This is a genomic window from Streptomyces sp. NPDC002845, assembly GCF_053591955.1.
Genome location: NZ_JBSFUU010000064.1, coordinates 1 through 57447, shown reverse-complemented (window position 1 = coordinate 57447; position 57447 = coordinate 1). Strand labels below are relative to the sequence as shown.

At 69.7% G+C, this 57447-nt stretch carries 49 protein-coding genes, 1 tRNA gene and 4 pseudogenes; 29 read left to right on the top strand and 25 right to left on the bottom strand.

All coding sequences use genetic code 11. From position 1 onward, the window contains the following. Positions 1-394 precede the first annotated feature (394 nt). Positions 395-847, bottom strand: a complete 453-nt coding sequence (locus ACWD3C_RS34890; RefSeq protein ID WP_451150265.1) for an ATP-binding protein — start codon at positions 845-847, stop codon at positions 395-397. A 312-nt stretch (positions 848-1159) separates the two neighbouring features. Between ACWD3C_RS34890 and ACWD3C_RS34885 the strand changes: the two genes are divergently transcribed. From ACWD3C_RS34885 to ACWD3C_RS34845, 9 genes are all read left to right on the top strand, one after another. Next, complete coding sequence (locus tag ACWD3C_RS34885; protein WP_451150263.1) at positions 1160-2005, top strand: hypothetical protein; 846 nt, start codon at positions 1160-1162, stop codon at positions 2003-2005. A 293-nt stretch (positions 2006-2298) separates the two neighbouring features. Next, on the top strand, positions 2299-3048 hold the full coding sequence (locus ACWD3C_RS34880) for a YcnI family copper-binding membrane protein (RefSeq protein ID WP_451150261.1): 750 nt from the start codon (positions 2299-2301) through the stop codon (positions 3046-3048). A gap of 121 nt (positions 3049-3169) precedes the next feature. After that, positions 3170-3844 carry an SCO family protein gene (locus ACWD3C_RS34875; RefSeq protein ID WP_451150259.1) on the top strand — a complete coding sequence of 225 codons (675 nt, stop codon included), beginning with the start codon at positions 3170-3172 and terminating at the stop codon, positions 3842-3844. Continuing rightward, positions 3841-4302 (top strand): copper chaperone PCu(A)C, encoded by a 462-nt coding sequence (locus ACWD3C_RS34870; RefSeq protein WP_451150257.1) that lies wholly within the window; start codon positions 3841-3843, stop codon positions 4300-4302. The genes ACWD3C_RS34875 and ACWD3C_RS34870 overlap by 4 nt, the downstream gene beginning before the upstream one ends. 60 nt (positions 4303-4362) lie before the next feature. Continuing rightward, positions 4363-6666 (top strand): copper resistance CopC/CopD family protein, encoded by a 2304-nt coding sequence (locus tag ACWD3C_RS34865; RefSeq protein WP_451150279.1) that lies wholly within the window; start codon positions 4363-4365, stop codon positions 6664-6666. A gap of 23 nt (positions 6667-6689) precedes the next feature. Continuing rightward, positions 6690-8057: an iron uptake transporter deferrochelatase/peroxidase subunit gene (gene efeB, locus ACWD3C_RS34860; RefSeq protein ID WP_451150277.1), complete on the top strand. Its 1368-nt coding sequence runs from the start codon at positions 6690-6692 to the stop codon at positions 8055-8057. Between the two features lie 165 nt (positions 8058-8222). Next, a complete protein-coding gene (gene pheA / locus ACWD3C_RS34855) occupies positions 8223-9161 on the top strand; it encodes a prephenate dehydratase (protein WP_451150256.1) in 939 nt (312 codons plus the stop codon). Between the two features lie 563 nt (positions 9162-9724). Further along, entirely contained in the window at positions 9725-11002 is a 1278-nt protein-coding gene (serS, locus tag ACWD3C_RS34850) for a serine--tRNA ligase (RefSeq protein ID WP_451150254.1), read from the top strand. Then, on the top strand, positions 10999-11820 hold the full coding sequence (locus ACWD3C_RS34845; protein ID WP_451150253.1) for an HAD family hydrolase: 822 nt from the start codon (positions 10999-11001) through the stop codon (positions 11818-11820). Before serS ends, ACWD3C_RS34845 begins: the two co-directional genes overlap by 4 nt. Before the next feature lie 475 nt (positions 11821-12295). On the opposite strand, the gene ACWD3C_RS34840 is transcribed toward ACWD3C_RS34845, so the two are convergent. The 6 genes from ACWD3C_RS34840 to ACWD3C_RS34815 all read right to left on the bottom strand — a co-directional run bounded on the left by ACWD3C_RS34840 (position 12296) and on the right by ACWD3C_RS34815 (position 16644). Next, positions 12296-12380, bottom strand: a tRNA-Ser gene (locus tag ACWD3C_RS34840). Positions 12381-12696: 316 nt separating this feature from the next. Next, complete coding sequence (locus ACWD3C_RS34835; RefSeq protein ID WP_451150251.1) at positions 12697-12978, bottom strand: SGM_3592 family protein; 282 nt, start codon at positions 12976-12978, stop codon at positions 12697-12699. A gap of 122 nt (positions 12979-13100) precedes the next feature. Beyond that, the gene (locus tag ACWD3C_RS34830) at positions 13101-13820 is read right to left on the bottom strand and encodes an ABC transporter permease (RefSeq protein WP_451150249.1); all 720 of its coding nucleotides are present in this window, start codon (positions 13818-13820) and stop codon (positions 13101-13103) included. A gap of 10 nt (positions 13821-13830) precedes the next feature. Then, complete coding sequence (locus tag ACWD3C_RS34825) at positions 13831-14742, bottom strand: ABC transporter ATP-binding protein (RefSeq protein ID WP_451150247.1); 912 nt, start codon at positions 14740-14742, stop codon at positions 13831-13833. Continuing rightward, positions 14739-15680 (bottom strand): ABC transporter permease subunit, encoded by a 942-nt coding sequence (locus ACWD3C_RS34820; protein ID WP_451150245.1) that lies wholly within the window; start codon positions 15678-15680, stop codon positions 14739-14741. Before ACWD3C_RS34820 ends, ACWD3C_RS34825 begins: the two co-directional genes overlap by 4 nt. Then, positions 15670-16644, bottom strand: a complete 975-nt coding sequence (locus ACWD3C_RS34815) for an ABC transporter ATP-binding protein (RefSeq protein ID WP_451150275.1) — start codon at positions 16642-16644, stop codon at positions 15670-15672. Before ACWD3C_RS34815 ends, ACWD3C_RS34820 begins: the two co-directional genes overlap by 11 nt. A gap of 300 nt (positions 16645-16944) precedes the next feature. Here ACWD3C_RS34815 and ACWD3C_RS34810 point away from each other — a divergent pair, with 300 nt between their 5' ends. The 6 genes and pseudogenes from ACWD3C_RS34810 (at position 16945) to ACWD3C_RS34785 (ending at position 22927) form a co-directional block, all read left to right on the top strand. Beyond that, positions 16945-17793, top strand: a complete 849-nt coding sequence (locus ACWD3C_RS34810; RefSeq protein WP_451150243.1) for a M24 family metallopeptidase — start codon at positions 16945-16947, stop codon at positions 17791-17793. Continuing rightward, positions 17790-19589, top strand: coding sequence for an SDR family oxidoreductase (locus ACWD3C_RS34805; RefSeq protein WP_451150241.1), 1800 nt, complete (start codon positions 17790-17792; stop codon positions 19587-19589). Before ACWD3C_RS34810 ends, ACWD3C_RS34805 begins: the two co-directional genes overlap by 4 nt. 46 nt (positions 19590-19635) lie before the next feature. Then, positions 19636-19869: pseudogene (locus ACWD3C_RS34800) on the top strand (metal-dependent hydrolase); the annotation flags it as partial. Positions 19870-19911: 42 nt separating this feature from the next. After that, complete coding sequence (locus ACWD3C_RS34795; protein WP_451150239.1) at positions 19912-20859, top strand: MerR family transcriptional regulator; 948 nt, start codon at positions 19912-19914, stop codon at positions 20857-20859. Positions 20860-21047: 188 nt separating this feature from the next. Continuing rightward, complete coding sequence (locus ACWD3C_RS34790; protein ID WP_451150237.1) at positions 21048-21950, top strand: LLM class flavin-dependent oxidoreductase; 903 nt, start codon at positions 21048-21050, stop codon at positions 21948-21950. A 104-nt stretch (positions 21951-22054) separates the two neighbouring features. Continuing rightward, positions 22055-22927, top strand: coding sequence for an HAD family hydrolase (locus ACWD3C_RS34785; protein ID WP_451150235.1), 873 nt, complete (start codon positions 22055-22057; stop codon positions 22925-22927). Between the two features lie 45 nt (positions 22928-22972). On the opposite strand, the gene ACWD3C_RS34780 is transcribed toward ACWD3C_RS34785, so the two are convergent. The 5 genes from ACWD3C_RS34780 to hisC all read right to left on the bottom strand — a co-directional run bounded on the left by ACWD3C_RS34780 (position 22973) and on the right by hisC (position 31682). Then, complete coding sequence (locus tag ACWD3C_RS34780; RefSeq protein WP_451150233.1) at positions 22973-24043, bottom strand: peptidoglycan DD-metalloendopeptidase family protein; 1071 nt, start codon at positions 24041-24043, stop codon at positions 22973-22975. A gap of 148 nt (positions 24044-24191) precedes the next feature. Next, entirely contained in the window at positions 24192-27695 is a 3504-nt protein-coding gene (gene cydD, locus ACWD3C_RS34775) for a thiol reductant ABC exporter subunit CydD (RefSeq protein WP_451150231.1), read from the bottom strand. Positions 27696-27776: 81 nt separating this feature from the next. Beyond that, positions 27777-28781, bottom strand: a complete 1005-nt coding sequence (gene cydB / locus ACWD3C_RS34770) for a cytochrome d ubiquinol oxidase subunit II (RefSeq protein ID WP_451150229.1) — start codon at positions 28779-28781, stop codon at positions 27777-27779. 20 nt (positions 28782-28801) lie between these two features. Then, positions 28802-30310, bottom strand: a complete 1509-nt coding sequence (locus ACWD3C_RS34765; RefSeq protein WP_451150227.1) for a cytochrome ubiquinol oxidase subunit I — start codon at positions 30308-30310, stop codon at positions 28802-28804. A 292-nt stretch (positions 30311-30602) separates the two neighbouring features. After that, positions 30603-31682: a histidinol-phosphate transaminase gene (gene hisC / locus ACWD3C_RS34760; protein ID WP_451150225.1), complete on the bottom strand. Its 1080-nt coding sequence runs from the start codon at positions 31680-31682 to the stop codon at positions 30603-30605. Positions 31683-32106: 424 nt separating this feature from the next. Here hisC and ACWD3C_RS34755 point away from each other — a divergent pair, with 424 nt between their 5' ends. The 3 genes from ACWD3C_RS34755 (at position 32107) to ACWD3C_RS34745 (ending at position 35570) form a co-directional block, all read left to right on the top strand. Next, positions 32107-33219, top strand: coding sequence for a LacI family DNA-binding transcriptional regulator (locus ACWD3C_RS34755; RefSeq protein ID WP_451150223.1), 1113 nt, complete (start codon positions 32107-32109; stop codon positions 33217-33219). 187 nt (positions 33220-33406) lie between these two features. Then, complete coding sequence (locus ACWD3C_RS34750) at positions 33407-34501, top strand: metallophosphoesterase family protein (protein WP_451150273.1); 1095 nt, start codon at positions 33407-33409, stop codon at positions 34499-34501. Positions 34502-34694: 193 nt separating this feature from the next. Continuing rightward, a complete protein-coding gene (locus ACWD3C_RS34745; RefSeq protein ID WP_451150221.1) occupies positions 34695-35570 on the top strand; it encodes a hypothetical protein in 876 nt (291 codons plus the stop codon). A gap of 238 nt (positions 35571-35808) precedes the next feature. Here the strand turns inward: ACWD3C_RS34745 and thiC are convergent, their stop codons facing one another. Next, complete coding sequence (gene thiC, locus ACWD3C_RS34740; RefSeq protein WP_451150219.1) at positions 35809-37611, bottom strand: phosphomethylpyrimidine synthase ThiC; 1803 nt, start codon at positions 37609-37611, stop codon at positions 35809-35811. A gap of 222 nt (positions 37612-37833) precedes the next feature. Between thiC and ACWD3C_RS34735 the strand changes: the two genes are divergently transcribed. Then, on the top strand, positions 37834-39318 hold the full coding sequence (locus ACWD3C_RS34735; protein WP_451150217.1) for a YibE/F family protein: 1485 nt from the start codon (positions 37834-37836) through the stop codon (positions 39316-39318). 51 nt (positions 39319-39369) lie between these two features. On the opposite strand, the gene ACWD3C_RS34730 is transcribed toward ACWD3C_RS34735, so the two are convergent. The 4 genes from ACWD3C_RS34730 to ACWD3C_RS34715 all read right to left on the bottom strand — a co-directional run bounded on the left by ACWD3C_RS34730 (position 39370) and on the right by ACWD3C_RS34715 (position 41978). Further along, positions 39370-39807 carry an SsgA family sporulation/cell division regulator gene (locus ACWD3C_RS34730; protein WP_451150215.1) on the bottom strand — a complete coding sequence of 146 codons (438 nt, stop codon included), beginning with the start codon at positions 39805-39807 and terminating at the stop codon, positions 39370-39372. Between the two features lie 101 nt (positions 39808-39908). Then, the gene (locus ACWD3C_RS34725) at positions 39909-40679 is read right to left on the bottom strand and encodes an IclR family transcriptional regulator (RefSeq protein ID WP_451150271.1); all 771 of its coding nucleotides are present in this window, start codon (positions 40677-40679) and stop codon (positions 39909-39911) included. 603 nt (positions 40680-41282) lie between these two features. After that, a complete protein-coding gene (locus ACWD3C_RS34720; RefSeq protein WP_451150213.1) occupies positions 41283-41495 on the bottom strand; it encodes a DUF5326 family protein in 213 nt (70 codons plus the stop codon). Positions 41496-41660: 165 nt separating this feature from the next. Then, positions 41661-41978 (bottom strand): cupin domain-containing protein, encoded by a 318-nt coding sequence (locus tag ACWD3C_RS34715; RefSeq protein WP_451150211.1) that lies wholly within the window; start codon positions 41976-41978, stop codon positions 41661-41663. Between the two features lie 60 nt (positions 41979-42038). Between ACWD3C_RS34715 and ACWD3C_RS34710 the strand changes: the two genes are divergently transcribed. The 5 genes from ACWD3C_RS34710 to ACWD3C_RS34690 all read left to right on the top strand — a co-directional run bounded on the left by ACWD3C_RS34710 (position 42039) and on the right by ACWD3C_RS34690 (position 45722). Further along, a complete protein-coding gene (locus ACWD3C_RS34710; RefSeq protein ID WP_451150209.1) occupies positions 42039-42416 on the top strand; it encodes a phage holin family protein in 378 nt (125 codons plus the stop codon). Between the two features lie 9 nt (positions 42417-42425). Beyond that, entirely contained in the window at positions 42426-42917 is a 492-nt protein-coding gene (locus ACWD3C_RS34705; RefSeq protein ID WP_451150207.1) for a low molecular weight protein-tyrosine-phosphatase, read from the top strand. Continuing rightward, positions 42914-44056, top strand: coding sequence for a cystathionine gamma-lyase (locus ACWD3C_RS34700; protein WP_451150205.1), 1143 nt, complete (start codon positions 42914-42916; stop codon positions 44054-44056). The genes ACWD3C_RS34705 and ACWD3C_RS34700 overlap by 4 nt, the downstream gene beginning before the upstream one ends. Positions 44057-44271: 215 nt before the next feature. Continuing rightward, positions 44272-45177: a LysR family transcriptional regulator gene (locus ACWD3C_RS34695; RefSeq protein WP_451150203.1), complete on the top strand. Its 906-nt coding sequence runs from the start codon at positions 44272-44274 to the stop codon at positions 45175-45177. 62 nt (positions 45178-45239) lie between these two features. Further along, the gene (locus tag ACWD3C_RS34690) at positions 45240-45722 is read left to right on the top strand and encodes an NUDIX domain-containing protein (RefSeq protein WP_451150201.1); all 483 of its coding nucleotides are present in this window, start codon (positions 45240-45242) and stop codon (positions 45720-45722) included. A 24-nt stretch (positions 45723-45746) separates the two neighbouring features. Here the strand turns inward: ACWD3C_RS34690 and ACWD3C_RS34685 are convergent, their stop codons facing one another. Together ACWD3C_RS34685 and ACWD3C_RS34680 are read right to left on the bottom strand one after the other, a co-directional pair. After that, complete coding sequence (locus ACWD3C_RS34685; protein ID WP_451150200.1) at positions 45747-47282, bottom strand: globin domain-containing protein; 1536 nt, start codon at positions 47280-47282, stop codon at positions 45747-45749. Positions 47283-47720: 438 nt separating this feature from the next. Continuing rightward, positions 47721-47843: pseudogene (locus ACWD3C_RS34680) on the bottom strand (hydrolase); the annotation flags it as partial. Positions 47844-47989: 146 nt separating this feature from the next. Between ACWD3C_RS34680 and ACWD3C_RS34675 the strand changes: the two are divergent. Beyond that, positions 47990-48856 carry a GNAT family N-acetyltransferase gene (locus tag ACWD3C_RS34675; RefSeq protein WP_451150199.1) on the top strand — a complete coding sequence of 289 codons (867 nt, stop codon included), beginning with the start codon at positions 47990-47992 and terminating at the stop codon, positions 48854-48856. 69 nt (positions 48857-48925) lie between these two features. On the opposite strand, the pseudogene ACWD3C_RS34670 reads toward ACWD3C_RS34675, so the two are convergent. Continuing rightward, a pseudogene (locus ACWD3C_RS34670) lies at positions 48926-50127 on the bottom strand (MFS transporter). A 140-nt stretch (positions 50128-50267) separates the two neighbouring features. Between ACWD3C_RS34670 and ACWD3C_RS34665 the strand changes: the two are divergent. Beyond that, a pseudogene (locus ACWD3C_RS34665) lies at positions 50268-50727 on the top strand (MarR family winged helix-turn-helix transcriptional regulator). Positions 50728-50772: 45 nt separating this feature from the next. Continuing rightward, positions 50773-51225: an N-acetyltransferase family protein gene (locus tag ACWD3C_RS34660; protein WP_451150198.1), complete on the top strand. Its 453-nt coding sequence runs from the start codon at positions 50773-50775 to the stop codon at positions 51223-51225. A gap of 98 nt (positions 51226-51323) precedes the next feature. Here the strand turns inward: ACWD3C_RS34660 and ACWD3C_RS34655 are convergent, their stop codons facing one another. From ACWD3C_RS34655 to ACWD3C_RS34645, 3 genes are all read right to left on the bottom strand, one after another. Beyond that, complete coding sequence (locus ACWD3C_RS34655; protein ID WP_451150197.1) at positions 51324-52709, bottom strand: serine hydrolase domain-containing protein; 1386 nt, start codon at positions 52707-52709, stop codon at positions 51324-51326. A gap of 122 nt (positions 52710-52831) precedes the next feature. Further along, positions 52832-53191, bottom strand: coding sequence for a hypothetical protein (locus ACWD3C_RS34650; protein ID WP_451150195.1), 360 nt, complete (start codon positions 53189-53191; stop codon positions 52832-52834). Between the two features lie 257 nt (positions 53192-53448). Beyond that, a complete protein-coding gene (locus tag ACWD3C_RS34645) occupies positions 53449-53883 on the bottom strand; it encodes a VOC family protein (protein WP_451150193.1) in 435 nt (144 codons plus the stop codon). Between the two features lie 500 nt (positions 53884-54383). Here ACWD3C_RS34645 and ACWD3C_RS34640 point away from each other — a divergent pair, with 500 nt between their 5' ends. Further along, positions 54384-54947: a dihydrofolate reductase family protein gene (locus ACWD3C_RS34640; protein ID WP_451150191.1), complete on the top strand. Its 564-nt coding sequence runs from the start codon at positions 54384-54386 to the stop codon at positions 54945-54947. A gap of 133 nt (positions 54948-55080) precedes the next feature. On the opposite strand, the gene ACWD3C_RS34635 is transcribed toward ACWD3C_RS34640, so the two are convergent. After that, the gene (locus ACWD3C_RS34635; protein ID WP_451150269.1) at positions 55081-55383 is read right to left on the bottom strand and encodes a hypothetical protein; all 303 of its coding nucleotides are present in this window, start codon (positions 55381-55383) and stop codon (positions 55081-55083) included. 29 nt (positions 55384-55412) lie between these two features. Further along, positions 55413-56903 (bottom strand): LysR family transcriptional regulator, encoded by a 1491-nt coding sequence (locus ACWD3C_RS34630; protein WP_451150189.1) that lies wholly within the window; start codon positions 56901-56903, stop codon positions 55413-55415. 243 nt (positions 56904-57146) lie between these two features. Here ACWD3C_RS34630 and ACWD3C_RS34625 point away from each other — a divergent pair. Next, the coding region (locus tag ACWD3C_RS34625) for a helix-turn-helix domain-containing protein (protein ID WP_451150187.1) at positions 57147-57447 on the top strand (301 nt) is incomplete at its 3' end.

Below are 57447 nucleotides of genomic sequence, written 5' to 3'. Positions count from 1 at the left end.
CGGCGCGTCCTCTCTCCAACTGATTGTTCTCCAACTGACTGCCCGGTGTGCCTGTTTATGACGGTTTCACCGTCCCTCGCTCACCGGCAATGCGCTGACTCGAACCGTCCCAGGTGTTCGCCGCCGGCAAGGAGGGGTGCAGGGTCTGAGAGTTGGTGTGGCGGCGGGGGCGGCACATGCCGGATGCGGTCGGAAAGGACGTGGGCGTAAGCCGGATCATCCCGCCCACGCCCCTCGACGAGCAGCAGCGGGACCACACCTCGTCGCGAAGGTCACCGAGGCGGTCCAGGAAGCCCTCGGTGTCGAGGAGGGCGTCATCTCCATCGCCGCACGGGCTTCGGACCCACTCCGCGGCTCGGATCGCCGATCCCGCACCTCGGTCCGCGCCGCAGCGCTACACCGCCATCAGCGGCGCGTCCTCCCGCCACTTGAGGATCTTGTCGAAGCTCACCACAGCCCCGCTCCGCCCCGGTTTGTTGCCGATGTGCACGTGATCGGCGAGTTCCTGGATGAGGCCGAGCCCGCGGCCGTGTTCGTCCTCCATGCGGGCCGGGCGGATCGGGGTGTGGGCGCAGGCCGGGGGGAAGCCCGGGCCGGAGTCGGCCACTTCGATGCGGCACTTCTCGCCGTCGAGGTAGGCGGTGACCCGGTACGCCTCGGAGGGGCCCGCCGCGGTGTTCCCGCCGTGCTCGACGGCGTTGGCGCAGGCCTCGCTGAGGGCGACGGAGAGGTCGTAGCAGACGTCCGGGTCCACGCCCGCGGTCTCCATCGTGCCGAGCAGCAGGCGCCGGGCGAGCGGCACACTGGCGGCGTCACGACGCAGATGGAGTGACCACCAGATGCTCATGCTCCAGCCTCCCGGCCGCGGCTCGACATACCGTTACGTATTGCCCTGAGTGCAGGTGTGTAAGCACCTCGATCGCGTGATGCCGCCCATACGGCGGATGCACGGACGACGGAAACCGGTGTATGGGGACGCGTTTCGCCGGGACAGCCGCCCATTCCACCGCCACAGAAGGTGACTTTTCGGAACGGTCACCACCCCTGCCTGGCCCGCCTCCACGGCGCCCGGCTGAACGCACGCCCCTCTTCTTTCCGTACGTCCCCTTGTGGACCTGCCGTATGGGACGGACAAGGCCAGTGCGATGATGGGCCCGCCATGACTGCCCCCCACCAGCGCACGGCGCGCTCCGGAGGCGAGCTCCGGGTTCTGCGGGCCGCGGTGTTCGCCGCGGTCTGCGTCGTGCTGGCCGGGGCAGGTCACACGCTCGCTTCCTGCGACTCGATTCCGCTGTGGAGCCTGGGCGCCGGATTCCTCGCCGTGTTCGCCGTCGTGACCCCGCTCGCCGGGCGGGTGCGCGCGCTACCGGGCATCGTGGCGCTTCTGGCGCTGGGCCAGACCGTGCTGCACACGGTGTTCGGGCTCGGCCAGCACGGGACCGAGACTTCCCACACCGCCGCTTCCGCCGCCGCCAACGCCTCTGCGGCGATGGACGCAGCGCTGGTGGAGCGGGCCGCCCGGCTCGTGTGCGGGGTCGCCGCCGCGGCGATCAGCCCTGCGCAGGCCCAGCGGATCCTCGCGGACGCGCGGCTCGACGTGGGGCTCGACGGAGGGCTCCACACGCCCGCCGCGCACGAGTCCGCGGACGCCGTGTCGACGGCCGCGGGCTCCTCGGCGTCCGTCCTGCCGTCCCTGCCCATGCTGCTCGGCCACGTCCTCGCGGCCGTCGCCGCCGGGTGGGTGCTGCGCCGCGGGGACCTGGCGCTGCTGCGCCTCGTACGACTCTCCGCGGAGGCGACCCTCGTACGGTCCCTGCGCGGGGCGCTCGCGCTGGTGCGCGCCCTGCGCACGGGGCTCCCGGGTACGCCGGATACGGCGCCGCGCGCCCCGCGCACGGCGCATCCGGCGCCCCGCGCCCTCCGTACCACCGCACTCCAGCACACGGTGATCCGACGCGGCCCTCCCTCCGCCGCCGCGCTCGACGCGTTCACCCTCGCCGCCTGACGCGCCACCCGGGTTCCGCCTGAGGGGTGCCGTCGTGCGGCACGCGCGCGTGCCGGTCGTTTTCGACGTCCCCAGGGGCATCGTTTGTGATCGCCCTCCCCAGGAGGCGCTTTTTCACAGCCCCACGGCCCCACGGCCCCACGGCCCCACGGCCCCACGGCCCGAAGACTCCCAGCACCCGAAGACTCCCGAAGGCACCGCAGCGCACGCGCGTCCCTCTTCCGCACCGGACCCACCGGACCCACCGGGTTCGGTTCACCGGATCCAAAGCTCACCGTGGAGTGTCACCAGCCATGAAGGTTTCCCGTATCGCCGCCGTCGGCACCATCGCCGCCTCGGCCGTTCTCGTCCTGTCCTCCCCCACGTTCGCGCACGTCACCGTGGTGCCCGAGGGCGAGGCCGCCCAGGGCTCGTACGCGGTCATCGACTTCAGGGTCCCGAACGAGCGCGACAACGCCTCGACCACCAAGCTCGAAATCAACTTCCCGGCCGACCAGCCGCTCGCCTCGGTGATGCCGCAGCCCGTCGACGGCTGGACCACGAAGGTCACCAAGTCCAAGCTCGACGAGCCGATCGACCTGCACGGCCGAAAGATCGACGAGGCCGTCACCAAGGTCACCTGGACCGCCACCGGCAAGGGCGTCGAGCCGGGCTTCTTCCAGAAGTTCCCGGTCTCGGTCGGCCCGCTGCCCGAGGACACCGACGAGATGGTGTTCAAGGCGCTCCAGACGTACTCCAACGACGAGGTAGTGCGCTGGATCGAGGAGCCGCAGGAGGGCGAGGAGGAGCCCGAGAGCCCGGCACCGGTGCTCACCCTGTCCGCCGCCTCCGAGGACGGCCACCACGGGTCCGGTTCCTCAAAGTCCGAGGACGCCGAGGCCACCGACGACGCCGAGGCCACCTCCGCCAACTCCACCACCGAGGCCGCCTCGGCCGACAGCAGCGACACCACCGCCCGCGTCCTGGGCGTCGTGGGCATCGTCGTCGGCGCCGCGGGTGTCGCCTACGGTGTGCTGGCCGGCCGTCGGCGCACCAACGCCTGACGCCCTCCCCTTCGGCTCACCCCTCGGCGCGCACGCGGGAGTCGTACGACGTCACCGTCGTCACGGCATCGGCATACGACCCCGGTGCGCGCCGGGACTCGAACATCTGGGACATTTTTCTATGCGCACGAACACGAAGAAGACGTACACCGCCGTCGCCCTGCTCGCCGCGGCCACTCTCACCCTGACCGCCTGCGGCAGCGGCGACGACACCGGCACACCCGTCGCCGAGGTGTCCGTCGAGGCGGGCACAGAGAAGGCGGCGACGGTTCTCGACAGGCCGTTCGAGAAGCCCGACCTCGTCCTTACGGACACGAACGGCGAGTCGTACGACTTCCGTGAGCAGACCAAGGGCAAGCCCACACTGATCTACTTCGGCTACACCAACTGCCCCGACATCTGCCCGCTGACGATGAACAACATCGCCGTCGCCAAGAAGGAGGTGTCCAAGGAGCTGCCGAAGTCGGAGCTGGCGGACCTGCGCATCGTCTTCGTCACCACCGACCCGGAGCGGGACACCCCGAAGGCACTCGGCGAGTGGCTCAAGGGCATCGACTCCGACATCGTCGGCCTGACCGGCGACTTCGACACGATCCAGGCGAGCGCCCGCACCCTCGGCATCACCATCGAGCCGCCCGTCGAGGACAAGAACGGCAAGGTCACGTCGGCGCACGGCACCCAGGTCATCGCGTTCTCGCCGAAGACCGACGGGGGCTATGTGCTGTACGGGGAGGACGCGACCGTGGAGGACTACGAGCAGGACCTGCCCAAACTCCTCAAGGGGGAGAACCCGTGAGGCGCCTCACCGGGCCCGCCCTGGTCGCGGTCGCCGCGCTGACGCTCGCGGGCTGCGGGGGCTCGGAGAATTCCGGCGCCTCCGAGGCCGGCCTGTCGGTGGCGTCGGCGTACATGCCGCAGCCCGTCTCGGACTCCTTGGCGGCCGGGTTCCTCGTCATCGAGAACAAGAGCGACACCGAGGACGAGCTCTCCTCCGTCACCAGCGACATCGCCGAGACGGTCACCGTGCACCGGACGGTCGGACAGTCGATGGAGGAGGCCAGGAACCTCGAAGTCCCCGCCGACGGCGAGCTCGTGTTCGAAAGTGGTGGCAACCACCTGATGTTCGAGAACCTGAAGCGCAAGCCGAAGGAAGGCGAGACGGTGTCCGTGGAGCTGCACTTCGCCAAGAGCGAGGCGATCACGGTTCGGATGCCGGTGAAGTCGGCGACGTACAACCCCAAGACCGGGCACTGAGGGAAGGGACCCCTGTTGACCCCGCTGACCCCGCTGACCGCCCCGATCCCGCGCGCATCTCTGCGACGCGCCGCCGCTCCCCGAGGGCGGCGTGTGCGGACGCTGCTGTTGTTGCTGCTCGCCGTTGCGGGCGCGCTGCTCGCCGGGACCGCACCGGCCTCCGCGCACGCCGCGCTGACCGGGAGCGACCCGCAGCAGGGGTCGGTGGTCGAGCAGGCCCCGGCCCAGGTGTCGCTCACCTTCTCCGAGAAGGTCGCGATGTCCGACGGCTCAGTGCGCGTGTTCGACCCCAAGGGCAAGCAGGTCGACACCGGCGAGACGTCCGAGCTGGGCGGCACCACGTACGCCGTGAAGCTCCACGCGGGCCTGCCCAACGGCACGTTCACCATCACCTACCAGGTGGTCTCGGCGGACGGCCACCCCGTCTCGGGCGCCTACACCTTCTCCGTGGGCGCGCCCTCCAAGACGACGTTCGCGGCGCCCGAGCAGACTGCGGGCGGCGGGGTCGTCGGCGTGCTCTACGGCTTCGCGCGCTACATGTCGTACGCCGGTTTCATCCTCCTGGTCGGCGGCGCGGCCTTCGTCCTGGCCTGCTGGCAGCGCGGTGCCGGGGTACGGCCGGTCCAGCGGCTGGTGGTGTCCGGCTGGCTCGCGCTGACCGCCGCCACGCTCTCGATGCTCCTGCTGCGTGGCTCGTACACCGGGTCCGGCAAGGTCGGTGACATCTTCGACCTCAGCCTGCTGGGAGACGTGCTCCAGACCAAGACGGGGGCCGCCCTGGTCTCCCGACTCCTGCTCCTCGCGGCGGCGGCCCTGTTCATCGCCGTGCTCTTCGGGGCGTACGCACGGCGGGACGAGCCTGATGAGTACGAGGAGGAGAAAGAGTACGAGGAAGAGGAAGAAGAGGAATACGAGGAGAAGGAATACGAAGGGGGGGAAGACACGGGGGAGGAAGACGCGGGGGAGAAAGACCCGGGGGACGACGAGCAGAGCGCCGAGAAACGGGACCTCGCCTTCGGGCTGGCGATCGGCGGGAGCGTGGTGGCGGCCGGGCTCGCCGCGAGCTGGGCCATGGCCGAGCACGCCTCGACCGGGATCCAGACGGGCATCGCGATGCCCGTCGACGTGGTGCACCTGCTGGCGGTCGCCGTGTGGCTGGGCGGGCTGGTGGCACTGCTCGTGGCGCTGTTCCGGGCGCCCGTGGACGCGCAGATCGACACGGCGGCCGTACGACGCTTCTCGCGCGTCGCGTTCGGCGGCGTGGTCGTACTGGCCGCGACCGGGATCTACCAGTCGTGGCGCCAGGTCGGCACCTGGTCCGCACTCACCGACACGTCGTACGGGCAGCTGCTGCTCGTGAAGATCGGGCTGGTGATCCTGCTCCTGGGCATCGGGTGGATCTCGCGCCGCTGGACCGCACAGCTGGCCGAGACGCCGGCAGCGGAGGCGGTGGCGGAGTCGGCGACGGTGGCCGAGCAACGCGCGGGCACGAAGGAACCGGCCGCTGCCCGGAAGGGCTCCACGGCGGCGGAGAAGGCGTCCGCGACCGTGGGGAAGGGGTCTGCGGCGGGGGCGGAGACGTCCGCGGCCGCCGGGAAGGGGGCTACGGCAACGGAGGAGGTATCCGCGAGCGTCGGGAGAGGCTCCACGGCGACGGAGGAAACATCCGCGACCGCCGGGAAGGGGTCCACGACCGTCGGGAAAGAATCCGCGGCCACGGAGGACACATCCGCGCCCGTGAGGAAAGGCTCCACGACCTCCGAGGAGGCGCCCGCAGGCGGTGGTGACGCCAAGCGCGCCGCGCAGCTCGCCCGGCAGCGGGCCGCCATGACCACCGCGCGCGCGAAGCGGCTCAGGGGCGCCGATCCGGGCCGTACGGGTCTGCGCCGGTCGGTGCTCGCCGAGGCGGGCGTGGCCGTCGTACTGCTGGCCGTCACGACGGCGCTGACGTCGGCCGAGCCGGGGCGCACGGTGGAGGAGGCCAAGGCGGCCACCGCGGCCGTGCAGGAGTCCGGGCAGGCCGGGGCGTTGTCCCTGGACATCTCGTTCGACACGGGCGGCGAGGACGGCCAGGGCGTCGTACGGGTCGACCTCGACCCCGCGCGGGTGGGCGCCAACGACATGCACGTCTACGTACAGCGGCCCAACGGCAGGGCCTTCGACATCCCCGAGATCAAGGTCGCCTTCACCCTGGAGGCGAAGGAGATCGGCCCGCTGCCCGTGGTCCCCGACCGCATCTCCACCGGGCACTGGTCGGCGAGCGGGGTCCAGATTCCGATGGCGGGCGACTGGGAGGTCGCGGTCACCGTACGCACGTCCGACATCGACCAGGTGACCGTCAACAAGAACGCGAAGATCGGCTGAACCACACCATGGCTGACCATTCCATGTCCGAGGTGCCGGGCGCTGTGCCCGAGGAGACCGGCGGGGGCACTGTGAAAAACACCTCCCCCAAGGCCACCGGTTCCCGAAACGCCCCTCCCAGGGATGCCGTTTCCGAAGACGCCTCCCCGAAGGGGACAGTGTTTTCGCGGCGGACGCTGCTCGGCACCGCCGGGGCGACCGGGCTCGTGCTGGGCGCGGCGGGCGGAGCCGCCGGGTACGCGGCCGCGCCCGCGCCCGAGAAGATCACACCGCTCACCTCGCTCGGCGCGGAGGAGCTGATGTTTCACGGGAAACATCAGCCCGGGATCACCGACGCGCTACAGGCCCGCGGCCACGTCGTCGCGTTCGACCTGGCGGCCGGCGCGGGCCGCAAGGAGGCCGCCGCCCTGCTGCGCCGCTGGTCGGAGACGGCCCGGCGGCTGATGGCGGGTGAAGCGGCCGCGCAGGACGACACGGACGTGGCCCGCGACGCCGGACCGTCGTCCCTCACGGTCACCTTCGGCTTCGGGTACAGCTTCTTCGCCCGTACGGGGCTGGAGAAGCAGCGCCCGGACGCCCTGGACCCCCTGCCCGACTTCTCCTCCGACCAGCTCGACAAGGCGCGCAGCGACGGCGACCTGTGGGTGCAGATCGGCGCCAACGACGCCCTCGTCGCCTTCCACGCCCTGCGCGCGATCCAGAAGGACGCGGGCGGCGCGGCGCGCGTGCGCTGGCAGATGAACGGCTTCAACCGCTCGCCGGGCGCCACCTCCCAGCCCATGACGGCCCGCAACCTGATGGGCCAGATCGACGGCACCCGCAACCCGAAGCCGACCGAGTCCGACTTCGACGAGCGGATCTTCGTACCGGAGTCGGCCGGGTCCGGCTCGTCCGACGACCCGGCGTGGATGGCGAACGGCTCCTACGCCGTCGTACGCCGCATCCGCATGCTCCTCGACGACTGGGAGAAGCTCTCGGTCAAGGACCAGGAGGGCGTCATCGGGCGCCGGAAGTCCGACGGGGCGCCGCTGAGCGGGGGCACCGAGACGACCGAGATGGACCTGGAGAAGACCGACACCGACGGCAGTCTCGTCGTCCCGATCAACGCGCACGCCCGCATCACCCGGCCCGACCAGAACGGCGGCGCCGCCATGCTCCGCCGCCCCTTCTCCTTCCACGACGGCATCGACGCGGACGGGGTGCCCGACGCGGGCCTGCTCTTCGTCTGCTGGCAGGCCGACCCACTGCGCGGCTTCGTCCCGGTCCAGCGCAAGCTCGACCGGGGCGACGCGCTGTCCACGTTCGTCCGGCACGAGGCGAGCGGGCTCTTCGCGGTGCCGGGCGGGGCGGCGGAGGGCGAGTACGTGGGGCAGCGGCTGTTGGAGGGGTGAGGGGCCGGGGGCTCTGGGCACCTGAGGGGTACAGAAGGCTCTGGGCACCTTGAGGGGTACCGAAGGCTCTGGGCCCTGAGGGATGCCGGAGGCCCGGGGCGCCCTCAGGGGTGGTGGAAGCAAGAAGCGTGCGCCGGGTTGTGCAAGGCCCATTAGGGTGAGGCCATGCCAGCCAGCTACGTGTACCTCGGTCCCGAGGGCACCTTCACCGAGGTCGCCCTGCGCACACTGCCGGAAACGGCGACCCGGGAACTCGTCCCGATGGTCTCCGTACCCGCCGCGCTCGACGCCGTCCGCAACGGCGAGGCCGAGGCCGCGTTCGTCCCGATCGAGAACTCGGTGGAGGGCGGCATCACGACCACCCTCGACGAGCTGGTCGCGGGCGTACCGCTGATGATCTACCGCGAGGTGCTCCTCTCGATCACGTTCGCACTGCTGGTCAGGCCCGGCACCAAGCTGTCGGACATCAAGACGGTCACCGCGCACCCGGCGGCCCAGCCACAGGTCCGCAACTGGATGAAGGCCAACCTGCCGCCGGACGTCGTCTGGGAGTCGGCGGCCTCGAACGCGGACGGCGCCCGGCTCGTCCAGGAGGGCCGGTACGACGCCGCCTTCGCGGGCGAGTTCGCGGCGGCGCGCTACGGCCTTGTGGCCCTGGAGACGGGGATCCACGACGCGGAGAACGCCCAGACCCGGTTCGTCCTGGTGGGCAGGCCCGCCCGGCCCGCGGCCCCGACCGGCGCGGACAAGACCTCCGTCGTCATCTGGCAGCGCGACGACCACCCCGGCGGGCTGCGCGACCTGCTCGGCGAGTTCGCCGTCCGTGGGGTCAACCTGATGCTGCTGCAGTCCCGGCCGACCGGAGAGGGCATCGGCAGCTACTGCTTCGCCATCGATGCCGAGGGCCACATCTCCGACCGGCGGGTGGCCGAGGCCCTGATGGGGCTGAAGCGGTCCTGCCTCCAGGTGCGGTTCCTCGGGTCGTACCCGCGCGCGGACGTGGTCGGGGCGGCGGGCGTCCGGGCCGCCGTGCCGGGGACGTCGGACGACGAGTTCGTGGCCGCCGCGGACTGGGTGGCGCGCTGCCAGGACGGCCGGTTCTAGGGCAAGCGTCCCACCTGTCCGGGGCGACCGTCCTACCTGCTGATTTTCTTTATCCACAGAAGTTATCCACAGGTGGGCTTCTCGACCTGGGGACAAGTCGACAACGCAGTGCCACCCTGTCGACAAATCACCCTCCGGGCCGGAAGCTCGTCCACAACCCCGTTGGTCACCCTTCGTCCACCCGTTTCCTTCCGGCAATCCCATGGAGCGACGCATTTCCACTCGAACGTGGGCGCAGAGGAGGTTTGGGGCGAGAATTTCCCGCCTCGCGCACGGCCCCCGAAACACTCACCCCCTGAATCCACAGACCCTTCGCACAGCCTGTGGATAACTCCCCGGAGTTGTGGATTCCTGTGGACAGCGGAACCCCAAGTCCCGTTCCCCACAAGGAAATCGAGTCAACTCCGGGCCGCGCTTCTGCTTCGTTCCGGGGAGTCGCACGGCCTTCATTGACCTGTGTCCGCACCCTCCACCGGGATCGAAATTTCACGCAAAACACCCCATAAGCCACGTACTGCAATTTCAAGTCGTGGGCCGGAACCGCACACCGGTAGCCTTGAGGGGTGATTGACCTTCGCCTGCTCCGTGAGGACCCCGACCGTGTGCGCGCGTCGCAGCGCGCCCGTGGAGAGGACGTCGCGCTCGTCGACGCCCTCCTGTCTGCCGACGAACGGCGCAGGTCCTCCGGCGTCCGCTTCGACGAGCTCCGCGCCGAGCAGAAGGCGCTCGGCAAGCTGATCCCCAAGGCCTCGGGCGACGAGAAGGCCGAGCTGCTGCAGAAGGCGGGCCGGCTCGCCACCGACGTCAAGGCGGCCGACGCCGAGCGGGACGAGGCCGCGGCCGAGACCCAGCAGCTCCTCCTCCAGCTCGGCAACCTCGTCCACCCCGACGTGCCCGTCGGCGGCGAGGAGGACTTCATCACGCTGGAGACGCACGGCGAGATCCGTGACTTCACGACCGAGGGCTTCGAGCCCAAGGACCACCTGGAGCTCGGCCAGATCCTCGGCGCGATCGACGTCGAGCGCGGCGCGAAGGTCTCCGGCTCGCGCTTCTACTTCCTCACCGGCGTCGGCGCCCTGCTCGAACTCGCCCTGGTGAACGCGGCGATGGCGCAGGCGACGGCGGCCGGCTTCACGCCGATGCTGACGCCCGCGCTGGTCCGCCCGCAGTCGATGGCCGGCACCGGCTTCCTCGGCCAGGCGTCGCAGGACGTCTACCACCTGGACAAGGACGACCTCTACCTGGTCGGCACGTCCGAGGTGGCGCTGGCCGCGTACCACAGCGACGAGATCATCGACGCCGACCGCCTCCCGCTGCGTTACGCGGGCTTCTCGCCCTGCTTCCGCCGCGAGGCCGGCTCGCACGGCAAGGACACACGGGGCATCTTCCGCGTCCACCAGTTCGACAAGGTCGAGATGTTCTCGTACGTCGTCCCGGAGGACTCGCAGGCCGAGCACCAGCGCCTCCTGGAGTGGGAGAAGCAGTGGCTGACCTCGCTGGAACTGCCGTTCCGCGTGATCGACGTGGCCACCGGCGACCTGGGCTCCTCGGCCTCCCGCAAGTTCGACTGCGAGGCGTGGATCCCGACGCAGGGCAAGTACCGCGAGCTGACCTCCACCTCGGACTGCACCGAGTACCAGTCGCGCCGCCTGCAGATCCGCCTCCGTGACGGCAAGACCGTACGGCCGCTGGCGACGCTGAACGGCACGCTGTGCGCCGTACCGCGCACGATCGTCGCGATCCTGGAGAACCACCAGCAGGCCGACGGTTCCGTGCGCGTGCCCGAGGTGCTGCGCCCGTACCTCGGCGGCCGGGAGATCCTGGAGCCGGTGGCCAAGTGAGCGACGCCGCTCCCGCCGGGGACTCCGTGGTGGGCTTCCCGTACCGACTGATCGCCACCGACCTCGACGGAACGCTCCTGCGCTCCGACGACTCGGTCTCGCAGCGCACCCGTGTGGCACTCGCCGCGGCGGGCGCCGCGCACATCGTCGTCACCGGCCGAGCCGTCCCGTGGACCCGGCACATCCTCGACGACCTCGGCTACCAGGGCCTCGCCGTCTGCGGCCAGGGCGCACAGGTGTACGACGCCGGGGAGCACCGGCTGCTGACCGCGATCACCCTGGACCGCCAGCTCGCCGGTGTGGCCCTGGCCAAGATCGAGGCGGAGGTCGGCCCACTGCTGCTGGCCGCGAGCCGCGCCGGCCTGGACGGCGAGGTGCTGGTCGGCCCCGGCTACGCGCTGCAGGGCGAACTCCCGACGACCCCGTTCACGGACGCCTCCGACCTGTGGGCCGCCCCGCTGAACAAGCTCTACATCCAGCACCCGACCCTGACCGACGACGAACTGGCGGATGCGGCCGCGCGGGTCGCGGGCGGTTTCGTCACCGTCACCATGGCCGGCGCGGGCATCGTCGAACTCCTCCCCCTCGGCCTCTCCAAGGCCACCGGCCTCTCCCTCGCGGCCCGCCGCCTGGGCATGAAGGCCACCGACACCATCGCCTTCGGCGACATGCCCAACGACATCCCCATGTTCACCTGGGCCTCCCACGGCGTCGCCATGGCCAACGCCCACGAGGACCTCAAAGCCACAGCCGACGAGGTCACGTCCTCGAACGACGAGGACGGCATCGCAGCGGTGTTGGAACGCCTGCTGAGCTAGCAGGTCGCGAAGTCCGCTGCGGTTGGGCAGCGCCCCGAAGGGGCGGGGCTGTGTACATATGCGGCTCCGCAGGGCGCGACCAGCCACGACGGCGCCGCAGACGAACGACAGCACATCGCGGCACTTCCAGCGGAGCGCTCAGCGGCCGCAACCCGACTTACACCGCTACCCCCGGCCTACACAGCCGCAGTCCGGCTTAAGCGCTCCGGCTTACGCAACCACGGCCCGACCCACACAGCCTCAATCAGGCTTACACAGCTGCAGTCCGGCCCACGCGGCCGCAACCCGGCTCGCACAGCCGCGGCCCGGCCTTACACAGCTGCGGGCAGTCGTGCCGCTGGGGCGGCACGGGTGGGCGCAGCGGCACCCCGTAAGTGCCGGGCTGCGCAACTCACCGCTTCAGCACAGGGTGCCTCTTGGATGGAGGAAGCGGCAACAGACCAGACACCCGCCCAGCCACAGCGGCAGCGTCTCGCGGAGGATGCGCGAATCGAACGCGCGCGGGGACGACCCCGACCACGGCTTAGCAAGCCGGTGCCTTACCACTCGGCCAATCCTCCGGGAGGGCGGCCCACGCGAGGCACGGCGCGTCGCGTGCTCGAAGCGGCCGCCCCGGGCAACTCCCGTGCAGGGTGGGCTCGACGGAGGGGTGATTACTCCGGAACCCGCTGCGGGCTGCCCTGTCGGGAACTCGGCGAACTGCAACTGATGGGCATCGCCGGGCTCCCCTCCCAGAACGTGGCGCCGAACCGACCCGGCGTCGCGGACAGAACCACTGTGCCCGTCTGCCGAGTTGGACGCCACCGAATATCCAGCGGCCCGGACTCCGGCCGGGTCACCGGACGGTCACAGAGGCCGAGCACCGGGCCGTGGCGGCTACCGGCGCCGCCACCTCCGCTTGCGCGCCTTGCTGAAGAACCACCCCGCGGGCGGTTCGTCGGAACGCCAGGGCTGCGGGTCGGGAGCCTGCTTGCGCCAACGGGCCGTGAGCATGCGAGCCCGTGCCGACGGCTCGGCCGTCTCCGCGGACCGTATGAAGTCCTCGTCCAGAACGATGTCGTCCCAGGCGTCCCCGGCACCAGCTCCGGACCCGGCCCCCGCCTCGGAGTCAGCTCCATACGCCCGCTGCCGCTCGCCCTTCGGCTCCTCGACTGCCATCCCCGTTCCTCCTAGTTACTCATTCCCTGCATCAAGTGTGCCCGCACAGGCGTGAAACCCATGTCAAGATTCAGCCGCCTCCCCCAGGACCGCCGACCGCGGGCTCCCGGAGGAGGCCCCCGTCACTCCTCCCCGGCCAGTGTCAGCGTGCGCAGCTTCTGGCCCGCGTACCAGGTCGTCCCGGCCGTGACCACCGCCAGCAGGACCACCGCTGTCGTCAGCCCCACGTCCGAGGTCACGAGGTCTCCGCCCGCGACCTTGTGGGCCACCGCGAGCGACCACTGCTGGACGCTGAGGGTGCGCGCGCCGGAGACCAGGGAACCGAAGAGGGTCTCCCAGACGAGCGCGTAGACGAGTCCGAAGACGACCGCGTGCCGGGTCACCGTTCCCAGCAGCAGGAACATCGCGGCGTAGGCGATCGACGCGATCAGTGCCGCCACCATGTAGGCGGCCGCGATCTGCTGCCCGTTGCCGTTCAGGATCAGCCCGGCGACAAGGGTCGGTATCGCCGAGAAGGCCATGGTCACGGCGATCGCCACGATCAACTTGGTGAAGATGATCGTCGACCGCTTCACCGGCTTGGCCAGCAGATACACCACCGAGCCGTCGTCGATCTCCGGTCCGATCGCGCCTGTCCCGGCGATGACGCCGATGATCGGCACCATCGTGGCGAGCGCGAACCCGCCGAGGACGTCGGCGGCGACTTGGTCGTCGGCCCCGCTGAAGCCGCGTACGGCGACGGCGATGACGATCAGCAGGACGGGCAGCGCGCCGAGGATGAGGGCCCGGCGGCGGCCGAGCAGGGCCCGGTAGGTGAGCCGGGCGACTGTGGGGTCGTACATCTTCGGCCTCCTACGCCGCGACGAGATACGAGAAGACGGATTCGAGGGACTCGTCCGACGGGGAGACCGTCAGCAGTCGGATGCCGTGGTCCTTCGCCACGCGGGGCAACAGGGCGGTGAAGCGGCCGAAGTCGACGGCCTGGATGCGCAGCGCGCCCTCTGCCAGGTCGACTTCGATGCCCGCCGTCGACGGGTCCGCTATCAGCGCGGCCGCGAGGGCCCGGTCGTCGCTGGAGCGGACGAGGTAGCGGTGCGGGCGGTCGGTCATCAGGCGGCGGATGCGCCGGAAGTCGCCGCTCGCCGCGTGCCGTCCGGCGACGATCACCTCGATGTGGGCGGCGAGTTGCTCGACCTCTTCGAGGATGTGCGAGGAGAACAACACCGTGCGGCCCTCGGCGCCCATGCGCCGCAGCAGGTCCATGAGCTGCATGCGCTGGCGTGGGTCCATGCCGTTGAAGGGTTCGTCGAGCAGCAGCAGGGAGGGGTCGTGGACGAGCGCGCTCGCCATCTTCACGCGCTGCCGCATGCCCTTGGAGTACGTCGAGATCTTGCGGTCCTGCGCGTACTCCATCTCGACCGTGGCGAGGGCCCGCCCGGCCGCCTTCGCCCCGAGGCCATGCAACTCGGCGTTGGCGACGACGAATTCGCGGCCCGTGAGGAAGTCGTACATTGCCTCGCGCTCCGGGACGATGCCGATGTGCTGGTAGATCCGCTCGTTGCGCCACACCGGCTCGCCGTCGAGGGTGACGGAGCCCGTGGAGGGGGCGAGGAAGCCGCCCATCATGTTGATGAGAGTGGACTTCCCGGCGCCGTTCGGACCGAGCAGGCCGGTGACGCCGGGGCCGACCGTCATGGTGATGTCGTTGACCGCCACCACGTTGCCGAACCAGCGGGAGACGTGGTCGATGTTCAGCGTGGTCACAGTCCGACCTTTCGGTAGCGGCGCATCAGCAGGCCGTAGCAGCCCGCGATGACACCCAGGACGACGAGGACGTAGATGGCTCCCTGCCCGTCGGAGGGGCCGGCCCCTCCGGGGAAGGCGGAGGAGGCACCCAGGAAGGCGGACTGCACCCCGTCTATGAGCGTGATGGGCGAGAAGAGGCCGAGCCAGGGGACCGCTTCGGTGCTGGACTGCTCGTAGGCGATGGCCTGGACGACGGACACCGCCCCGTAGGAGATGGTCATGACGGCGATGACGGCCGCGATGCCGAAGCCTCGGCGGGGCGTCACCGCCGAGATCACCAGGCCGATGCCGGCGAAGAGGAGCGACAGCAGTGCCACGGAGACCAGTCCCTGCGCGAATCCCTTTGTCTGGTCGGTGAAGTCGAGCTTGGCCAGCAGCGCGCCCACGTAGAGGACGGTCAGCGGGGCCGCCGTCAGGACGAACAGCGCCGAGGCCAGCGCCGCGAACTTCGCCCGTACGTAGTCGGCGGTCTCGATCGGGCGCGAGAAGTACAGCGGCACGGTCTTGAAACGCAGGTCGCGCGAGACGGACTGGGGTGCCTGGGAGGCGATGTACAGGCCGATGATGGCCTGCATGATGACCGCGTAGCGCGTGTACTCGACGGGCAGGTCGTTGGCGCTCGTGGCGACCGCTACCGCGACCATGATGGCCGCGGGTGCGCACATCACCGCGAAGAGCAGCATCGGCAGCACCTTGGACTTCACCGAGCGGCCCAGTCCGTACGCGCCGCGCAGCGACTGCGAGTACAGGGAGCGGCGGGCGTACGCGCGGCCCAGACGGGGGCCGTCGTAGGTGCGGTAGCCGATGTTGTGGATGCGGGACTGCTCGCCCGCGCGCGTGGGGGGCTGTTCGCCGGCGCGGGCCGGGGCCTGCGTCCGGGGCTGCTCAACCGCCATGGCCGACCGCCTCCTTCCGTACGTCGTCTGCCTGCTCGTCGTTGTCCTTGAAGACTTCCGAGATGTGGTGCCTGCGCTGCTCCATGCGGACCAGACCGAGACCGAGGTCGGCGACGACATCGCGTACGACGTCGTACGTCTCCTCGCCCTGGGCGGTGAGAAGCAGGATGTGCCCGGCGCCGGGAAGGCCGCTGCCCTCGTGGGTCTCGACCCCGCGCGCGTGAAGGGCCTCGCGTATCGCCCGCGTCCCGTCGGGGTGTTCGTCGGTGTCGGTGACCTCGATCGCGAGGGTCGCCGTGCTCTGGGTGAAGTCCCTGGTGGAGCTGGAGCGCAGGAGCTTGCCGCCGTCGATGACGACCACGTGGTCGCAGGTGCGCTCCAACTCGCCCAGCAGGTGCGAGGTGACCAGGACCGAGATGCCGAAGTCCGTGTGGATACGGCGGATCAGGCCGAGCATCTCGTCGCGGCCGACCGGGTCGAGGCCGTTGGTCGGCTCGTCCAGGAACACCAGCTGCGGGTCGTGGACCAGCGCCTGGGCGAGCTTCACGCGCTGCTTCATGCCGGTCGAGTAGCCGCCGATGGGGCGGTACCGCTCCTCGTACAGGCCTACGTGGCGCAGCGTGTCCGCCGTACGCTCACGCGCGGCCGCCGGCGGAAGCCCGGACATGCGGGCCATGTGCACGACGAACTCGGTGGCCGAGACGTCGGGCGGCAGGCAGTCGTGCTCCGGCATGTACCCGACCCGCTCGCGGATGTCGCCGCCCTTGGTGGCGACATCGAGTCCGAGCACCTCGGCTCGGCCCTCGGTGGCGGGGGACAGACCCAGCAAGATCTTGATCAACGTGGACTTGCCGGCTCCATTGGCACCGACGAGTCCCGTCACACCGGGCCCGATGTCCATGGAGAGCCGGTCAAGCGCGGTCACCCTCGGGAACCGCTTGCTCAGGCTTTCGGTCGCGATCACAGTCACGCATTCGACGGTAGGGGCTCGGCGAGTGGCCGTCGTCACTCCGCAGAGCTGTCTGTGAGTCACTCTCGAGTCGTACGGGCCCGTAGGGGGTCTCAGCCGCCAGGTCCCCTAGGGGTCACCCTCAGGTCGAACAGTCGATCTCGGTTGTCCACATCGACGAGGTTTTCCACAGGTCGCGGACGCACCCTTGACGCTGCCGCCGCCCATTGTCACATTCGTCAGTGTCAAGTTACGAACGCGTACCGCAGTCGATCGCGTAAGCAGTCGATGTGGACGGACGGGTGGGGCAGTGCCATGACTACGGCAGTGACAGGTGAACGCTCCGCGGACCTACGGAGTTTCCGCGAGGTGCAGCGTCTCGCGTACGAGTGCGCAGAGTCGGTCGCGGCCCGGCTGAAGCCGGGTGTGACCGAGCGCGAGGCTGCGCGGATGCAGTGGGTGTGGCTGCGCGAGCGCGGGGTGCGGGACTGGTTCCATCTGCCCTTCGCCTGGTTCGGGGACCGCACGGCGTTCGTCGGCTTCCGCATACCGCTGCAGTTCTTCCCCACCGACCGCCGGCTCGAAGCGGGTATGCCGTTCATCCTCGACATGGCTCCGGTCCACAAGGGCTGTACGGCAGACATCGGTTACTCGGGCTGCCTCGGCCCGAACCCCCTCCACGACAAGCTGCTCGACGACCTGGCCGCGCATCGCGAGCTGATCCTGCGCGAGGTGCGCGAGCGACGGCCGCTGCGCGAGATCTACGAGGACGTGGACCGGCTCATGACCCGCCAGGGCTACGGGAACCGGCACCGCGCCTATCCCTTCGGCGTGATCGCCCACAAGGTCCACCGGGTGCGGGAGCGCCGCTGGTCACCGCATGTGTTCGGGTTCGGCACCCAGGCGCTGAAAGGGCTGGCGAGCGACGCGCTCCGCGGGCACCGCGAGGGGTGGTCGCCCCTGTGGTCGCCGTACAGGTTCTCCGACCATCCGCCGCGGCCGGGGCTGTGGGCGGTGGAACCGCACCTCGGGTTTCGGGGCACGGGCGCGAAGTTCGAGGAACTGCTGGTGGTCACCGATTCCAAGGACCCCGAGGAGAGCGCGTTCTGGCTGGACGACGACCTGCCCCACGTCAGGCGCTGGGCGGAAGGGACGTGCGGATGAGTGACGTGCCGATGGGTGAGGAGAAATCTGTGACGGTGCCGCTCAGGGGCGCGCGGGAGCGCTGGGTGCGCACGGGCGGGGTCGAGCTGTGCGTCGCCGAGCTGGGCGATCCGCAGCAGCCGACCGTACTGCTCGTGCACGGCTACCCCGACTCCAAGGAGGTGTGGTCCGAGGTCGCCGTGAATCTCGCCGAGCGCTGCGGATTCCACGTGGTGCTGTACGACGTACGCGGCCACGGCAGATCGACGGCGCCGCAACCGCTGCGCGGCGGGTTCACGCTGGAGAAGCTGACGGACGACTTCCTGGCGGTCGTGGACGCGGTCAGCCCCGGCAGACCCGTACATCTGGTGGGACACGACTGGGGTTCGGTGCAGGGCTGGGAGTTCGTGACGGGCCGTCGCGCCGAGGGGCGGATCGCGTCCTTCACGTCGATGTCCGGGCCGTCCCTCGACCACCTCGGTCACTGGATCAAGCACCGGCTGCGGCGGCCGACCCCGCGCAAGGTGGGGCAACTCCTCGGCCAGGGAGCCAAGGCCTGGTACGTGTACCTGCTGCACACGCCGGTCCTGCCCGAGCTCGCCTGGCGCGGCCCCCTCGGCAAGCGGTGGCACAGGGTGCTCCAGCGGCTGGAGAAGGTACCCGCGGGCAACTACCCCACCCCGTCGCTGGCCACGGACGCGGCCCACGGCGCCTGGCTGTACCGGGACAACATCCGGGCCCGGCTGTCCCGGCCCCGCGACGACGCGTACGCACACGCGCCCGTGCAGCTCATCACTCCCCTCGATGACGCATACCTGTCGGAGCAGCTGTACGACCAGCTGGAGGACTGGGTCCCGCGGTTGACCCGCCGCACTCTCCAGGCCAAGCACTGGATTCCGCGCACGCGCCCCGATCAACTGGCCGCCTGGATCACCGAGTTCGTGACGGCCACCGAGGGCGGAAGGACCGAAGTGACCACCACCGGTGCGTACGCCGACCGGTTCGGCGGGCAGTTGGTACTGGTCACCGGCGCGGGCAGCGGTATCGGGCGGGCCACCGCCTTCGCGTTCGCCGAGGCCGGCGCGCGTGTGGTGGCCGTCGACCGGGACGCGGAGGCCGCGGCCCGCACGGCGGAGCTGTCCCGGCTGATCGGCGCTCCCGAGGCCTGGGCCGAGACGGTCGACGTCTCGGACGAGCAGGCCATGGAGAAGCTCGCCGCGAAGGCCGCCACCGAGTACGGCGTGGTGGACGTGCTGGTGAACAACGCCGGGATCGGGCTCTCGGGTTCCTTCTTCGACACCACGCCCGAGGACTGGAAGAGGGTCCTCGACGTCAACCTGTGGGGCGTGATCCACGGCTGCCGGCTCTTCGGCAGGCAGATGGCCGAGCGCGGGCAGGGCGGCCATATCGTCAACATCGCGTCGGCGGCCGCGTACCAGCCGTCGAAGGCGCTGCCCGCTTACAGCACCTCCAAGGCGGCCGTTCTGATGCTCAGCGAGTGCCTGCGCGCGCAGCTGGCCGGCCAGGACATCGGGGTGTCGGCGATATGTCCCGGCTTCGTCAACACCGGCATCACCTCGACCGCACGCTTCGCGGGCGTGGACGCCGATGAGGAGAAACGGCGGCAGAGGCGGGCCGCCCGGCTGTACGGGATGCGCAACTACCCGCCGGAAAAGGTCGCGGAGGCGATCCTGCGCGCGGTGGTACGGGACCAGGCCGTCGTCCCTGTCACCCCGGAGGCGCGTGGCGCCCACCTCCTGTCCCGCTTCACGCCCAGGGCGCTGCGTGCGATCGCCCGATGGGAGCCACCGCTGTGAGTACAGGAGAGACCCACGTCATCAACCGACGGCTCCCGGTCGGGAGCACGACCCGAAGCTCGCCGGGCGCCCGCCTACCGTCCTCGCCACGCACAACCAGGCCGTGTGCAAGGACCTGTTGCCCACCTGGAAGGAGCTCGGCGCGGCCGTACCCCGCTATCCGCAGCGCGCCTACCACCCCTCGCAAGAGGGGCGGTTGCGCAGGGCGGTCGAGTACCTGGCACAGTCGCCCGCGGCACGCACGGCGGCAGGCGTGATCGTGCGGGCCGCGACGGGGTGACCGCCGCGCCAGCACCGCCATGACAGCTCAGGCAGGAGGACCGTGAACGACGAACCGGCTGGTGCTGCGTACCGCATAGAGGACCTGGCGCACCGCAGCGGCGCCACGGTCCGGACGATCCGTGCCTATCAGGACCGCGGGCTGCTCCCCCGCCCCGAGCGGCGGGGCCGGGCCAACGTGTACTCGGACGCGCACCTGGCCCGCCTGCGGCAGATCGCCGATCTGCTGGACCGCGGCTACACCCTGGCCTCCATCAAGGAGCTCCTGGAGGCCTGGGACGCGGGCCGTGGCCTCGGCGGGGTGCTCGGGCTGGTCGCCGAGGTCGACGGGCCGTGGACCGACGAGGAGGCCGCACGGATCTCGCGGGCCGAACTGGTCGAGCGGTTCGGCGGGGTCCAGGACGACGCGGCGGTGGCGGACGCGGTCGAGCTGGGCGTGCTGGAGCCGGTTCCCGGGGAGGAGGACCTGTTCCTGGTGCCGAGCCCCCAAGAGCTGGCCGTGGCCGTGGAGTTGCACGAGGCCGGGGTGCCGCTGTCCGCGCTCTCCGGCCATCTGCGGGAGTTGAGGGGCCGGGTCGAGCACATCGCCTCCCGTTTCCTGGAGTTCACCACCGAGCACGTCTTCGCGCGCTACCTGGACGGACACCATCCGCCGACCGACGCGGACGCGACCGAGGCGGCGACGCTCGTACGACGGCTGCGGCCCCTCGCCCGGCAGATGGTGGACGCCGAACTGGCCCGTGCGATGAGGCTGTTGGCCAACCAGCATCTGCGTGAACGCCTCGGCACCGAGCAGCCCGCACCTCGCGCGAGTGACACGCAGTCCGTCGCCCTCCCGGTGTCCACGATGCGGGCCGTGGAGGGGCTGGTTGGTGCCGAGCAGGCCGCCGCCTTCGTCGCGGCCGCAGCCGAACGGGAGGTGCAGGCACGGACCTTGGACACCCTTACAGCAAATCATGCCAAATCTGACAAAGTTGATGAAATACCCTAAAGGGGTTGGGAAGTTGTCCACAGGTTCGTCAAATCCCCTGTGGATAACCACACTTGGCTGTGGATCAAACATCCGGATCAAAATCGCGTGCGTGATACGCGTCTCGCCGTACCGCTGGAGCACCTGCGCTTTCCGGAGTCGCATCGACGGGTGCGTGAGCACTCCGGGACTCCGCTTACGCTCGATGCATGAGTCTGCGTCTGAGCACCGCGATCCTGCCGTACGTCCGCTGGCACGAGGGCGGCCGCTCCACGTGGCAGCGGGCCGAGCAGCTCGGGTTCCACACCGCGTACACGTACGACCACCTGTCGTGGCGGAGCTTCAGGGACGGCCCGTGGTTCGGTGCCGTGCCGACGCTGACCGCCGCGGCCGCCACCACCGACCGTCTGCGCCTGGGCACCCTCGTGACCTCGCCGAACTTCCGGCATCCGGTGCCCCTCGCCAAGGAGCTGATCTCCCTCGACGACGTCTCCGGTGGCCGGATCACCCTGGGCATCGGCGCCGGCGGCACCGGCTTCGACGCCACCGCGCTCGGCCAGGAGCCGTGGACCCCGCGCGAGCGCGCCGACCGGTTCGCCGAGTTCGTCCCACTGCTCGACCGGCTGCTCAGCGAAAGCTCCGTGTCGTACGAGGGCGACCACTACTCCGCGCACGAGGCCCGCAACATCCCGGGCTGCGTCCAGCGCCCCCGACTGCCCTTCGCGGTGGCCGCCACCGGGCCGCGTGGGCTGAAGCTGGCCGCGCGGTACGGGCAGGCGTGGGTGACCACCGGTGACCCCCGGCTGTACGAGACGGGCACTCCTGAACAGTCGATTCAAGCCATTCGCGGGCAGGCCGAGAAGCTGGCCGACATGTGCGCCGCGATCGGCCGGGACACGGCCGGGCTCGACAAGATCCTGCTCACCGGATTCACCCCGGACCGCGGCCGCCCGCTGGAGTCGCTCGACGCCTTCGTGGACTTCGCCGGCCGCCACGCCGAGCTGGGCTTCACCGACATCGTCATCCACTGGCCCATCCCCGACTCGGTCTTCGCGGCCGACGAGAAGGTCTTCGAGCGGATCGCCATGGAGGCACCGGCACAGCTGGACTGAGCACGACGGCTCGTGATGCCACAACGGCCCTGGTCGGGACCGTCATCACTCACCCGTGCGGGCTCTCGCACGGCCGTGCGCGCATGTGCGGGAGAATGGGGTGCGTGACCTCAGCGACGAAACAGCCCGAGAGCCCGGCCCCGACCGTTCCCCCGCGGCTGATCGCCACGGATCTCGACGGCACCCTGCTGCGCGACGACCAGTCGGTGTCCGAGCGCACGGTCGCCGCCCTCGCGGCCGCCGAGGAGGCGGGCATCGAGGTCTTCTTCGTCACCGGCCGCCCGGCCCGCTGGATGGACGTCGTCAGCGACCACGTCCACGGCCACGGCCTGGCGATCTGCGGAAACGGTGCCGCCGTGGTCGATCTGCACGGCGGCCCCGGCTCCCACCGGTTCGTCAAGATCCGCGAGCTGGCCCGCGAGAACGCGCTCGACACCGTACAACTGCTGCGCGCGGCAGCGCCGGGGACCCTGTACGCGGTCGAGCAGGCGTACGGCTTCCACCAGGAGCCGGACTACCCGAAGCTGCACATGGAGGTCCCCGACACCCTCGCGCCCGCCGAGAAACTGCTGGCCCGCGGCGGGGTCGCGGACGGCGATCCCGTGCTCAAGATCCTCGCGTACCACCCCGAGATCGACCCGGACGCCTTCCTCACCACCGCCCGGCTGGCCGTCGGCGACCGCGCCACCATCACCCGCTCCAGCCCCAGCGCCCTGCTGGAGATCAGCGGCCCCGGCGTCTCCAAGGCCAGCACCCTCGCCCTGTGCTGTGCCGAACGCGGCATCTCCCACGAGGAGGTCGTCGCCTTCGGCGATATGCCGAACGACGTCGAGATGCTCACCTGGGCCGGCCAGTCGTACGCGATGGGCAACGCCCACCCGGACGTGATCGCGGCAGCCTCCGGCCGGACCGTCGCGAACAACGAGGACGGGGTGGCGGTGGTGATCGAACGGATGCTGGCGGAGCGGTTGCGGTAAGGCTCCCTGCCGGAGCGCGCGTAAGGGGCGCCTGGATCACGCCCGTTACAACTGCACTCCGCGCTTCAGCAGCCACGGCACCGGATCGATACCCGAACCCAGCTCCGGCGTCACCCGCGCCTCGAAGTGCAGATGCGGCCCCGTGGAGTTGCCGGTCGTGCCCGACTGCCCGATCCACTGCCCGGTGGCCACCCGTTCCCCCTGGTCGACGGTGACGGCGGCGAGGTGCGCGTACTGCGTGTAGTAGCCGTCCGCGTGCTGCACCACGACCTCGATGCCGAAGGCACCCCCGCACGACACCCGCACCACACGGCCCGCCCCGACCGACCGCACCGGCGTACCGATGGGCACCGCGAAGTCCTGCCCGGTGTGCCGGCTCGCCCAGCGGTCACCGCCGCTGCCGTAGCTCGCGGAGAGTTCGTACGCCTCCACGGGCGCGACCCACTCGTTCACGAGGTCCGTGTCCGGCTGGTCCAGCCGCACGGCCCCCGGGCAGGCGCCCGCCGCGACCGACGCGTCTGCCTGCCCCTGGAGCGTCCATCGCGCCTCTTCGAGTTTCTGCTCGATCGACTGCTTCAGCTCGGCGAGTTCGGCGTTGCGAGTCTCCAGTCGCTGCCACTCGGCCGCCGCTTTCGCCTCGTCGGCGGCGAGCCTGGCTTCCGCGCGGCGGCTCTTGGTGACGGCGTTGTTGACGGCCAGATCCGCCTGCCACACGGCCCGGTGACCACGCATCAATTCCTCGGGGTTGTTCGCGAGCAACATCTGCGCGGTGTACGGCAGCCCGCCGCCCTCGCGGTACTGAGCGCGCGCGATCCGGCCGAGATCCGCGTGCAGGACGGCGATCTGCTGCCGCTCCCGCGCGAGGAGTGCCTCGAACCGCTCCGCCTTCGCCCGCTGTTCGTCGGCCTCCTGCCGCCCCAGTTCGTACTGCTGCGTGGCCACGGCCGCGTCCTCGTACAGCCGCGCCACCTGGGCACTGAGCCCGGAGGCACCGGCGCTCCCCGGGCTTCCGGTGTCGCCGCCGTCGCTCTCGGCCGCCGTGGGCCGCGCCACGAGCACCGCGAGCGAGCACAGCAGCACCGGGACGAGCAGCGGATGGCGGCGAGTGAAGCGCATGTCAGCGATCGTGGCCCCTGCCCGGGGCCCCGTCCTGTTCACGTCGTACGGCTGGGGGACTGAACGCCACGGATGGCTTACGGGACTGGGCCGAACAGGGGGTCGCCCGGCAGATGTTGACGGCGTCGGTGCCCTCACGCGTGACGCCTCATGCCCCGACCAGCAGCTCCCCCGCCGTCTCACGCTCCACCATCGCCCGCAGCGGACCGTCCACGGCGGCCAGTTCCGCGTACGGTCCCCGCTGTGCCACCTGTCCCTCCGCCAGCACGATCACCTCGTCCACGGCCTCCAGCCCGGCCAGCCGATGGGTGATCAGCAGCGTCGTACGGCCCTCGGTCGCGGCCAGCAGGTCCGCGGTGAGCGCGTCGGCGGTTGGCAGGTCGAGGTGTTCGGCGGGCTCGTCGAGGACGAGGACGGGGAAGTCGGCGAGCAGTGCGCGGGCGAGGGCGAGTCGCTGGCGCTGGCCGCCGGACAGCCGCGCCCCGTGCTCCCCGATCAGGGTGTCGAGCCCGTCGGGCAGCGCCTCGGCCCAGTCGAGCAGCCGCGCCCGCGCGAGCGCTTCCCGCAGCTCCGCCTCGGTCGCGCCCTTCCGCGCCAGCAGCAGGTTCTCCCGCACCGAGCTGTCGAAGAGGTGCGCGTCCTGGGCGCACAACCCGACGAGCCGCCGTACGTCGTCACCGTCGAGCGCGTACGCGTCCACGCCACCCAGCGTGTACGTCCCCTCGTGCGCGTCCAGGAACCGCAGCAGCACCTGCGCGAGGGTCGTCTTGCCCGACCCCGACGGGCCGACCACGGCGACTCTGCGGCCCTCGTCCAGGGTGAGGTCGAGCCCGGCGAGCGCGTTCCGGTGCTGCCCCGCGTGGCGAGCGCCGATCCTGTCGAGTCGCAGCGGGAAGGGCGACACCGGCGCCTGCCGCGGGCACTCCGGTTCACGTACCGGGTCGGGTGCGTCCAGCACCTCGTACACGCGCTCCGCGCTCTTGCGCACCCGCTGGCGGAACTGCACGGCCAGCGGCAGCCCCAGGACGGCCTCGAAGGCGGCCAGCGGGGTGAGGACGACGACGGCCATGGCCACGCCGCTCAGCCGTCCGTCGGCGACGGCCTGTGCGCCCACGAGGGCTGCGGCCGTGACGGTGAGCCCGGAGACGAGCGCGGTGAGCCCGTCGCCGAGCGCGGTCGCGGTGGCGGCCCGGGACGCGATCCGGGTGAGCGTGCCGTCGGCCCGCCGTACGTCGGCGGTACGGGTCGGCAGAGCGCCGACGACCGTCAATTCGGCGGTGCCGGTGAGCAGATCGGTCACACGGGTGGCCAGGGCGCCCCGGGCGGGGGCGAGCCTGCGCTCGGCGCGCCTGGCCACGGCTCCGGTCACGAGCGGGACCCCGGCTCCGGCGGTGAGCAGTCCGAGGGCGAGGGCGGCCCCGGCCTCGGGCAGCAGCCAGGCGGTGAACCCGACGGAGGCGGCCGACACGACCACCGCGGCCCCGGCGGGCAGCAGCCACCGCACCCAGTAGTCCTGCAGGGCGTCCACATCGCCGACCAGCCGTGAGAGCAGATCGCCTCGCCGGGTCGTCCGCAGCCCGGCCGGGGCCAGCCGTTCCAGCCGCCGGAAGACGGCGACACGGGTGTCGGCCAGCATCCGCAACACGGCGTCGTGCGACACCAGCCGCTCCGAGTACCGGAACACGGCCCGCCCGATCCCGAACGCCCGGGTCGCCGTGACGGCCACCATCAGGTAGAGCACGGGCGGCTGCTGGGAAGCCCGCGAGATGAGCCACCCGGAGGTCGCCATCAGCCCCACGGCACTGCCGAGCGCGAGACTGCCGAGCAGCAGCGCGAGCGCCAGACGGCCACGACGGGGGGAGGCCATGGCGCGGACGCGGGAGAGAGGGCTGCCGTGCCTTGCCGGAGACGGTTCTTGGGCGTGTGCCGCAGGCGCGTGTGCCGCAACCTCGGCTGCCGTCACCTCGACGGCTCGGCTCAAGGGCTCGGTCCGTGGGGCACCGGCCGCCGGGGCAGGGGCTTCGGCAGCCTCCAGCCGCACCACCCGGTCCGCCACCTCCAGCAGCGCCGGGCGGTGCACCACGAGCAGCACGGTCCGCCCCACCGCCAGTCGCCGTACGGCCGCCACGACCTCCGCCTCGGTCTCGCCGTCCAGGGAGGCCGTCGGTTCGTCGAGGAGCAGCACGGGCCGGTCCGCGAGGAACGCCCGGGCGAGGGCGAGCCGTTGGCGCTGTCCGGCGGAGAGTCCGGCGCCGTCCTCGCCGAGAAGGGTGTGCAGCCCGTCCGGGAGCGTGTCCACGAACTCCAGCGCGCCCGCGTCGGCCAGCGCCCGCCGTACCGCCGTCTCGTCCGCGTCGGGACGGGCCAGCCGTACGTTCTCGGCGATGGACCCGGCGTACAGATGGGGCCGCTGCGGCACCCAGGCGACGTGCGAGCGCCACTCCGCCAGGTCGAGCGAGGCGAGATCGGCTCCCCCGATCGACACGCGTCCCGCCGCAGGCTCCACGAACCCCAACAGAACGTTCAGCAGCGTCGACTTGCCCACACCGCTCGGCCCGACGAGGGCCACCGTCTCCCCAGTCCCGACGATGAAGGACGCATCCGCGACGGCGTCGTCCGACCGCCCGGGGTACCGGACGGTCACGCCCTCGAAACGGATCGCCCCCTCGGGCACGGGCAGCACTCCGGAGGCCGGTACGGGAGTCTCCAGCACCTCGAAGATCTCCTCGGCCGCCGCGAGCCCCTCGGCGGCCGCGTGGAACTGCGCACCCACCTGCCGCAGCGGCAGATACGCCTCGGGCGCGAGGACGAGAATCACGAGCCCCACATACAGGTCCATCTCGCCGTGCACGAGCCGCATGCCGATGGTCACCGCGACGAGCGCGACCGAGATCGTGGCGAGCAGCTCCAGCGCGAAGGACGACAGGAACGCGATCCGCAGCGTCCGCATGGTCGCCCGCCGGTATTCGCCGGTGATCCGCTTGATCGACTCGGCCTGCGCCTTGGCCCGGCCGAACACCTTGAGCGTCGGCAGTCCGGCGACGACGTCCAGGAAGTGGCCCGACAGCCGGGACAGCAGCCGCCACTGACGGTCCATGTGCGAGCGTGTGGCCCAGCCGATGAGGATCATGAAGACGGGGATCAGCGGCAGCGTGCCGACGATGATCGCCGCCGACACCCAGTCCTCGGTGACAACCCGCGCGAGCACCGCCACGGGCACGGTCACCGCGAGCCCCAACTGCGGCAGATAGCGCGAGAAGTAGTCGTCGAGCGCGTCGACTCCACGCGTGGCGAGGGTGACCAGCGAGCCGGTGCGCTGTCCGCTCAGCCAGCCGGGCCCGAGCTCGGTGGCCCGTTCCAGCAGCCGTAGCCGCAGCTCCGACTTCACCGCCGCGCCGGCCCGGTGTGCGGCGAGTTCGGTGAGCCAGGAGACGACCGCCCGACCGACCGCGACCGCCACCAACAGCAGAAGCGACGTGCGCAGTTCGGCGACCGCCATCCCGTGCTGGAAGGCCCCGACCACCACCTCGGCGATCAGCATCGCCTGAGCGATGACCAGCGCCGCTCCGACGACACCCAGGCCGACGACCGCCATGAGGAAGAAGCGTGTGGCGCGGGCGTGGCGGAGAAGACGCGGGTCGATCGGTTTCACGTGAAACACACCCTTGGGTCAAGTCGCCATGTTTCACGTGAAACACGCTGTTTCACGTGAAACATGGCCTGGGTTTCGAACTCAGTGCGCAACATCCGCGATGTGCTGCGTACCGATCCGCTTGCGGAACACCCAGTACGTCCATCCCTGGTAGAGCAGGACGATCGGCGTGGCGACAGCCGCGCACCAGGTCATGATCTTCAGGGTGTACGGGCTCGACGAGGCGTTGGTGACCGTCAGGCTCCAGTCCTCGTTCAGCGACGACGGCATGACGTTCGGGAAGAGCGTCAGGAAGAGCATCGCGACGGCCGCCACGATGGTGAGCCCCGACAGGGCGAACGCCCAGCCCTCACGGCCCGCCTGAGCCGCTCCCAGCGCCGCGACAAGCGCCACCACGGCGACGGCCATCGCGGCCAGGGACCAGCCGTCGCCCTTGTCGGCCTGGGTCCAGAGCAGGAAGACGAGCGCCAACGCGGCCGTCACCAGACCCACTTGCAGCGCGAACTTCCGCGCCCGCTCCCGGATGTCCCCGACGGTCTTGAGCCCGACGAACACCGTCCCGTGGAAGGTGAACAGCGACAGCGTGACCAGACCGCCCAGGAGGGCGTACGGGTTGAGCAGGTCCCAGAAGCTGCCCACGTACTCCAGACCCGAGTCGATCTTCACGCCCCGCACGATGTTGGCGAAGGCCACACCCCACAGGAACGCGGGCAGCAGCGAGGTCCAGAAGATCGCGGTTTCCCAGTTGCGCTGCCAGTGCTCCTCGGTCCGCTTCGCCCGGTACTCGAAGGCGACACCGCGGACGATCAGGCAGACCAGGATGAGCAGCAGCGGCAGGTAGAAGCCGGAGAACAGGGTGGCGTACCACTCCGGGAAGGCCGCGAACGTCGCGCCGCCCGCCGTGAGCAACCACACCTCGTTGCCGTCCCAGACGGGCCCGATGGTGTTGATCAGAACCCGCTTCTCGGCGCGGTTCCGGGCCAGCAGCTTCGTAAGGACACCGACCCCGAAGTCGAACCCCTCCAGGAAGAAGTAGCCGATCCACAGGACCGCGATGAGGACGAACCAGACGTCGTGAAGTTCCATGACTGTGCGGCTCCCTTGGCCTAGTACGAGAAGGCCATCGGCTTGTCGGCGTCATGCACGTCGCCGCCGATCTTCGTGGGCGGGTTGAGGTCGGCCTCCGTCAGCTCGGGCGGTCCGGCCTTGACGTATTTCACGAGCAGCTTGACCTCGATGACGGCGAGGATCGCGTAGAGCGCGGTGAAGACGATCATCGAGGTGAGGACCTCGCCCTGGGAGACGCCGGGGGAGACCGCAGCGCGGGTCTGCAGAACGCCGTAGACAACCCACGGCTGGCGGCCCATCTCGGTGAAGATCCAGCCCCAGGAGTTGGCGATCAGCGGGAAGCCCAGGGTCAGGATTGCGATGCGCCAGTACCACGTGGTGAGCTTGGGGCCGAGGGCCTTCTTGGGCAGCAATACGAGATGCGGCACCTCGTCGTCGCCCACCCTCAGGTGCTGCGGCAGCAGGAACTTCTTGCGCGTGAGCCAGAGTCCGACCAGGCCGATGGTGAAGGACGTCATGCCGAAGCCGATCATCCAGCGGAAGCCCCAGTAGGCAACGGGGATGTTGGGCCGGTAGTCGCCGGGCCCGTACTTCTCCTGCTCGGCCTTGTTGACGTCGTTGATGCCGGGGACGTACGAGCTGAAGTCGTCCTTGGCCAGGAAGGACAGCAGCCCGGGGATCTCTATGGCGACCTTGTTGTGGCCCTCGTCGACGTCGCCGACGGCGAAAATCGAGAAGGGGGCCGGTTCCTCGCCGTCCCACAGGGCCTCGGCCGCGGCCATCTTCATCGGCTGCTGCTCGTACATGATCTTGCCGAGGACATCGCCGCTGATCGCGGTGAACATGCCGCCGATGACCACGGTGACCAGACCGAGCCGCAGCGAGGTCTTCATCACGGGGATGTGCTTCCTGCGCACCAGGTGGAAGGCGGCGATGCCGACCATGAAGGCGCCGCCGGTGAGGAAGGCCGCGGACATGGTGTGGAAGACCTGGGCGAGCGCGGTGTTCTGGGTCAGCACCAGCCAGAAGTCGGTGAGTTCGGCCCGGCCCTTCTCCTCGTTAATCTTGTAGCCGACGGGGTGCTGCATCCACGAGTTGGCCGCGAGGATGAAGTACGCCGACAGGATCGTGCCGATCGAGACCATCCACATGCAGGCCAGGTGAATCCTCTTCGGCAGCTTGTCCCAGCCGAAGATCCACAGGCCGATGAAGGTGGACTCGAAGAAGAAGGCGATCAGGGCCTCGAAGGCGAGCGGGGCACCGAAGACGTCACCCACGAAGCGCGAGTAGTCGGACCAGTTCATGCCGAACTGGAACTCCTGCACGATGCCGGTGACGACCCCCATCGCGATGTTGATGAGGAAGAGCTTGCCCCAGAACTTGGTGGCCCTGAGGTACTTCTCCTTCTCCGTGCGCACCCACGCGGTCTGCAGGCCGGCGGTGAGGGCGGCGAGCGAGATCGTCAGCGGGACGAAGAGAAAGTGGTAGACGGTGGTGATGCCGAACTGCCATCGCGCCAGAGTCTCCGGTGCCAAAGCGATGTCCACGTCTTCTCCTTACGTGCCGTGGTCAAGGCGGCAGTTTGCCCCGTTTGTCACACTCATCAAGGGAGCAATCGGGACAGGCTTGTGAACGCGTTCACATTCACAAGCAATTATGACGCATGACCGTTCGAGGCATGAGGGGTGGGGGGTCCCTAGAAGTGGACCGATGGACCCATGGCGCGAAGGGGCATGTCAGCACCGTCGTTCGAGAGACGCGGAGGCCCCGGGGGCAGCGCCCCGGGGCCCGACCGGTCCGCAAGGGCAGGCCCCCGGATCACTGAGCCGATCAGCGACGCTAGAACTCCTTGCGGAAGTCCTCCGTCACCTTCAGGAAGATGTCGTTGCCCTCGGGCTCCCCGATCGTCACGCGCACGCCCTCGCCCGTGAAGGGCCGGACGACGACACCGGCCCGCTCGCACATGGCCGCGAAATCGACCGTGCGGTCGCCCAGGCGCAGCCAGACGAAGTTGGCCTGCGTCTCGGGGACGGTCCAGCCTTGGCCGCGCAGGCCGTCGACAACGCGCGTGCGCTCCGCGACCAGGGAGCCGACGCGGCCGAGGAGCTCGTCCTCGGCGCGCAGGGAGGCGACGGCCGCGTCCTGGGCGAGCTGGCTCACACCGAACGGCACCGCCGTCTTGCGCAGGGCGGCCGCCACGGGCTCGTGGGCGATCGCGAAGCCCACGCGGAGCCCGGCGAGGCCGTACGCCTTGGAAAAGGTGCGCAGCACACAGACGTTGGGCCGCTCGCGGTAGAGCTCGACGCCGTCGGGGACCTGGGGGTCGCGGATGAACTCCCGGTACGCCTCGTCCAGCACCACCAGTACGTCGGCGGGGACCCGGTCGAGGAACCGCTCCAGCTCGGCACGGCGCACAACCGTGCCCGTCGGGTTGTTCGGGTTGCAGACGAAGATCAGCCGCGTCCGGTCGGTGATCGCGTCCGCCATCGCGTCCAGGTCGTGCACATCACCCGGAGTCAGCGGCACTCGCACGGAGGTCGCGCCGCTGATCTGGGTGATGATCGGATACGCCTCGAAGGAGCGCCAGGCGTAGATGACCTCGTCGCCCGGGCCGGAGGTGGCCTGGAGCAGCTGCTGGGCAACGCCGACCGAGCCCGTCCCGGTGGACAGATGGGTGACCGGCACCCCGAATCGGTCCGACAGCTCGTTCATCAGCCCCGTGCACGCCATGTCCGGGTACCGGTTGAAGGACGCGGCCGACGCGGTCACGCTCTCCAGCACGCCGGGCAGCGGCGGATAGGGGTTCTCGTTGGAGGACAGCTTGTACGCCACGGGGCCCCCGGCCGCGGCGGGCTTGCCGGGCTTGTAGGTGGGGATTCCCTCCAGCTCGGCACGCAGCTTGGGGCTCGTCTCGCTCACCGCAGTCCTCCTCGTCGACACTTAATGATCCTCACTGTATGAGGATTCGGCGTCCCTGCGAACGGCCTGTGGACAACCTGGTCCAACCTCACCCGTCACACGGACATCAGGGGCATCACCGTACGAATGCCGAGGTCATCGCCGCACGAAGGCGTACGGCATGGGGGCGCACCGTCCGCGAGAGCGCGCGCCGGTGGCTCACGCCGTGGCGCGCATCCCCCGTGCAGGTGAGTTGAGACCTCTTCGAAACATGACCCACTTGGCAGGCCTATGCGCGCCGACAAGCCACGTCTTGATATTGGATCGCTCAACTCCCTTACATTCCAAGGCATTTAACTCTTATTGATCATGCAGAAACGTGCCTGTCAACGAGTGCATATGCGTCCGCACTACCCCACCGCATGAGCCCTACTATCGGCTCGCCATGACAGCAGCAGGGAAGCACCAGGTGAGCCGCGCGGAAACCTCTCGTCGAGGCAGTCGGCCGGGCCGGGCAGGCATCAGAGACGTGGCCGCCGCCGCCGGGGTCTCCATCACGACCGTCTCCGACGCCCTCAACGGCAAGGGTCGGCTCCCGGACGCCACCCGACGCCATGTCCGCGAGGTCGCCGACCGGCTGGGCTACCGCCCGTCGGCCGCGGCCCGAACCCTCCGCACGGGAAAGTCCGGCCTCATCGGGCTGACCGTGACCACATACGGGGATGAACCTTTCACCTTCACCGAGTTCGCGTACTTCGCCGAGATGGCGCGCGCCGCCACCTCGGCCGCGCTCGCCCGGGGCTACGCCCTGGTCATCCTCCCGGCGACCTCGCGCCACGACGTGTGGTCGAACGTCGCCCTGGACGGCACAGTCGTCATCGACCCGTCCGACCATGACCCGGTGGTCAGCGAACTGGTCCGGCAGGGATTACCGGTGGTCTCCGACGGCCGCCCGGCCGGCTCACTGCCGGTCACCGCATGGGTCGACAACGACCACGAGGCCGCGGTCATGGGCATCCTCGACCACCTGGCCGACGCGGGCGCCCGCCGGATCGGCCTCCTCACGGGGACCACGACGGACACGTACACCCATCTCTCCACGACCGCGTACCTGCGCTGGTGCGAGCGAGTGGGCCAGGATCCGGTGTACGAGGCCTATCCGGCGCACGATCCCTGCGCGGGAGCCGTCGCCGCCGACCGGCTGCTCGCCCGGCCCGACCGCCCGGACGCCGTCTACGGTCTGTTCGACCCCAACGGCACCGACCTGCTGGCCGCGGCGCGGCGATACGGTATGCGCGTGCCGGACGACCTGCTCCTCGTCTGCTGCAGCGAGTCCACCGTGTACGCCAACACCGAACCGCCCGTCACCACGCTCTCCCTGAAGCCGCGCCGGATCGGCACGGCGGTGGTCCAGCTCCTCATCGACGCCATCGAGGGGGTCGAATCGGACCAACCGGTCGAGCAGGTGATACCGACGGAGCTGATCGTGCGGACCTCGTCCGAGCGACGTCCACCGCGTACGACGGTCAGCCCGCCCCGGTCACCCGAAGCGGGCTGACCTCCGAGAAGGAAAGGGCGGGGAAAGCCCCGCCCAATTCGGGAGAAAACCGTGGTGAACTGAGGCCCTGCGCCATTTCACCACCCCTGGGTCATCACATGGCGCGATCCGCATTCCTATGATGGGCGGACGACACCGCGGGCCGCTGCGACCAGGCAGTCCGATGCGGTGCAGATGCGGCGCGATGGTGGTGGAGGGGTCGATGACTCAGGGGGCCGGTCAGGGACCCGAGGTGCGAACGCCGACGGTGCGCGACTTCCGCGTGCCCGCGTACGTCCCCGAGGCCGGTCCTTATGCCCACAGCACACACCCCGGTGAGGTCGCCCGGTCCGTCACGGAGACGGAGGGCTACCCGGAGGGGTACACACCCACGGAGCGCGATCTGCCCGTCATCAATAGGGGTGACACGCTCCAGGTCAGCGTCGACCCCGAGTCCGTGGCGGCCGCGGCGCAGGACGTCGGCCCCGGCCCCCTGTACGTCGTCGGGGACGTCCACGGCTACCTCGACGAGCTGGTCGCCGCGCTCCAGGAGAAGGGCCTCATCGACGCCGCGGGCAACTGGTCGGCGGGCACCGCCCGTCTGTGGTTCCTGGGCGACTTCACCGACCGCGGCCCGGACGGCATCGGCGTCATCGACCTGGTGATGCGGCTGTCGGCCGAGGCGGCCGCGGCCGGCGGCTACTGCAAGGCGCTCATGGGCAACCACGAGCTGCTGCTCCTCGGCGCCAAGCGGTTCGGCGACACCCCCGTCAACTCCGGCGCGGGAACGGCCACCTTCCAGGCGGCCTGGCTGCTCAACGGCGGTCAGAAGACCGACATGGAGCGCCTCCAGGACCACCACTTGCAGTGGATGGCCCGCCTCGACGCCATGGAACTGATCGACGACTACCTCCTGGTGCACTCCGACACCACCGCCTATCGCGACTACGGCGACTCCATCGAGGCCGTCAACGACACGGTCCGCGAGACGCTCACACGCAACGACGCGGACGAGTGCTGGGACCTCTTCCGCAAGTTCACCAAGCGCTTCTCCTTCCGCGACGAAGGCGGCGCCGACGCCGTACGGTCCCTGCTGGAGATCTACGGCGGTACGCGCATCGTCCATGGTCACAGCCCCATTCCGTATCTTCTGGGCGAGGTCGGCTCGGAGGACGGCGAGGACAGCACGGGCCCCGTGGTCGAGGGGCCGCACGTCTATGCCGACGGACTGGCCATCGCCATGGACGGTGGAGTGACCATGGCCGGAAAACTACTGGTCCAGCAGTTGCCCCCGGGTAGCTGAGCGTTCACCGGGCAGGCGTCCCCCGCGGAGGAAACGTCGAAGGACCGTGCTGGCCAGGGGCCATTTCTGGAAACCCCCTGTCACCGTGTGCCGTCGTCGCTCTACCATCGGCTTATCCGTAGCAGGCTCCCCTCCGTTTCTGCCCGACGGCTCGTCAGCATGCCGAGCCCCAAGCCCTACGGAGCATCGGGGGATGCACATGAACAGCGTTCCGCAGCACCTGCTGAGCGAGGACCGCCAGGAATACGAGCGGATCCTCAGTGAGGCGCTGCGCTCCGCACCACACCGCCCGGAACTCGCCGCTGTCGGTCAGCGGCTCAACCCCGAACAACTGCGCACCATGGCACTCGACGCCACCGCGTTCATCACCACGGCCGCGGCGACCGAGTACCAGCACTACGTGAAGGTCCGCGAGGAACTGCGCCAGCCGGCGCCGTCCACCCCGCTCGCCCGTGAGGGCTCCGCATCCGGTTCCACGGAGCCGGGCGGGGCCACGGTGGGGCTCGCGACCACCATGGGGGAGGTCGCCGAGACCGCGGGCGCGGGTGCCGTCGCCATCGTGGCGGTACTGGCACCCGTCCTCGCCGGAACCGCCTCGGCGATCTTCCTGCTCGTGGGTTGGGCCCTGAAGATGCTGACCCCCGAGCCGGCGATCGCCCAGACTCTGGTTACCACCGGATGGGTGTTCGGCGCGATCACCGCGGTCGCGATCCTGGTGGCCGCGGTCGGCCTTCTGCTCACCGCCCTGCGCAACGGCACCGTCACCGCGGACGACGCGGCGCGCAGCGAGCTGAGCGAGGAGGTGGCCCAGGCCAGGGACGCCTGGCGCGAAGCCCTGCTGGAGCGCGGCATCCTGCCGTTCCTCCGCGAGGCCCTCGCCGACCCGGGCTCGGCCGCACTGGGCGGCACCATCACCCCCCAGCCGACCAACCGGATGCCGAACCTCGGCTACAACCGTCCGGGCTTCAGCAGCCCGGACGGCGGCTCCACCACGGGCACCCGCCCCAGCTTCTCCAGCCCGGACTACTCCAGTCCGGACTACGGAGGACCGGAGCACCAGCCGGAGTAGCGCGCCGGGGACGGGGCCGCCGTCCCGGAGGGCCACTCCGGACCCTCTCGGCGGCCACCCCGGCCGACGCGGCCGCACGGACGACCCACGGCAACCAACCGGCCGAAGCCCCCGTCAGAACGCAGCGTCCGGAAGCAGCCCGTCGGCCCTGACACCCTGCCGAAGCTCGACCCACGCCCACTCCTCCACTGTCCGCGCGGGCCGGGACTTCCGCGTGTCCCCCGGTCCTTGGCCCCGGTCAGTCCGCGATCGGCAGATACACCCGGTTTCCGGCGTCCGCGAACTCCTTGGACTTCTGGGCCATGCCCTCCTCGATCTCGCTCCGGGAGCCTCCGTGTTCGCGGCGGATGTCCTGGGAGATCTTCATCGAGCAGAACTTCGGGCCGCACATCGAGCAGAAGTGGGCCGTCTTGGCGGGCTCGGCGGGGAGTGTCTCGTCGTGGAACTCACGGGCGGTGTCGGGGTCGAGGGCCAGGTTGAACTGGTCCTCCCAGCGGAACTCGAAGCGGGCGTCCGACAACGCGTCGTCCCACTCCTGTGCGCCCGGGTGTCCCTTGGCGATGTCCGCCGCATGGGCCGCGATCTTGTAGGTGATGACGCCGGTCTTGACGTCGTCACGATTGGGCAGGCCCAAGTGTTCCTTGGGCGTGACGTAGCAGAGCATGGCCGTGCCCCACCACGCGATCATCGCGGCGCCTATGCCTGAGGTGATGTGGTCGTACGCCGGCGCGACGTCCGTGGTCAGCGGGCCGAGCGTATAGAACGGAGCCCCATCACAGATCTCCTGCTGAAGGTCGATGTTCTCTTTGATCTTGTGCATCGGGACATGTCCCGGGCCTTCGATCATGGTCTGTACGTGGAAACGCTTCGCGATCCGGTTGAGTTCCCCGAGCGTCCGCAATTCCGCGAACTGCGCCTCGTCGTTGGCGTCGGCGATGGAGCCGGGCCGCAGGCCGTCGCCGAGCGAGTACGTGACGTCGTACGCGGCGAGGATCTCGCAGAGTTCCTCGAAGTTCTCGTACAGGAAGCTCTCCTTGTGGTGCGCCAGGCACCAGGCCGCCATGATCGACCCGCCACGCGAGACGATGCCGGTCTTGCGGTTCGCGGTGAGCGGCACATACGGCAGGCGCACGCCGGCGTGCACGGTCATGTAGTCCACGCCCTGCTCGGCCTGCTCGATGACCGTGTCCTTGTAGATCTCCCAGGTCAGCTCCTCCGCCTTGCCGTCGACCTTCTCGAGGGCTTGGTAGAGGGGCACCGTGCCGATGGGGACGGGGGAGTTGCGCAGCACCCATTCGCGCGTGGTGTGGATGTTGCGTCCGGTGGACAGGTCCATGACCGTATCGGCGCCCCAGCGGGTCGCCCAGGTCATCTTCTCGACCTCCTCCTCGATGGAGGAAGTGACCGCGGAATTGCCGATGTTGGCGTTGACCTTCACCAGGAACCGCTTGCCGATGATCATCGGCTCGATCTCCGGATGGTTCACATTGGCGGGCAGCACGGCCCGCCCCGCCGCGATCTCCTCACGGACGACCTCGGGCGAGACGTTCTCCCGGACGGCCACGAACTCCATCTCGGGCGTGATCTCCCCGCGTCGCGCGTACGCGAGCTGGGTCACGGCCTCGCCGTCCCGGCTGCGGCGCGGCTGGCGCGGCCGCCCCGGGAACACGGCATCGAGGTTGCGCAGGCCGCCGCGGGGTGAGGTGTGCTTGATCCCGTCGTCCTCGGGGCGGACGGGGCGGCCCGTGTACTCCTCGGTGTCGCCGCGGGCGATGATCCAGTTCTCACGCAGCGGCGCCAGGCCCCTGCGTACATCGGTGTCGACGGTCGGATCGGTGTACGGGCCGGAGGTGTCGTACAGGGTGACCGCCTGCCCGTTGGTGAGGTGCACCTGACGGACCGGCACCCGTAGGTCGGGGCGTGAGCCCTCGACATACGCTTTGTGCCAGCCGATGGGCTTCCCGGCCTCACCGTTCGGGGAAGGGGCCGGTGCCCCGTCCGTCTCGCTGGAGGCAGGCGTGCGTACGTCCTTGTTGGTCATGAGACCTACTCCCTACGCCGGCATTACCCGGTAACAGGTTCGGCGGTCGACGCAGCTTTTTTCCGTCGAGCGATGTTCCACGTGAAACATCGCATCTGCGGAGGTCAGCGCCCTCTCAGCCCGGTGCTCCGAGCTCCCGCGTGTGCAAAAGGCCCTCTCACGCTAGCGTCTAATCGGGCGCGCTGAACAGTGGGCCCCCTTCGTTCTTGCGATGATCGGTCGGTGACCACGACGCAACAGCCCCCGTACCCGCCCCCCGAGCCGCCGCCCGGCCACGGTCCCGGAAGCGGCCATGGACACGGCGCCGGAGGTGGCCACGGCCCTGGTGACGGGCACGGCCACGGCTCGGGGAACAGCCATGGACACGACTCCGGCGACGGTCACGGCAACGGCCCGTCGCCCGGTGGCGGTCACGGCCACTCCCACAGTCACAGCCATGGCCCTGCCGCTCCCGTCTCCCAGCATCTGCGCAAGGTCATCGCCGCGGTGCTGATCCCCTTCGCCACTGCGGTCGTCGTGGGCCTCGTCGTGCTCTGGCCCGGTGGCGCCCCGCCCCACGAGCGCACCGGCGTGGGCTTCGACCGGCAGACGCAGCAGGCCACGGTCACCAAGATCGAGGAGCTGGACTGTTCGGCGGTCAACGCCTCGGGTGTCCCTCCGACCGGCGACACGTCCACCGCCGAGGGGTCCTCCGCCCAGCAGCAGGCGAACGGCACCTGCAAGAGGGCGACGATCCGGGTCGACACCGGCGACGACAAGGGCCGTACGTTCACGGAGATCATCCAGCCCGACCAGTCGCGGCAGCTGAACCAGGGTCAGAAGGTCGTGGTCGCGTACGAGCCCTCGGCACCCGAGGACCTGCAGTACTCGGTCACCGATGTGAACCGGAAGTTCCCGATGGCCCTGCTCGCCGGGGTCTTCGCGCTCGCCGTCGTGGCGGTGGGCCGGATGCGCGGTGTCATGGCGCTGATCTCGCTGGCCGCGAGCTTTGTGCTGCTGACCGTCTTCATCCTGCCCGCGATCCTGCAGGGCTCGAATCCGCTGGTCGTGGCGGTGGTCGGAGCGAGCGCCATCATGCTGATCGCGCTCTACGCGTGCCACGGCCTCTCGGCTCGTACGTCGGTGGCGGTGCTCGGCACGCTGATCTCGCTGCTGCTGATCGGCGTCCTGGGCTCGATGTTCATCGGCTGGGCGGCCCTGACCGGCAATACGGACGACAACACCGGCCTGATCCACGGCCTGTACCCGTCGATCGACATGAGTGGTCTGCTGCTCGCGGGCGTCATCATCGGTTCGCTCGGTGTGCTCGACGACGTGACGGTGACGCAGACGTCGGCGGTCTGGGAGCTGCACGAGGCCAATCCGACGATGGGCTGGCGTGGTCTGTACCGGGCGGGCATCCGCATCGGCCGCGACCACATCGCCTCGGTCGTCAACACCCTCGTCCTCGCCTACGCGGGTGCCGCGCTGCCGCTGCTGCTGCTCTTCTCGATCGCGCAGAGCAGCGTCGGCACGGTCGCCAACAGCGAGTTGGTCGCCGAGGAGATCGTCCGTACGCTCGTCGGTTCGATCGGCCTGGTCGCCTCGGTCCCCGTGACCACGGCCCTGGCCGCACTGGTCGTCTCCGCGGACCGTCCCGGCAGCCCCGCGGCAACGGCCCCGACGGCTCCGGCCCGCGCCGGAAGGGGCCGCCGCCGCAAGCGCTGACGCCACCCAGAGGCGCGCAGAAGCGTTACGGCGCCCTCGGCGTCGTACGGCTCAGCCCGCGCTCTGTTCCTCCGTGAGGATGCGGTCCAGAGCCTCGTCGAGGTGCGCGTCGAAGTCGGCGAGGGCGCACTCCTGGCCGAGCGGCACCAGCTTGTCCGTACGGTCGAGAAAGGCCACGAGCGGCGCGGTCCCGGCCCGGAACAGCGCCTGGTCGCCGCCCACCTGAAGCCGGATCAGCACATCGCCAAACGCCTCTGGATCGGCCGGCGCGATGTGCACATCACCGTCCCCGCACGGCCGGCCCACGCCGTCGATCAGCAGCTCCCGCCCGAAGGCCCAGGTTACCGGGACATCGCCGGGCAGGTGGAAGGTCAGTCGTACGGCATAGGGATCGCAGGTCTCGTACCGCAGCTCCACCGGGATACGGAAGGAGAGCTCCTCCGACACGAGGAAGCTCATCATGACCTCTGCCTGTACCGACTCGCGCATCCGCCTACCTCGTCATCCAGACGTCGACTGGCCGGGAATCATCTCCCTGACACTGCTGAAATCTTGCTGAAAGTACACGAGAGATCACAAGGAGTGATTTTTCAGATGCTGATAGAGATGGCGAGTGTCCCTAGTAGCTTTCCGATCTCGTCCTGCAACTGCCGTGCCGCGGGCAGCAGTCGGTCGGCCTGGTGGAGGGGCAGGGAGATGGCGATCGTCGCGGCGGTCGTCCCGGCGGTGACGGGAATCGCGGCACAGACCGTCCCCAGGGCGTACTCCTGCCGCTCGAGGACCGGTTCCATCCGCCCGAGCCGTTCCAGGCGCCGTAGCAGGGTGTGATCGTCACGCACCGTGTACGGGGTGATCGATCGCACCGGATAGCGGTCGAGGTGGTCGCGGCGGGCCTCCTCGCCGAGCTGGGACAGCAGGCACTGCCCGATCGCATGGGCGTGCCCGGTCTCGCGGAAGTCGGCCCACTCCTCCACCGCCGGGTTGCCCGGGGTGTCCGCGACGCACTGGACCTCGATCTCGCCCTGGCGGTAGACCGCGTAGTACACGGGCGCGCCGAGGGCGTCGCGCCAGTGCGCGAGGGTGTCTCTCACCATGCTGCGACGTTTCTGCTGGGCCCCGCTGCTGCCCAGCCGCTCGGCTGCCTCACCGAGGAAGAACATGCCCTTGTCCCGGCTCAGATAGCCCTCGTGCGTCAGCGTGCGCAGCAGGTGGTAGGCCGTGGGCAGCGCGAGCCCGGCATCGCGGGCCAACTGCTTGGCGGGCGCCCCGTGTTCCCGAGCGGCGACGGCCTCCAGCAGCCGCATCGCCCGCTGTACGGAGCCGATGAGGGTGGTGGGGTGCGCCTCCGGGGAGGCGGGCACGGCTGCTTTGGGGCCCGGAATGCGCGCTCTGGCGGGAGGCGCGGACGTCTGTGCCGAGGGGACGGGGTCCTCGGCCGGTGCGGTACGGGCCTCCGCCGGTGAGGTACGCGGCTGTGCGGGCGGCGCCGGGGCCTTGGTGGGTGTCTTACGCGGCTGGGTCGGCGGGGTGCGCGTCTCCGTGGGCCGGGTCCGTGGCTGGGTGGGGGGAGCGAGTGTCTGCGCGGACCGGGTGCCCGGTTGCGCGGGTGGTGTGTGCGGGTCTGCGGGTGCGGTGTCAGCCGTGGCCAAGGGTCACTCCCGAAGCGCGAGGAGGGCCGCCCGTGCCGGGGGAACACGGGAGGGATGTGCGCCGCCCGCGGGGTCGGCCCCGCGTCGGGCTCCGGACTTTAACCGCCTGCCACCGCACGCCGACGGCCCTGCCGGAAAACTTCCCTCGGCCGAGGGAACCTGGTGTTCCTGTTTCCGCCCCACCCGTTACCGGGCGCTCACCCGGTTACGCATCTCCTTGTCGCGGGGCTGACGGCTCGCCGGTCCCCGCACGACCGTATGCCGACGCCTCGGCCGCTCGTCGGCCTCACCGTCGCAGCCGGTCGCTCAGGTCGCTCACCAGTCACCACGCGACGACGACCCCGCCATGAACTTCCGTACGACGTAGATCAGTCCCCCGACCAGCGCGACGAAGAGCAGCACCTTGAAGAGAAGGTGGATCAGTACGCCGACCACGGTGGCTATCAGGCCGCCGAACACGACCAGGGCGATGACCGGCACCGCAATCCACTTCACCCACCACGGCAGCCCCGTGAAGATCTCCCGCATCGCCCTAGCTCCTTGCTGCTGCGCCCGGCGCCCCGCTTCCGGGGCTGTGCTGTCCGGGTCCTTCGATGTCCTGTCTTCGATGTTAGGGCGGCACAGGGGGCGTTCGGGGCCTTCGCACCCCTTGTCCGTCCCTGATCGATCCCCTAGGGAACCCCGAGGCGGTCGTCAGCTCTCGGGCGGAGAGAAGACCACGAGGACCCGCAGATCCTCGGTGATGTGGTGGAACTTGTGGGTGACCCCGGCGGGCACGTACACAACGCTGCCGCGGGCGACCTGGGTGGTCTCCATACCGACCGTGATCGAGGCTCGGCCGCTGACCACGAAGTAGACCTCGTCCTGGTTGTGCGGATTCTGTGGATCGTGGTCGCCCGCGTTGAGCGCGTAGAGGCCGACCGACATATTGCGCTCACGCAGAAACTGCAGGTAGGCGCCGTCATGGGCGGCGCGCTCCGCCTCCAGTTCGTCCAGCCGGAAAGCCTTCATCTCGCTAGTTCGCCCTCGCCCCAGTGCTCGTATCCGATCTCGTCTGCCACGATCAGACACATGATGAATTTCGTAGTCAAGACGATCGCCAACGCGGGCGCCCTGGCGGTCGCCGTCTGGCTGCTCGACAAGATCACTCTGACCGGTGACAGCACGGGCAAGAAGATCGGCACACTGCTGTTGGTCGCACTGATCTTCGGCCTGGTGAACTTCCTGGTCAAGCCGATCGTGAAGGTGCTCACCTTTCCGCTGTTCATTCTGACGCTCGGCCTGATCACCCTGGTGGTCAACGCCCTGATGCTGCTGCTCACCTCGTGGCTGGCCGACAAGGTCGACCTCGGCTTCCACGTGGAGGGCTTCTGGACCGCCGTCCTGGGCGGCCTGATCATCTCGATCGTCTCGTGGGCGCTCAACGTCGTCCTGCCGGACAGGGACTGAGTGTCCGGGATGGCCTACCGCGTGTGTTTCGTCTGCACCGGCAACATCTGCCGCTCGCCGATGGCCGAGTCCGTCTTCCGTGCCCGTGTGGAGGAGGCCGGGCTCGGCGGCCTGGTCGAGGTCGAGAGCGCGGGCACCGGCGGCTGGCACGAGGGGGACGGCGCCGATCCGCGCGCCGTCTCCGTCCTGGAGGCGGGCGGCTACGACGGCGGCCACACGGCCCGCCAGTTCCAGGCCTCGTGGTTCTCCCGCCTCGACCTCGTGGTCGCCCTCGACTCCGGCCATCTGAAGGCCCTGCGCCGCCTCGCGCCCACTGCGCGGGACGTGGAGAAGGTCCGGCTGCTGCGCTCCCACGACCCCGCCGCGGGCGACGACCTCGACGTTCCGGACCCGTACTACGGGGGCATGGACGGCTTCGAGGAGTGCCTTGAGATGGTGGAGGCGGCGAGCACCGGTCTGCTCGCCGCGATACGCGAGCACGTGGAAGGGAGGGCGGCATGACCTCACGGGACGCCACGGGAACCGGTGACGGCACACGCGCGGTACGGGCCGGGCTGCCCGCGCCCGTCAAGCACGAGCCGCCGCTCCCGGGTCCGGCCTTCGCCGCCCACTACCACCTCCCGGGCGACCCCACGGGGCCGTACACCTACGGCCGCGACGAGAACCCCACCTGGAGCCTCCTGGAGCGCGCCATCGGCGAGCTGGAGGCACCCGGGCGGGACGACGCCGAGACGCTCGCCTTCCCGTCCGGGATGGCCGCCACGTCGGCCGTTCTCTTCTCCCAGCTGCGCACCGGCGACATCGCCGTCCTGCCGAACGACGGCTACCAGGCGCTGCCGCTCGTCCGCGAGCAGTTGGAGGCGTACGGCGTCGAAGTGCGCACCGCGCCCACGGCCGGCGACGCCCAGCTCGACGTCCTGGACGGCGCCAAGCTGCTGTGGATCGAGACCCCGTCGAACCCGGGGCTCGACGTGTGCGACGTACGACGGCTCAGTGAGGCTGCACGCGCGCGTGGGTGCCTCGTCGCCGTCGACAACACCCTGGCGACCCCGCTCGGGCAGCGGCCGCTGGAGCTGGGCGCCGACTTCGCCGTGGCCAGCGGCACCAAGCAGCTCACCGGGCACGGGGACGTCCTGCTCGGGTACGTCGTCGGGCGGGACGCCGGGCTGATGGCCGCCGTACGACGCTGGCGCAAGATCGTCGGGGCGATTCCGGGGCCCATGGAGGCCTGGCTCGCGCACCGCTCGCTCGCCACGCTCCAGCTGCGCGCCGACCGGCAGAACGCCAACGCGCTGGCCCTCGCCGAGGCGTTGCGGGAGCGGCCCGAGGTGACCGGGCTGCGCTACCCAGGGCTGCCCGACGATCCCGCGCACAAGATCGCCTCGCAGCAGATGCGGCGCTACGGGTGCGTGGTGTCGTTTTCGTTGCCCACGCGTGCGCGTGCCGATCGTTTTCTCGGCGCACTGCGCCTCGTGGACGACGCGACGAGCTTCGGCGGGGTACGGTCCACCGCCGAGCGACGCGGACGGTGGGGCGGAGACGCCGTTCCCGAGGGCTTCATCCGCTTCTCGGCCGGCGCCGAGGACACCGAGGACCTGGTGGCGGATGTGCTGCGCGCGCTCGACGAGTCGGCGGACTGAGCTCTCCCCGAGCTACCGGTTGGTACTCCGGCTACGTACAGCGGACGGTCCGAACCTCCCCCCTCGTGGCTCGGACCGTCCCGGTTCTGCGCGCGAAGAACCGCGCGACCAAGGCTAGTTGACTCTGTGTCAGTGTCCAATCACAGTAGCGACAGAGACCTATCGACTTATTTATAGTTGTGCGCTCAAGGGTGCCGGGGAGGGGAGGGAGCACCATGGACTTGGCCCTGCTGCGCACCTTCGTGACCGTGCACCGGGCCGGCTCCTTCACCCGCGCCGCCGCGCTGCTCGGCCTGTCCCAGCCGGCCGTCACCTCCCAGATCCGCACCCTGGAGCGGCAGCTGGGCCGGCCCTTGTTCCTGCGCCAGGCCCGCGGAGTGACCCCCACGACGATCGGCGACGAGCTCGCCCACAAGGCGGCTCCCCATCTCGACGCCCTAGTGGAGATCGCCGAGACCAGGCTCGACGAGGACTCCTCCTTGCGCACCCTGCACCTCGCCGGGCCACCGGAGTTCACCGCCGAACGGGCCGTGCCCGCCCTCACGGAACTCACCGGCGACGATGGCCAGGGCTTCGCGCTGCGGGCCTCCTTCGGGAACTCCGACGAGACGCTGGAGGGACTGGCCGCCGGGCACCATGATCTGGCCATCACCACGGCCCAGCCACGCGGCGGCCTGCTCACGGCGACTCCGCTCTGCGACGAGGAGCATGTCCTGGTCGCCGCACCGCGCTGGGCCGACCAGGTCGGCGCGGGCAGGCTGCGCCGCAAGGGGGCGCACGCACTCGAGGACTTCCCCATGGTCGAGGTGCACGAGTCACTGCCGTTCGTCGCCCGCTACTGGGCTGCCGTCTTCGACTCCCGGCCGGCCTCCTCCGGCACGGTCGTCGTCCCCGACCTGCGCGCCGTCCTCGCCTGCGCGATCGCGGGCGCCGGCATCGCCGTACTGCCGCGCTACCTGTGCGCGACCGCGCTGGAACGCGGTGACGTCCAGGCACTCCTCGAACCGGCGGTGCCTCCGCTGCGGACGTACTTCCTGGTGGTCCGCACCGGCACACTGGCCATGCCGCACATCGCCCGGGCGCACGAGTGGCTGCTGCGCACGGCGGCGGGCTGGTCCTGAGCGCCCCTACATTCGAGGTTCGGCGATGTTTCACGTGGAACCAGCCGGGCCACATTTCTCCCATGACCGTCCGACCCGTGGTCAAGCGCACCGCCCGCGCCATCCTGCTCGATGGCGACGACCTGATCCTGATCAAGCGGACCAAGCCCGGCGTCGATCCGTACTGGCTCACTCCGGGAGGCGGGGTCGAACCGGACGACACGACCGTCGTCGACGCACTTCATCGCGAGGTGCACGAGGAACTCGGCGCCAAGATCACCGATGTGGTGCCCTGTTTCGTGGACACCGTCGAGCACATCGGCGCGGACGGCGGCGCGACCGGCGTGAAGGTCCAGCACTTCTTCGTCTGCCGCCTGGAGTCCATGGACACCTCACTGCGGCACGGCCCCGAGGTGGACGAACCGACCGGCGAGTACGAGATCGTGCGCGTGCCGTTCACCCGGGTCGGCATCGCCTCCGTCCACCTCGTGCCGCTGTCGCTGCGGCACTACCTCGACGGCAACATCGAGGGCGTACGGGCGATGCACGCGCCGGACCTGGGCTGACGCTCTGCTCGCGGAGACCGTGGGTCAGTCTCCGGCGGCCACGAGTTCCTCCACGGAGTCGTGCCGTATGCGCTCCGAGGGGATACCGACGCCTTTCAGGGCGTCCACACCGCTGCGGATCATGCCGGGCGGGCCGGAGAGGTACGCGTCGTACTCGTCCCACGGCCCGTACGCGCGTATGGCGTCGGGGAGCTGAAGGAGCCCATGCCGGTCGACCACCGGTCGGACCTCCAGCCACGGGTTTCTCTGCTGCATCCGCAGCAGCGTGTCGATGTCGTAGAGGTCATGGTCGGCGCGGGCGCCGTAGAAGATCTCGACCGGGCGGCGCTCGCCGTGTTCCGCGACGTCCTCGACCATGGCCTTGATGGGCGCTATGCCGGTGCCGCCGCCCAGGCAGAGCAGGCCGCTGTTGGTGGTGTGGTCGACGGTCATGGAGCCGGCCGGCGGGCCGAGCCGTATGACGTCGCCGGGGCGGGCGCGGTGCACGAGCGCGCTGGAGACCCAGCCGGCCGGGACCGCCTTCACATGGAACGACAGCAGCCCGTCGGAGCGGGGCGCCGAGGCGAACGAGTAGTGCCGCCAGATCCGCGGCCACCACGGCGTCTCCAGGCTCGCGTACTGGCCGGCGAGGAACGGGTACGGCTGGTCGGGACGGACCGTGATGACAGCGATGTCCGGAGTCCGGAGATCGTGGGAGACGACCTCTGCCATCCACCAGGGCGGGGAGCGCAGTTCGTCCGCGGCCGCCGCGTCGATCATCACCTGGGAGATCGTCGTGTACGCCCGGACCCAGGCCGCTTCCGTGGCGTCGTCCCAGACCGCCTCGGCGAACCGGCTCAGCGAGCCGATCAGGCACTCGCCGACGGCCGGGTAGTGCTCGGGCCGGGTGCCGTACTTGCGGTGGCCCCGGCCGAGGCCCTGCAAGTAGTCGACGAGGACCGGAGTGTTGTCGATGTGCTCGGCCGCGGTGAGCAGCGCCTTGAGCAGGCGGTCCCGCTGGGCGTCCATGGCCGCGGGAAACAGGGGGCGCAGTTCGGGGTGGCGGACGAAGAGCAGGGCGTAGAAGTACGAGGTGACCTTGTCTGCCACGGGTCCCACCTCGGCCATGGTCCGCCGGATGAGTACGGCGTCCGGGGAGGCCTTCGGGTCGGGGGCAGGCCGCTGGGCGGGGACGCGGTCCTCGGGGGCGGGGTGCGGGTGGTCAAGGGCGCGGGCGGGCTCCAGTGCGGACGCGGGCTCGGGCCGGGGCTCGGAGCTGGGTCCCGGCCGTGGGCGCTCGGCGCGGGCCAGGGCCGCCCGAGGCGCCGGATCGCCGGTTTCGGCAGCCGCCGGCACGTCCGCGCTCGGTATTCGCTCCCGGTGCTCCCCGCTCCGGTCCGCTTCAGGGCCACGCTGCGCGGGCTCACCCTCGACGGGGCGGCCCACAGGCCGCATCGCGGCCAAGCGGTTGCCCTCGGTCTCCTGGTCCGTGCCGGGGGTCGCCGGCTGCTTGCGCGGGTTGAACCAGCCGCCCCCGCCGGACGTGCCGTTGTCGGCCGACGTGGTGGTCGGAGCGTCCATGGTGTGCCTCGCCTCGAACATCTTTCGGTCGGTCTGCGTACTTCCCCAGGCGATACCCGGTCGGAAGTTGCCTGCTTTCCCCCGCAGACGGCCTTGCTATTCCCCGTTCGGTCCCCGTCGGCCAATGCGGCCACATTCAACCCGGATTCCCGCTCCGTACGGACAAGTAGGCGAGAGTGTGACGTGAGCCGCAGCACTCACGCCGCAGCGTCCCACCGCGCGCCAACACCCCGGCCGCGTAACGGAGAAGGCAGGTCTTCGATCTCTCCGTCCCGTTAGGCTGCTTTGGCCTGCGTTCGTGCCACGCGGCCCTGCGTACACCGCCCCGGACACGAACCGGACTCGACCATACCGGCAGGTGTCCGATGCACAAGTCCCCCCATCCTTCGCCAGGAACTGCACCGGGAATTCACCGGGGCGAACTATCAATTCCTTCAATTACCGGGCGCCAGGCACCAATTCATAGGCATCCCACAGATCCCGCCCCGCAGAGGAGTGGGTGGCCAGCCCCTCCAGATGCTGATCCGCATTGACCACAGCGGAGACCGGCACCGCCCCGAACCGCACCCGCGGCGGACCGGGGCGCGGTGTTTCACGTGAAACATCTGTCCACATCTTGTGGACTTGGGCATGGCATGGCCAAAAGTGCGTACGTCTGCCCGCAAACCGGTGGACGCCAGGGGTGCGGGTCATACAGCCTGACCTGCGTGTCGACACCTTCCGCCGCCGCTCTGCCCATCCGCCGCCTGACGCCTCGCGATCTCACCGCCTGTGCCGACCTGTCCGAGGACCGGGGCTGGCCCCGCGAGGAACACAAGTGGGGGCTGCTCCTCACGGCGGGGAAGGGGTACGGCATCGATGACCCCGACGGCGGACTCGTCACCGCCTGTGTCGTGACCGAGTACGGACCGAGGGACCGCCCGGACCTGGGCGCGATCGGCATGGTGCTGGTCGCCGAGCGGCACGCCCGCCAGGGCATCGGCCGCCGCCTGATGCGCCACGTTGTCACCGAGCTGGGCACGACCCCGCTCACCCTGCACGCGACGCCGTACGGCCGCCCGCTCTACGAGGAGATGGGTTTCAAGGTCACCGGCCGGGTCGAGATGGTCCATGGGCACTTCACGCCCGGTGATCCGGATTCCACAGTCGTCACCCGGTCTGCCACCGCCGAGGACATCGCGACCATCCTCCGGCTCGACGAGAAGGTCTTCGGCGCCGATCGCACCCATCTGATCACCCGCCTTCCTGCCTTCGCCGACCAGCTGCGGGTCGCCGAGGAGAACGGCCGGATCACCGGGTACGCGGCTGCCTGGCCCAACATGGACACCCATGTCGTGGGCCCGTTGATCGCCCGCGACACGGAGACCGCGAAAGCGCTCATCGCCTCGCTGGCCGCCCGCACCGACCGGCCGCTGCGCACCGACATCGACGTACGCCACGAAGAGCTGCTGACCTGGGTAAAGTCGCACGGTCTCGTGTCCGTCGCCTTCAACTCGGTGATGACGTACGGGATCCCTGAGCTGCCGGGCGACTGGACCCGGCGGTTCGCTCCGCTGACGGTGGCGGCGAGCTGAGGGGACCACACGCGGAAGACGGCGCACGGGGCGGCCCTGGCCCCGCACGCCGGCTACGGCAGCCGGTGATCAGCGGTGGGCGGCTGTCTGCCGCTCGGTCGGGGCCCCTCCCGCCACGATGGTGCCGGAGGGGCTCTCTCGGCGCTCCAAGGCCGCCGAGAGGACGGCCAGGACGAGTGCGCCCGCAGCCAGAAGTGCGCCGACCCAGTTGGGCGCCGTGTAACCGAGGCCCGCGGCAATGACGAGGCCGCCGAGCCAGGCGGAGAGAGCGTTGCCGAGGTTGAAGGCGCCGATGTTCACGGTCGAGGCCAGCGTGGGGGCGCCGCGCGCTTGGTCGAGAACGCGCTTCTGCAACGGGGGCACGGTTGCGAAGCCCAGGGCACCGATCAGCGCGATGGTGACCGCCGCCGCGATCTTATGGTGCGCGGTGAACGTGAAGAGCGCGAGGACGACTGCGAGGGCTCCCAGAGAGGCGTACAGCATGGGCATCAGCGCGCGGTCGGCGAACCTGCCGCCCACCAGGTTGCCGCCGACCATGCCCAGGCCGAAGAGGACGAGGAGCCAGGTGACGGAGGAGTCGGCGAAGCCTGCGACGTGCGTCATCATCGGTGCGATGTAGGTGATGGCCACGAAGACACCACCGAAGCCCAGCACGGTCATCCCCATGGCCAGCAGGACCTGGACGTTCTTGAACGCGGCCACCTCGTAGCGCAGGCGAACTCCCTCCGGCCCGGACATGTCGGGTACGAGTTTCACGATGCCCGCCAGGCCGAAGACGCCCAGGGCGGCCACGCCGGCAAAGGTGACGCGCCAGCCGGCGGTCTGCCCGAGGAGGGTGCCCAGCGGTACACCGACCACGTTGGCGTCCGGTGAACATCATCGCGATGGCGCCGGCCTTCTTGTCCGGGGCGACCAGATCGGCCGCGACGACCGAGCCGATACCGAAGAAGGCGCCGTGGGCGAGCGAGGCGACGAGCCGCCCCATCAGCATGACCGCGAAGACGGGGGCGACCGCGGAGAGCATGTTGCCGGCGATGAACAGCCCCATCAGCAGCATCAGCATCCGCTTGCGGGAGATCTTGGTGCCCAGGACGGTCATGACCGGGGCACCGAGCATTGACGCCCAGCGCGTAGCCGGTCACCAGCCAGCCGGCGGTGGGGATGGAGACCCCGAAGTCTCCCGCGACCTCGGGCAGCAAGCCCGTGATCACGAATTCGGTCGTCCCGATTCCGAAGGCCCCGATCGCGAGGGCCAGAAGCGCGAGAGGCATGCGGCGACGCCTCCCCAGAAGATTGCACAGGCACTTTTAGAGCGCTCACAATTATTGCAGACGCCCTATAACTGCAAGCGCTGGCTATTGCGATGGTGTCCTATCCTGGTCTGAGCTGCTCCGGGACCGAGGAGAACGCCATGACCGCGGCGGACCCCGCGCTCACCGCCCTCTCGCAGGGCTGGTGCGCCCTCTCCCTGCTGCACGGGAGGATCGAGGCCCATATCGAGCGCGCACTGCAGGCCAAGCACGGGCTGAGCGTGCGCGAGTACTCCCTGCTCGACGTGCTCAGCAGACAGCACGACGGCGACGGGGGGGCATCTGCAGATGAAGCAGGCCGCCGACGCGGTCGTCCTCAGCCAGAGCGCCACGACCAGGCTTGTCACTCGCCTTGAGAACCGTGGCCTGCTTGAGCGCTACCTGTGCCCCACCGACCGCCGGGGTATCTACACGAACGTCACCGAGTCCGGTCTCAAGCTCCTCGCAGAAGCCCGGCCCACGAACGACGCCGCTCTGCGTGAGGCGCTCGACAAGGCCGCCGAGAACCCTGAGCTGGCTCCGTTGGTCCGCGTCGTGGAGTCGGTGAGCGCGCCTGCGTGAGCCCTGCCCACCCGGAGGACGCCGTGCGGCGCATAGGGTGCGGCCATGGGAGATCTTGAGATACGCCCCGCGACCCGGGACGACGTCCCCGAGATCGTCGCGATGCTCGCCGACGACCCACTGGGCGCCCAGCGTGAGTCACCGGACGACCTGACCCCGTATCTGGCGGCGCTGGAGCGCCTCAACGGCGACCCGAACCAGCACCTGGTGGTTGCCGTACGCGAGGACCGCGTCGTCGGGACGCTCCAGCTGACGATCATCCCTGGTCTCTCCCGGCGCGGTGCCACCCGGTCGATCATCGAAGGCGTCCGTATCCACGCGGACGAGCGGGGCAGCGGCCTCGGAACCCGGCTCATCGAGTGGGCGATCGACGAATCACGGTGCCAGGACTGCCAGTTGGTTCAGCTGACCTCGGACGCCACCCGCACTGACGCTCACCGGTTCTATGAACGGCTGGGCTTCGATGCCTCCCACGTGGGCTTCAAGCTGCCGCTCTGAATCGGCCACTTGCGCCTTCGGAGGCGTCGCGGGGTCCTGATTCGCGTTGTTTCACGTGAAACAACGCGAATCAGGGCCGACTTCCACCAGAACGGCTCCTACGAGATTCCCCGCCACCCTTCCGGGTCCACCCCGCCCGGCACCGGAGCCGCCTCGTCGTACGGCTGGCGCGTGAACACGAACGACCCGAGGTCGAGGTGACTCACGGAACCGTCGGGCCGCCGTACGGCCTTCAATAGCTCTCCCGCGAAGTAGCCCTCGAGCCCGGTCCAGGTGCCGTCACCGTTCGCCCAGAACCGCGAGCGGCGGCCATTGCCCGACAGCGGCTCCAGGGAGACGCCCCCGTCGACGACGAGCCGCAGTGCGAAGGCATTGGTCCCCCAGTACCACTGTCCCGTCAACTCCAGCACCGAGCGGTCGACTTCAGGCAGCGGCCGCCACGGCTCGGGCATCCGGGGCTCGGCCTCCGCCACGATCCGTACGAGATCCGCGGCGACGGACGACACCGGTGGACCGGAGGTGCAGTTGGCCAACACGACGGCGGCCGCATCGTCGTCCACGCTGATCACGAGGCTCGCGAGGAAGCCCGGCAAAGAGCCACCGTGCCCCACGAGGAAGCGACCGTCCCGTTGCTGGAGCTGCATACCGAGTCCGTACGCCGCGCCGGCCGCCACCTCCGCGGTCTCGGCCGGCGCGGCGGGCGTCCTCATCTCCAGGACGGACCCGGCGCTCAGCACACGGTGGTCCCCCTTGGCGAGGAAGGCGGCGAAGCGCGCCAAGTCCGCTGCGGTGGACCAGAGTTGCCCGGCCGGTGCCATGCGCCCCAGGTCCTCCGTCGGCTCCGACAGCAGCACATCCGCCCAGGGGTGCACGGCCCAGCCGCCCGCGTGCGGTGCCTGCGGATGTCCACTCGTACGGTGCAGGCCCAGCGGTTCGAGCACCTCGCGCCGCAGGATGTCTTCCCAAGGGGCGCCCCTCATTTCCTCGACGAGCGCTCCCATGAGCGTGTAGCCCGGGTTGGAGTAATGAAAGCGGCGGCCGACGGGATGCAGGAGGGGCTGTTCACCCAGGACGTCGGTGAGTTCGGGGCGCAGCGATCCCGGTGTGCGCTCCCACCAGGGCGCGGGCGACTCCGCCGCCAACCCGCCCGTGTGTGACAGCAGTTCGGCGATGGTGGCCTCCCCCGCGCCGGTGCCCGGCAGGTGCTTCTCCAGCGGGTCGCCGAGGTCCAGCAGGCCCTCGTCGCGCAGCCGCATGACCAGGACGGCGGTGAAGGTCTTGGTGATCGAGCCGATCCGGTACTGCACGTTCGCGTCGGGCGCGTGCCCCTCGACCGAGGTGCGCGCTCCGGTCCACACCGTCTCCCCGCCCCGCACGACCGCGGCGACCAGCGACGGCGCCCGCCCTTCGGCCTGCGCCACGGCGATACGATGCAGCAGGGCCCGACGGGTGGCGGGCAGCAGCTCTTCCTGAGGTGTTGTCATGGGCCCAGTCCACCCGGCCCGTTACCGCGCGTCGAGTGCATTTCTCCCTCCGCGCGTCAGAGGGACGTGACATTCCTTGGGTTGAGGGCGGGTGTCGGCGGTGTGTGTCGTGGGGCGGCGGATTACCGCAGGCGTTGCGCTCGCAGGACGGTGTCGTGGATGTGGTGTGTGCCGACGGGGGCGGGGGCTGTTCGTGGGCGGGTTTCGTTGATCAGGACGGTCCAGTTGTGGTCGAGGAGCCTGGCGATGTCGTTGGGCTGGTAGCAGTCGCTGGGGTCGAAACCCCGCTCCGGGCGTGGGCACAGGTCGGCGGGGTCGTGGCTGGCGAAGAGCAGGGTGCCGCCGGGGGCGACGGCGTCCAGCAGGCCGCGCAGTGCGGTGTGGTCCGGCTGGTGTGGGAGCGGAAAGTACTGGGCGGACACCAGGTCGAACGCGTCGGTCGGGGGTGGCGTGATGGTCAGGTCGGACCGTGTCCACGTCACGCGACCAGTGACGTCCGTGGTGTCCTCTCGCATCCGACCTGGCGCAGGGCGTCGCCGCTGGGCTGCGGTGCGCCAGATTCAGTGAGACGCAGACCACCGGGTCCGTCTCATCGAACTGTCGTAACCTGTCGAACCGGCGGACGGCTCGCCCGTCCCGAGCGCCTGATCCGGCAATCTGCGCCACAGCGCTCTGACAGGTCGGGGGCGGTTCTGCGTCCTGGTCCATGGGAACAGAACGAGGACACGTTCGCGGCACCTCAGTCGAGACAGAACTCGTTGCCCTCGATGTCCTGCATCACGATGCACGACTCATTGTCGCTATCGGCAGGCAATAGTCGCACGCGTACCGCGCCGAGCGCGACCAGTCGTGCGCACTCGGCCTCGAGTGTGGCGAGGCGCTCTTCACCCACGAGCCCGGTGCCGACCCGCACGTCAAGATGCAGCCGATTCTTGACGGCCTTGCCTTCGGGAACGCGCTGGAAGAACAGTCGCGGGCCCACACCTGAGGGATCAGCGCAGGCGAACGCTGAACCCTGATGCTCAGGCGGCAGCGAGCGATCGAAATCGTCCCAAGTAGCAAACCCCTCCGGTGGCGGCGGTACGACGTACCCCAACACCTCGCACCAGAAACGAGCGACGCGCTTGGGTTCTGCGCAGTCGAAGGTGACTTGGAACTGCTTGACCGATGCCATCGGTCCACCATAGTGGCGCGTGCTATTCACCGAGACCCCGGATGTCATCGCCGCGCAGGTCGAGGTCTCGCGTGACATGAGTTGGTGGCGCGCTGGGCCGGGTCGCATCCGGTCGTTGAATCTCGCCAGATTCAGTGAGACTGTGCCACCTTCGATGAGACAGGACAGCCCTGACCAGGCGATCTCAGATTCGTGGCCGCTCGGCCATCGCTTGGCCATCGTTCGTGAGATTCGGCCACGGAATTTGAGACCCTACAGGCTCTGTAGGGTCTCGCCGCCGATGACATGTCGATCTTCTGTGACCTGCTGGTTCTCTGTTGTCTCACCGCGATGTCACCCAAGATCAGTCTCAGAACGATGCCATTTCCTCGGCGGAACGATGAGTCTGCGGCTGAGCCACCGAGCACGAGGACTACATGCGAGCTCAGATCGCGCACCGATGAGTTTCCCGCGCCGCGCCGGTCTGTACGCGAGAGACCGACTCACGGAAGGCTGGCGCCATGCGGAAATTGATCTACGGCATGAACCTGAGCCTGGACGGCTACATCGCCGCGCCCGGCGACGACATCGGCTGGAGCGTGCCGAGCGACGAGCTGTTCCAGTTCTGGTCCGACCAGTTGCAGGCGACCGACCTGACGCTGTACGGGCGCAAGCTGTGGCAGACGATGAGCTCCTACTGGCCGACCGGCGACCAGCAGCCCAACGCCACCCCGGCGGAGATCGAGTTCGCGCGCCGCTGGCGGGACATGTCGAAGGTGGTGTTCTCCTCGACGATCGACAAGGTCGACTGGAACACCCGCCTGGTCACCGGCGACGCGGTCGCCGAGATCACCCGGCTCAAGGCCGAGGACGGCGGCCCGATGGACATCGGCGGCGCGACGCTGGCCGGGGCGGCCATGCGGGCCGGGCTGATTGACGAGTACGTGCTGGCCACCGCGCCGGTCCTGGTGGGCGGCGGCACGCCGTTCTTCACCGCGCTGGACAGCTGGGTGAACCTGAACCTGGTGGAGACGCGGACGCTTCCCTGCGGCGTGATCCTGACCAGGTACGAGACGAGGCGCTGAGCACCCGTCCGGGAGGCACGGGCCATATGCTCCGCGGGTGACACCGGAGGAGCTGGCTCGGTTGCGCCGCGCACGCGACCTCATGGACCGCCATGTCGAGATGATGCCAAGAAGGTCCCGCTGGGCCGAGAGGTCAGCGGGGCCGGGCTTCGATCTGCTGGCGGGCAGTTCCCCAGAGCTCCTCGAACTCCTCGGAGCTCAGCTGCTTCGGATCATGCCCTTCCCACTCTGAGACGGGTAGTTCAGCAGTGATCCCGAACCTGTTGTCGTACTCGTCAAGGCAGCCTGCGTCGTGAGCCTGCTGCCATTCGTCGAGGGAGGCGGCTGCGATCGGCGTCAGTTCAGGGCCCTGGAGCTCGATCTGCCGGGTCACCCAGCCTTCGGCGTTCACCTCGAAGTAGAACCAGACGTCTTCCTCGTCCCAGTAGCAGCGCATCCACGTTGTCACGAGTCCATGATGAGGCCTTATGTGCAGCACTCCGTCGGCGGTCCCGGGCTCTGTTCCGGCCTTCCGCCTGGCCTGCGCTTCACCAGGTCGTTGAGTTCTTCGGCACTGAGTTGTCCGAGGGCTTTCAAGACCTGCTTCCCAAGGTCAGTAGGCTGCAGCGGGCGCCCGTTGTCGAACGGGTCCAGTAGGGGTCCTCCAAGGTCATGTTCCAGGCGACGGATCTGAATGGACAACGTGTCCTCGCCGCACCCGATCTGGTTCGCGGCAAAGCGCAGAGTCCGGTGTTCGGCTGCTTGAGCGAAACGGAGAAGCCGTTCGCAGGAGTATGCGCTGGTCATGGCGGGCCTGAGGAGAGCGGGGGCCGCTTCGGCGAGGCGGGCCGTGCGAAGCGCGACCCCGTGGCTTGCCCCTCCGGGAGAGCGCATGGGGATGCGGTGCAGACGGGCCCAGGTGCGCATGGTGGCCTTGCTGACGCCTCGTTCCTGGGCGAGTTCGGACAAGGGCCGACGTTGAACGACGTATTCCTCGAACAGCCAGTCGCGGTCGACTATCTCGTGACGCGGTTGGCTTCCAGCAGAACGCAGAGCGATGCCGTACTCCGTCGCGAGAGCGGCGAGCGTCCCCCGGCTGAACCCCGTCAGATCCGAGATCCTCTGAGGCGAAAGTCGTTCCTGCTGGTAGAGGCGGCTGAACTCGTCTGCGGGCAAGGCTTGCCGGGCGGCCTGCTTGGAGGGGTCCGCGATCCGTGTGTCAGGTGCGGGGTTCTCTTCCAACACGTAGCGGACGACGTCGTAGGTGCTGCCGAGCGTGATGGCCACTCGTTCGAGAGATGTGGTCCCGGAGCGGGCCAGCTGGTGAAGGCGCCTGACGTCGACTTCTTGAGGGTCGTGTCCTGGAAGATCCAGCCCTTCGAGGAGTTCGAGAGGCGGCTGCCATGAAATCGGTTCGTCATGAATGCCGTGTCCGGCAAGGAACCGGCGAGCGACGTCCTTGAGTTCGCCTGCGACTTCGGGGGTCTGGCGGATGGGGAATCTCCCCGTCTCGACGCGGAAGTGGGTGTCCCCAGGGGCGATGGGAGCATCGGCTTCCATCGGCAGGCAGCTGATCCGCTGGAAGAGGACGCAGCGCGCGATGCGCCATTGCCGTTCAGCGCCTGTGGTGGTCTTCAGCCGTCGGCGGATGTCGAGCCATTGCTCGTGTGGCAGGAGATGCCGGTAGTCGAGGTTGCGACGGCGCTCGTAGTCGATCGGTGTGTCGTGTCGGTCCAGATAGTCCGCCAAGCGATCGAGTGTTCTGTGGATGCCGGGCCAGCGGTAATCGTCCCGCAGGACTTGCAGGATCCGGGAGATGGTCACCTTGTCGGTGGCCGAGCCGAGTTGGCCGGCGGCATCCTCCCGTTCTGATCTGCTGCCGATGATGAGGAGGGCACTCGACAGAGTCGGCTGTAGTGCGGTGTGGCTGACGCCGGAGGCAGGGGTGAGGTGGAGGGTCCAGGCCGGCCAGAACATGGTGGGCACTTTGTTCAGCCGCCGCGCCGTGAGCTTGCTGCCCGATGCGGGACGGGCGGGGAACTCTGTGATCGTGCGGTATCGGAGTTGATGGCTGGGCCGCATGGACGAGCCGAGCGCCGCGAGATGGACGGCGTGCAGGAAGGAGCTGGAGTCCTTCCCCCACTGGTAGATGTCGCTCGCGGTAGCCGTCCGGGGCGGATTCAACCAGTCGTCGCAACACCTTGATCATGGAGGTGTCCGATGGGACGACCGGCAGGGTGGACGACGGCGGTTACGGGGCGTCCGGCGATGCGCTCGCCGGGCAAACCGCCAATCCGCAGGGATGTGGAACGTGCTTTCTGGAAGAAGATCGCCGAAGGGCTGACCAGCGAGGACGCGGCGGTCGCGTGCGGCGTGTCGGGGCCGGTCGGCTCACGCTGGTTCAGGGAACGTGGCGGAATGCCATCGATCCAGCTTGGCCCGGTCTCGGACAGATATCTCTCCTTCGAGGAGCGTGAGGAGATCGCTCTGCTGAAGGCCCAGGATGTCGGGGTCCGGGAGA

Bases quoted from the DNA above. Each gene is read 5' to 3' on its own strand.
- ACWD3C_RS34695 (WP_451150203.1), top strand. From the start codon at position 44,272: ATGGACTTGGCCCTGCTGCGCACCTTCGTGACCGTGCACCGGGCCGGC.
- ACWD3C_RS34745 (WP_451150221.1), top strand. From the start codon at position 34,695: ATGCACATGAACAGCGTTCCGCAGCACCTGCTGAGCGAGGACCGCCAG.
- ACWD3C_RS34715 (WP_451150211.1), bottom strand. From the start codon at position 41,978: ATGAAGGCTTTCCGGCTGGACGAACTGGAGGCGGAGCGCGCCGCCCAT.
- ACWD3C_RS34755 (WP_451150223.1), top strand. From the start codon at position 32,107: ATGACAGCAGCAGGGAAGCACCAGGTGAGCCGCGCGGAAACCTCTCGT.
- ACWD3C_RS34640 (WP_451150191.1), top strand. From the start codon at position 54,384: ATGCGGAAATTGATCTACGGCATGAACCTGAGCCTGGACGGCTACATC.
- ACWD3C_RS34655 (WP_451150197.1), bottom strand. From the start codon at position 52,709: ATGACAACACCTCAGGAAGAGCTGCTGCCCGCCACCCGTCGGGCCCTG.
- ACWD3C_RS34875 (WP_451150259.1), top strand. From the start codon at position 3,170: ATGCGCACGAACACGAAGAAGACGTACACCGCCGTCGCCCTGCTCGCC.
- ACWD3C_RS34835 (WP_451150251.1), bottom strand. From the start codon at position 12,978: ATGGCAGTCGAGGAGCCGAAGGGCGAGCGGCAGCGGGCGTATGGAGCT.
- ACWD3C_RS34635 (WP_451150269.1), bottom strand. From the start codon at position 55,383: ATGCGCTGCTACTGGGACGAGGAAGACGTCTGGTTCTACTTCGAGGTG.
- ACWD3C_RS34720 (WP_451150213.1), bottom strand. From the start codon at position 41,495: ATGCGGGAGATCTTCACGGGGCTGCCGTGGTGGGTGAAGTGGATTGCG.
- ACWD3C_RS34780 (WP_451150233.1), bottom strand. From the start codon at position 24,043: ATGCGCTTCACTCGCCGCCATCCGCTGCTCGTCCCGGTGCTGCTGTGC.
- ACWD3C_RS34630 (WP_451150189.1), bottom strand. From the start codon at position 56,903: ATGTTCTGGCCGGCCTGGACCCTCCACCTCACCCCTGCCTCCGGCGTC.
- thiC (WP_451150219.1), bottom strand. From the start codon at position 37,611: ATGACCAACAAGGACGTACGCACGCCTGCCTCCAGCGAGACGGACGGG.
- ACWD3C_RS34880 (WP_451150261.1), top strand. From the start codon at position 2,299: ATGAAGGTTTCCCGTATCGCCGCCGTCGGCACCATCGCCGCCTCGGCC.
- ACWD3C_RS34805 (WP_451150241.1), top strand. From the start codon at position 17,790: ATGAGTGACGTGCCGATGGGTGAGGAGAAATCTGTGACGGTGCCGCTC.
- ACWD3C_RS34820 (WP_451150245.1), bottom strand. From the start codon at position 15,680: ATGGCGGTTGAGCAGCCCCGGACGCAGGCCCCGGCCCGCGCCGGCGAA.
- efeB (WP_451150277.1), top strand. From the start codon at position 6,690: ATGTCCGAGGTGCCGGGCGCTGTGCCCGAGGAGACCGGCGGGGGCACT.
- ACWD3C_RS34660 (WP_451150198.1), top strand. From the start codon at position 50,773: ATGGGAGATCTTGAGATACGCCCCGCGACCCGGGACGACGTCCCCGAG.
- pheA (WP_451150256.1), top strand. From the start codon at position 8,223: ATGCCAGCCAGCTACGTGTACCTCGGTCCCGAGGGCACCTTCACCGAG.
- ACWD3C_RS34885 (WP_451150263.1), top strand. From the start codon at position 1,160: ATGACTGCCCCCCACCAGCGCACGGCGCGCTCCGGAGGCGAGCTCCGG.
- cydB (WP_451150229.1), bottom strand. From the start codon at position 28,781: ATGGAACTTCACGACGTCTGGTTCGTCCTCATCGCGGTCCTGTGGATC.
- ACWD3C_RS34710 (WP_451150209.1), top strand. From the start codon at position 42,039: ATGATGAATTTCGTAGTCAAGACGATCGCCAACGCGGGCGCCCTGGCG.
- ACWD3C_RS34830 (WP_451150249.1), bottom strand. From the start codon at position 13,820: ATGTACGACCCCACAGTCGCCCGGCTCACCTACCGGGCCCTGCTCGGC.
- ACWD3C_RS34685 (WP_451150200.1), bottom strand. From the start codon at position 47,282: ATGGACGCTCCGACCACCACGTCGGCCGACAACGGCACGTCCGGCGGG.
- ACWD3C_RS34705 (WP_451150207.1), top strand. From the start codon at position 42,426: ATGGCCTACCGCGTGTGTTTCGTCTGCACCGGCAACATCTGCCGCTCG.
- ACWD3C_RS34790 (WP_451150237.1), top strand. From the start codon at position 21,048: ATGAGTCTGCGTCTGAGCACCGCGATCCTGCCGTACGTCCGCTGGCAC.
- ACWD3C_RS34645 (WP_451150193.1), bottom strand. From the start codon at position 53,883: ATGGCATCGGTCAAGCAGTTCCAAGTCACCTTCGACTGCGCAGAACCC.
- ACWD3C_RS34700 (WP_451150205.1), top strand. From the start codon at position 42,914: ATGACCTCACGGGACGCCACGGGAACCGGTGACGGCACACGCGCGGTA.
- ACWD3C_RS34690 (WP_451150201.1), top strand. From the start codon at position 45,240: ATGACCGTCCGACCCGTGGTCAAGCGCACCGCCCGCGCCATCCTGCTC.
- ACWD3C_RS34810 (WP_451150243.1), top strand. From the start codon at position 16,945: ATGACTACGGCAGTGACAGGTGAACGCTCCGCGGACCTACGGAGTTTC.
- ACWD3C_RS34730 (WP_451150215.1), bottom strand. From the start codon at position 39,807: ATGCGCGAGTCGGTACAGGCAGAGGTCATGATGAGCTTCCTCGTGTCG.
- ACWD3C_RS34890 (WP_451150265.1), bottom strand. From the start codon at position 847: ATGAGCATCTGGTGGTCACTCCATCTGCGTCGTGACGCCGCCAGTGTG.